The following is a 57,671-nucleotide window of genomic DNA, read 5'->3' on the forward strand; positions in this document are numbered from 1 at the left end:
GACAAAAGGAGATAAACAAAGGGAAATTCAATCAAAATATAGAAGAATTATGCGTGAAAAGAAAGAAGTACCTGAAAAAAAAGGAATTTTCTTTATCATCCTACTGATGGTTTTACTTATTTGTAACTTACTATTCAAAGGTTTTTAAAATTGTTATATCAAGTGTAAAATGTGAATGCTTATTAAACTAAAGCAGTGCTTTAGTTTAATAAGAAAAAGTAAAGATCACTGTGGTCTTTTTTCATTCTCTTATTCAACATAATGGCAGATTAGTTTAATAAGAAAAAAGGAATATAAATTTAAAAAGTTGAATTATTTTTAAAAAAACTTTTAAAATCTAGTTGGGAGTTATCTAAATGATCAAGAATAAAATTTATAAAATAACATCATCTGAAATAAGTCAAATAAAAAAAGAAATGATACATGACCCTTCTTTATTTCTAGTTGAAATGGATGGAGAAAAAATCCATACCTGGGAGGAATATATCGTTCAAATTGAGAGGAAATTTGAATTTCCTACAACGTGTATTGATAGTATGGACAGATATCTAGATTGGATAAGGGATTTAGATTGGATTGAAAAAGATAGTTTTGTAATTGTAATATACAACTACAATGATTTTTTTAGCTCTGAATTAGAGCTTAAGAACAAAATAATTAATGGATTTAAAGATACAATACTGCCTTTTTGGGAAGAAGAGGTGGAACGAGTTGTAGTTGAAGGTAAAGCTAAATCTTTTAAGGTTTATTTGGTTGAGTAAGAAAAATTTCACTATTAGTTAAGCAACTAACGCATACGATAGTTCAAGATCCAGAGCATCCATTGGCTGCTCTTTATTTAGGTATTTGGCAGTTTAGTTAAATAAGAATATGGTCTTTTTTTATTGAAGCAAGCAATTAGCAGTATTGGTGAATAAAAAAGGTTTCTATCATTTACTGTGGAATATAATATTGAAAATGGAAATTAATACCATGAAGAAAACAAATAATTTGAAGGAATTAGATGGAGGTATGTAAGTGCATATTTTAATATATTTATTAGCAGCTTTGGTGATTTTTGCATTTGCTTATATGATTTGGAAAAAGAAAATGCTATTTTTACTCATTGGTTTTAACGAAAAGTTGTTTTTGGGTGATAAAGAGAAGCTTGCCAAAAGAGTAGGAATAATCACTACAATTATTGGGCTTGGCACTTTTTTACTTCCCATCTTCACTTATATTTTTGGTCAAAATGCTATAAGTTTTTATGGGGTTTTTGTTTTATTATTTGTTACATTAGCAACCTTTTTTTATACTATTCCTTACTTCTATTTAAAATAATAAGAAAGACGCTCCAGTTACGTAGCATGATGGAATAAAGAGATTTTTACACTCTGAATCATTAAAATTGTAGAATCATCTTAATGAATTTTGGAGTGTGAAAACTGAATACTTTGGTTGACCAAAGAAATAACCTAATTCAACTAAAGCATGCGTGAGTTGTACAAAAATGGAGTTGAATGATTGTTGTTATTATAAAAGTGGGTTTTAATGTTGATTATCGTAATCCAAACAATCTCAAAAAAGAAACTTTGTCTCAGGTTCAACCTTGGGTACAGTATGGCTTAAAGAAGCCCAAATCCTCATGCAATAATGGAAGTTGCAGCTATTTCCTATCTGATGGGTAAAAGATAGGATTCACGGACGGTACATCAAATAGTTGAATTATGGGGAGTTAGTAAATATTCTATAGTAGATATGATTGTTTATAGTAATTTTTAAGCTAGAATAATGGATAATATAAAATGGACCTGCTCAAGCTTCACTAAAATACCATAAAGTATTATGATTTCGAATCTTTAGGTGGTGAATTTGATGAGTGTATTCGATAACTTTTATCGTTCTCCAGGTCTAAGCTGCGGATGTGGTGGGTCAGGTATAGGCGCATGGCAGAGCAGTGGATATGTTCAAGGATATCCAATATATGGCCAAAGTGGTTATTTACATGGAGGTTATTATAATCCCTTTGGGAGAAGGTGGAAATTTATTCCAGGGATAGGATGGGTTGTAATCTAATAAAAAATATAACTGATTTGTAGAGCTTATCTCCTGATCAGTTATATTTTTTTCATTAAATTCGGTACATCTTTTGTTTTATGGATGGGAGCCAAATAAAACGATGGATTACTTTAGTTGGACTCTAGTTATGGAGAGTAAGTAATAAGAAGAAATGGAAGACTACTAGATCAACTTGATGAATTTCAAAAATATCACTTATTTGTAGAACGAAATGAAAAACAGCGAAAAAAACAATAAGCTTAAGATATAATAATTTTAAGAAGTATTCCTATGCTTAATTTTTAAAAACTTTAAAAAAAATCAAAGGGAATAGGTATTCCCCTTGATTTTTTTATTAACTATTACACTGCTAAAACTTGAAATGCATGTCTTAATGCTTCCAATCCATCTTTATAAATCCCATTGAAAAGATTGATAACTTCTTCATCAGTTACATCCACAGGAGTAAAACTGCCAGACCACTCAACAATTGATTTATTACGATCGGGATGCTCTTGAACTCGTATTGTCGATTGATAGTTTGTAATAGGGAATGGTGCATTCATTATTGAATACGTAAAAAACGCTCTTTATCATCGAATGCTTCAAGACGTTCAACAATTGCATCTCCATCCGGATTTGCCAAACTACGAATTCGTCCACCTTCTAATAATTTACTATTTGGGATATATGGTAACCAATCTGGTAGCGAGTTGAAACCGCCAATTAATTGCCATACTTTTTCGGGATTTGCAGGAATTTCCATTGTAACGATTGCGTTAGCCATTTTATTTGATCCTTTAATTTATTTGCTCCTTTAATTTATTTGCTCCTTTAATATAGTTATTATTTAAAGTCAATTGGTAATGGTGCATTTTCTGCAACTAGTTTTTGATCTCTCATTTCGTGCCAGAATGCAGCTGGAATTACTTCATTTAATGCAGCTTGGTCTTCGGCAATTCGCTCTGGTTTACTTGCACCAGGAATGATTGTTGCAACTGCTGGATTTGATATTGAAAATTGAAGAGCTGCAGCTTTCACACTGATACCATGCCTCTTAGCAATTCCTTTAATTTTCTCAACTTTCGCGATAATTTCAGGTGATGCTTTTTGATATTCGAAGTGAGTTCCTCCAGCTAAAATACCTGAGCTATAAGGACCACCAACGATAATATCAACATTTTGTTTAGCAGCTTCGGGCATTAATCGTTGAAGCGCACGATCATGATCTAAAAGTGTATAACGACCAGCTAATAAGCTAACATCAGGTTTGTATTCACCTAATTCTAATGCGATTTCGATTGGTTCTACTTTATTTACACCAAGTCCCCAAGATTTAATAACACCTTCTTCTCGTAATTGAGAAAGTACACGGAAAGCACCAGTACGTGCAATTTCAAACTGAGCGATCCACTCGTCGCCATAAAAATCTTGTGCAATATCATGAACATAGACAATGTCTAAATGATCAGTTTTCAAACGATATAAACTTTGTTCGATTGAACGTAAAGTTGCGTCAGCACTATAATCATTCACAATCTTATTCTTACGTCCAAATTCAAAAACTCCACCTTTTTCACCTAAATCTCGTGCAGAAACGTCTTCAAGTTCATCAAGAATTAAACGTCCAACTTTTGTACTTAAAACATATTCATCACGATTGTATCTTGATAATACTTCCCCAAGGCGCAATTCTGCTAGACCTGCACCATAGAGTGGGGCTGTATCAAAGTAACGAATGCCATGATCCCAAGCTGCTACAACAGTTGCGAATGCTTCTTCATCTGGGATGTTACGGAACATATTTCCTAGTGGAGCAGTTCCAAAACCTAGTTTTCCTTTAAATAAGTTTTTCTCTTTCATATAAATCCTCCTATATATATCTTCATGTAACATGAAGTAAATTTAAAATAATGTTGTTAGAGAGTAGTAATTAGGTGATTAACGAAGTCATCTAAGGAAACTATTCTCTACAGTTGCTATTATGTAATAAATTTTTAAAGAAAAGAAGAACGGACTTTAAAGTGCGATAGTAACTTGTATGTTCTATAGGCACCTTTTGGTTACATATGAATAGGCAGTTTTTTTGGGGATTCAAAATTTAATTGGCAAAATCAATAAAAAACATAATAATTCCAATATATGGAAAAATAGGCTTGTCGAATATGTATTTATAAAGGAGCGGGGGATAAATATGAACTATCTAAATATTAATTTCGAATACAAACAAAAAGAGAAGAAAAATGGTAATCGTTGTGGGTATTGCGATTGGAATTCCTATTCATGTACTTATTTTACTTTCTAAAATCCTTAAAAAACTAAAAGAGATAGAGAGTAAACTAGAATAATAATGAACTAACGCATGCCTAAGTTCCATTAGCTTGAAAAACTTCTTATCTAAGTTTTTTCTTTAGTTATATTGGATGTAAAAAAAAGAATAAAGTAAAATTACTTCATTTTATTACTACACAATTAACCAAACAGAAGATTTAAAAAGATAAATATAAATAATTTATAAGAAAGAAGGAATAAAATATAATGATGAGTTCTCTAATTGGGTTTATAATTTTTATTGGTATTTTCTTAGTGTTTGATGCTGTTAGAAAATTGAATAATAACGTCATTGCTCAAACCGGAGAAATAAAAAAATTACACGAGCGTTTAAAATAAAAGACTCAATTGTGTTAAATGAATTTTATGCTGAACCAAAATACTTTAGTTCAATATTACTAATATGCAATTTTTGATGGTGTTATTGAATTTAGAATAAGTCAAATATCAACTATTACAATGACTTTGTAAGAGGTGGAGGAATAAGGTTGAATAACGATTTGCCACTACGAATTAGACCTATTAATGAAGAAGATTTATTTTTACTTTGGACATTAACGTATAAAGAGAGTTCACCAGAGTGGAAGAAATGGGATGCACCATATTTTGAACACAAAGCTGTTACTTTTGATGACTATTTAAAAACTAAGAATACTATTGTAAACCAAGAGGATAAATGGATTATTGAGGTAGATGGAAATATTATTGGAACGGTTAGCTACTATTGGGAACATAAACCATCTAATTGGCTTGAGATGGGAATTGGTATTTATGATCCAAATTATTGGAGTGGAGGTTTTGGTACTAGAGCTCTTAAACTTTGGATTAATCATCTATTTAATACATTACCTCTTGTTCGTGTAGGATACACAACATGGTCTGGCAATCATCGTATGATTAAGGTTGGAGAAAAATTAGGAATGACGATGGAAGCAAGATTAAGAAAATGTCGTTTCTATGATGGAACATATTATGACTCAATACGTATGGGGTTATTACGAGAAGAGTGGGTTGAATTCATAGAAAAAGAAGGATTAATTGCAGTTCAGAAAAAATGATATTTACATAAAAATGAAATTTGTTTTTTAACTAAAGCATGCACTTGTTAAAGAATAGGATTTATAATTGTTTATTTCCCATTTAAAATATTAATAATGAAGTCAGATTCCTCACATGTTGGAATCTGACTTTTTAAATTTAAATTTTTACTATATTTCCGAACGAAACGTTTTACCTAACTTATTTCCAAGACCGTAATAATGACGGAAATTGTATATTAGTGGACTCCATTTATTTGGATCAATATGATTTTCATCAATGATGATTTCATTATGAGCATGTACATGTAAAACATGTGTCTCAACAATTGCAAAATCAGGTGAATGTTCAGGTATACGAATGTGTTTTACAATTGCCTCGATTTGGATTGGGCATTCAGTTATTCGTGTAGGTTTTACGGTATTTGACTCTGTAGCAGTTAATTTACTAATATTGTATTTTTCTTTTTCATAAGTAAATCCTATATTTTTCTTAGAATCAGGAACGGGATTTTTTCCTGTATAAGGGGCTAAAAATTCAACATTCTCCCATAATAAAGGGCTTGGTACATTGATTACACATTCAGGATATCGTTGTAAATTTTCAATAGCTTTCCCGCCAAGTCCAATTCCTAATATTATGCAATCTCCTAAAGCCCATGAGGAAGACATAGGGCTAATATTGACTGTCCCATCTTCATTCAATGTATTTAGTAAAATTACAGGTGTTCCATAGTATAGAATTTTAGGTTTAATCAACTTTGTATTTGTAAAATGATTCATTTTTTTCCTCCTAATAATTATGTACTTCAAAATTTATTGTAGAATATAAATAGTTCAATTATCATCGAAATATGGATTACATAGTGGAAGGAGAATTGTAATGAATGCAAATCCTAATGTAGCAGTGGTTGCTTCGCTTGTAAGTGAAACTTCACGTGCCGCAATATTAACTGTCCTTTTAGATGGTAGATTTCATCCTGCTAGCGAACTGGCATATATGGCTGGCATAAAACCACAAACGGCTAGTTTTCATTTAGCAAAATTGGTCGATGCGAAATTAGTTAGCGTAGAAAAACAAGGAAGACATCGTTACTACGGTATTCGAAATCAGGAAGTTGCTCAAATATTGGAGACATTATTATCAATAGCCCCTCCAGTTGAAATTAGGTCTTTAAAACAAGCTTCAGAAAATACAGCAATACGTTTTGCAAGAACGTGTTACGATCATCCTGCTGGTAAGTTTGGGGTACTATTAACTGATTCTTTAGTTAATTTGGGAGTTATCAATGAAGAAAATCAAGGGTTTATTGTTACGGAAAGAGGTGAGAAATTCTTTACTGATTTTCAAATTGATCTTGAAAAAATTAAGAAAAAGCGTCGATCATTTTCACATAGATGTTTAGATTGGAGTGAAAGAAGATATCACCTTGGTGGAGCATTGGGAAATGCTCTTTTAGAAAGGTTTCTAGAATTAAATTGGATTCAACGTATGCCAAAAACAAGAGCTATAAAAATAACTTTTGAAGGAAAAAGAGGATTAAAAGAAACATTTTCTTTTGATATTTAATTATTTACGATAATCAACAAGAAAAAGCTGGATGCCATGATAATACAAACGGATACATAAGTAGTGCAACAACTGGCAGGTTAGTTGTATTGCAATTACTGATATTAATACTTGAAGAGAATAAACTTTTCACTGAAGAATAAATATTAACAAATATAGCTTTTGTGGAAATGGGGAATGAGGTATGAAAGTAAGGTCAGAAAAAAGACATAATGTTCCAGTTGGTTCAAAAAGTGTTATTACTTTCGGTTCTGCTTTAGCCATTACAATATCTTGGAGTATTCATAAATCAGTACTTTGGGCAATAATTCACGGTTTTTTTAGTTGGTTTTATGTTATTTATTATGTCTTTACTAGATAAGAAATTAGTTCAATATTTTCCTATAACAGAGACATTTGATTAGATTAAAACGCATTTTAGTTAAATAGATTCAAAAAAATTAAAAAATCCTAATGTAAACCCTTTCAAAATTTTTATTTTTCAAAAGGCATTGACAACTTATATCAAATTCATTAAGATGAATAAAAATAAAACGAAAAAGGAGACATGAACATGTTTTTCGCACGCACGAATAATGGGCTACAACATCATCATCCACCCAGGGTTTGAATCTATGGACAAAAATTGACCGTAGATGCAAGCCCTCTTCGTGTTACGAAAAAGGTGCTTGTGTCGTGCCAGAAGGCCATACAGGCATTTAACCTGTATGGCCTTTTTGTTTTTTCTAGAAGGGGGAATGTTCAATTGGATGGGAAATTAAAGCAGTCATTAGTTAATTATCGATATAAAAGAAAAATGGAAGATTATGCACTGGAGCGAGGATATATTCCGTTTTATCCTCAGCTATTTGAAGAATATGATTCATTTTCAAGTCGAAACCCAAGATTAGCTAGAGAAGACTTAGTTGTTGTTTTAACACGTTTACAGCAAATTTTCTTGTTAAGACCTGATTTAACCAGTGCATTGATGAAAGAAATTTATCCAATCGCGCTGAAGGAAGAGAAATGTAAAGTATTTTATCAATCATCAATCTATCGAAATAATGGGCTAGAGCTTGAAGAAATTAATCAATTTGGTATTGAAAATTTAGGGCAAATTACTGAAGCATCTGAAATAGAAGTAGTTATTATGGCAATTGATTTATTAAGCAAAGTTCCTTTTATTTTAGAAATCGGGCATACAGGGTTTATCGAAGGATTATTTAAGGAATGTAATTTAACCGAGTCGCAAAAAAACAAATTGAAAAAGCTAATTTATTTAAAAAACATAGATGAATTAGAACGTTTTATTCAGTCAATTAATTTACCGTTTCAAGCTAGAAATGTTTTTGAACAGTTATTTAGTTTACAAGGTAAGGGAGAAAAGCTTCATGCATTACTTAGAAGCTTAGTATTAAATAATGAAATGGAAAATGCTGTTGAAAAGGTAATCAAATTTCAAGAAATTAGTCCAAATATTCTTCTTGATTTATCAATCGTAAATGAATTTGATTATTATGACGGAATTGTTTTTAAAGGGTATTATGATCAGTTAAATAAAGAGGTTTTAAGTGGAGGACGCTATCTTCTGGTGTCTGAAGATTCGGAAAACAGTATTGATGCGATCGGATTTTCGATTGATACAAATGCTTGGATAACATGTCAAATGAGGGATGTAAAGTGAGTTGGCTAACAGTTGCAGTTGCAAAAGGAAGACTTGAAGATGAAGTTATTAAAATATTAAGTCAGTCTGGTTATCGAAAAGTAATTGATTCTAAAACTAGAAAACTAATTTTTGAAGATGAATTAAATAAAATTAAATATTTAGTCGTGAAACCTGTAGATGTCGCTACATATGTTGAACGAGGAGTTTGCGATCTTGGTTTTGTAGGAAAAGACATTCTGCTAGAACAAGAGAAAGATGTCTATGAGTTGATGGATTTAGAACTTGGAAAATGCATTTTTGCAGCAGCGGGTTTTCCAGGAACGTTAATTGATCGAGGTGATGAAACATTAAGAGTTGCGACAAAATATCCAAATATTACTTCAAAGTATTTTCAGTTTAGGCAAAATATTGAACTTATTTATTTAAACGGTTCAGTTGAATTAGCACCAATCGTAGGCATGTCAGATATTATTGTTGATTTAGTAGAAACAGGAAGTACCTTAAAGGCAAATGGATTAGTCATCTTAGAAGAAATGATTCCAATCAGTGCTAGAGTGATTTCAAATCGTGTAAGTTATCGATTTAACTATTTCCGTATTACTGAATTTATAGAAAAAATTAAGAAGGGTAGGAACATATATGCTGGAAATTTTATCGATTAATCAAAAAAGCGAAAAACTTGAAAGTATTATAAGTCGAACGAATTTACCTACTGTTGAGATTACAAAAAGCGTAGAAAAGATTTTATTAAATGTGAAAGAAAATGGTGATGAAGCTGTACGTCAGTATTCTTTAATTTATGATGAGGTGAAACTAAAAAGCTTTGAAGTTAGTGAAGATGAGTTTAATGAAGCCCTAGAACAAACTGATGAAAACTTAATAAATGCATTAATTGAAGCTAAGAAAAATATAGAGACATATCATGAAAAACAATTGCAAGATGGTTATAAAATAAATGAAAAAAATTCATATGTTCAACAATTAATTAATTCGATTGAAAGAGTGGGTGTGTATATCCCAGGTGGAAAAGCGGCATACCCATCAACAGTTTTAATGAATGTGATTCCTGCAAAAATAGCAGGGGTGAATGAAATTGTCATTGTAACGCCACCAAATAAAGAAGGAAAAATTAAGCCTTCCATTCTAGTAGCTGCGAAATTAGCGGGTGTTACAAAAGTATTAAAAATCGGTGGTGCGCAAGCGATAGGAGCACTTGCGTATGGAACTGAAACAATTGAAAAAGTAGATAAAATAGTTGGTCCTGGCAATATTTATGTGGCGCTTGCTAAGAAAAGTGTTTCAGGCATAGTAGGAATTGATATGGTTGCAGGACCAACTGAGGTTGTCATATTAGCAGATGAAACAGCCAATCCGAGATTTATTGCTGCTGACTTAATGGCACAGGCGGAGCATGATGAAATGGCATCTAGTATTGTGATTACGAATTCAGAAGAGTTTGCACAAAAAATACAGCAAGAAATACCTAACTTATTAGAAGAACAACCTAGAAAAGAAATTATTCAAAGCTCATTCGAAAATTATGGAGCCATTATCGTCGTTAAAACAATCGAGGAAGGTATTGAGCTTGTTAATAAATTAGCGCCTGAACACCTTGAACTAATGATAGAAAATTCAGAGTCGATCGTTCATAAAATTAAAAATGCTGGTGCTATTTTTTTAGGAGACTATACTCCAGAGCCTGTTGGCGATTACTTTGCTGGAACAAATCATACATTACCGACTAGCGGAACTGCAAGATTTACCTCGCCATTAAATGTAAATGATTTTCAAAAGAAAACATCCGTTGTTTATTACAATAAGGCTGCCTTAAGTGAAGCAAGAAAACATATTGAATTGATCGCAGAGGAAGAAGGACTATTTGGTCACGGTAAAGCAATTAGTATTCGATTTGAGGAGGATTCAAAGTGAGAACTGCAGTGATAACAAGACAAACAAATGAAACAAATATACGTTTGAAATTAAATTTAGATGGTGAAGGAGAAAGTAACATTCAAACTGGAATTGGTTTTTTAGACCATATGTTAACGTTATTTTCATTCCATAGCGGAATAGACTTAGAAGTATTTTGTGAGGGTGATCTTGAAGTAGATGATCATCACACAACAGAAGATGTTGGTATCGCATTAGGTAAAGCCTTATTAATTGCCTTAGAAGAAAAAATTGGCATTAATCGTTACGGTTCATGCTACATTCCAATGGATGAAACGTTAGCAAGAGTTGTCGTCGATTTTAGTGGAAGACCGTATCTTGTTTATAATGATCGAACAGTAAGAGAACGTATTGGAATGATTGATACACAGAATTTTAAAGAATTTTTTAAATCATTAAGCTCTGAAGCAAGAATGAATTGTCATATGGAAGTTTTATATGGAGAAAATGATCACCACAAAATTGAAGCTTTATTTAAAGCATTTGGAAGAGCGGTTAAACAAGCAGTTGAAGTAACTTCAACTAAATTACCTTCCACGAAAGGAATGTTATAAGTGAATATTATTATTGATTATGGTGTTGGTAATTTAGATTCATTAAAAAGAGCATGTGAGGAAATTGATTTTCCTGTAGTCATTACGAATGAAATTGAAGTGATAGAGCAAGCTTCTTCTATTATTCTACCAGGTGTTGGAGCTTATGAAGCAGCGATGAACGAATTAAATCGACTTGGTTTAGTAGATTGTATAAAGTCAAAAGCAAAAACCGGTACTCCGATTTTAGGGATTTGCCTGGGAATGCAATTACTATATGAATTTAGTGAAGAAAATTTCGGGGCAAGTGGGCTTGCCTTAATTAAAGGACAGGTAAAACGTATACCTAACTTTGTAAAAGTTCCACATATGGGCTGGAATAAGTTAAATTTTACTAAACAGGAATCATTATTAAAATATATAAATGAAGGCGATTATGTCTATTTTGTACACTCATTTTATATTAGTTCAACAAATGATGAGCTTTTAGCTTATTCTGAATACGGTGTAAAGATTCCAGCAATTATTAAATCCGATAATATTTACGGAATGCAATTTCACCCTGAAAAAAGTGCAGAAACAGGTCTAAATTTATTAAAAGCATTTAAGGAGATGTGTTTATATGATTCTATATCCAGCAATTGATTTAAAGGATGGTAATTGCGTTCGCTTAGAGCAAGGAGATTTTAATAAGAAAGTAATATATAAGAGTTCACCATTCGAAGTTGCGTTAGATTTTGAAAAAGCAGGTGCAAAAGTATTGCATATTGTTGATTTAGATGGAGCAAGAACTGGAGAAAAGAAAAATGCTTCAATTATAAAAGAAATTGTTCAAAATACGAATTTAAACATTCAGTTAGGTGGAGGAATAAGATCACTTGATTCGATTTCATTTTGGTTAGAATTAGGTGTAGAAAAAGTAATTTTAGGTACAGCTGCAATAAATGATAGACAACTTTTAGAACAAGCTGTTTTAAAATACGGTGATCGAATCATTGTAGGAGTAGATGCAAAAGACAGTTTTGTAGCCATAAATGGGTGGGAAGAGTCGACAAATCAAGATAGCTTTGAATTTTGTAAAAAGTTAGAGCTACTCGGTGTGAAAACAGTCGTATACACTGATATTTCAAAGGACGGCATGTTAAGTGGACCAAATTTAGATGCATATAAAAGATTAGCTGAAGAAACAAATTTAAATATTATCGCTTCAGGTGGAGTGAGCTCAATCAATGATCTGAAGTCACTTCGTAAGTTAAATATTTATGGTGCGATTTCTGGTAAAGCATTATATGAAGGAAAATTTACAGTTGAGGAGGCACTTAAATGCTTGCAAGAAGAATTATACCGTGCTTAGACGTTCGTAATGGACGAGTCGTGAAAGGAAAACAGTTTTCAAGTATTCAAGATGTTGACTCACCTACAAAACTAGGAAAATATTATAGTGATAATGGTGCTGACGAACTAGTATTTTATGATATTACAGCCTCAAATGAAGAAAGAGATATATCATTGAAATTTGTTTCAGAAGTAGCGAAGGAATTGCGTATTCCGTTCAGTGTTGGAGGGGGAGTACGTTCGATTGATGATTTTATGAAACTATTAAGAAATGGAGCCGATAAAGTCTCAATCAATTCTGCCGCAATTTTAAATCCGAATTTAATTAAGGAAGCATCTGATCGTTTTGGATCGCAATGCGTTGTGCTTTCAATTGATGCAAAGTTAAATAAAGATGGCAATTATAAAGTGTTTATAAATGGTGGCCGGAAAGAGACTGAATGGGATGCGATTGATTGGGCAAAGAAAGGTGTAGAACTTGGAGCGGGTGAAATTGTCTTAAATAGTATTGATGAAGATGGTATGAAAAGAGGATTTGATATCCGATTGCTGCAAAAAATTACAAATGCCGTTAATGTTCCGGTTATCGCATCTGGTGGCGCTGGAAAAGTAGAACACTTTTATGATGCGATTGAATATGCAAATGTCGATGGAGTTTTAGCTGCATCAGTATTCCATTTTGGAGAAATCAAAATTAGTGAATTAAAAGACTATTTAAATGAAAAAAATATTCCAGTTCGACTATAGGAGGAGAAAACATGTTTTTTGATATCGAAAAAATTCGCTTTAATGAACAAGGGTTAGTACCAGCAATTGTACAAGATATTAATACGAAAGAAGTATTAATGTTGGCATATATGAATAATGAATCAATTAAACTAACAATCGATACTGGATTTGCCACATTTTATAGTAGAAGTCGTAGGTCTATTTGGAAAAAAGGAGAAACATCGGGGAATCTTCAATATGTTAAATCGATTTCTTATGATTGTGATCAAGACTCAATATTACTACAGGTTGAACAAGTAGGTGTAGCATGCCACACAGGAAGCTACAGTTGTTTTTCCGAAAAACTAACTTTAATGCAAGAAAAAAATATTGTTCAAAATGAATCATTAAGCTATTTGCCTAATCTCTATGAAACGATACGAGATCGAAAAGAGAATCCGATTGAAGGATCTTATACTACCTATTTATTTAATCAAGGTATTGATAAAATCTTGAAAAAAGTAGGTGAAGAGACAAGCGAAGTAATTATTGGAGCTAAAAATGAAGGAACAGAAGAATTAATTTATGAGATTAGTGATCTAGTTTATCACACGGTTGTCTTAATGGTGGAAAAAGGAATAAAACTTGAAGAGATAAACAATTGCTTATTAAATAGGAAGGAGAAAGTAAAATCTTGAAAATTGATGGGCACACACATACACAATATTGTCCGCACGGAAGTGGTGATGACGTACAATTAATGATCGAAAAAGCAATTGAATTTGGATTTGATGAATACCATATCACTGAGCATTCACCAGTACCATCAACATTTCAAAACTGCTTAAAGCCAAATGAAGCAGTTGCTTCGCTTGCGATGTCTGAAAATGAAGTAGACAAATATATTAACCAAATGTATAAAGTTAGAGACAAGTATAAGGATAGAATTCGTATAAAAATTGGATTTGAATACGATTATTTACCGAGTGAATCAGTATGGTTTAAAGATTTTTTAAAAGAATACGGTAAATATTGTGATACAGGACTTTTGTCAGTTCATTACCTGGAAGGAAAAAATGGATGGCATTGTATAGATTATAAAGCTGAAGACACTTTTTCTGGTTTAGTACATTACTATGGTAGCGCAGAAGCATTTCAACTCGCATATTACGATTTAGTAAAACAGTCAATCATTGATGATCTAGGTCCGTTTAAACCAAAAAGAATCGGCCATATGACATTATGCAATAAATTTAAACAATTTTTGAAATGTGATGATACAGAAAAGATCCTAAATAAACAAGTTGAACTATTAAAGCTAATAAAGGAAAAAAATTATATCTTAGACTATAATACTGCAGGATTATTTAAAGAGTATTGTGGTGAAACATATCCACCAAACCATGTTGTTGAAATTGCGAATTCCTTAAATATAGAGTTAATGTATGGGTCTGATTCCCATAGTATAAAAGATGTTGGAAGAGGATATGAGGTTTATTTTTCAAATAGTAAAAGGGGAAACTGAACTGTTAGGCCATTAATGAGTAAGTAATTTACATCAAATTGATAATTAACTAACTCATGAACCTGTTATGGGTAAGTAATTTGCACCAAATTGCTAAATCTAACTCATGAAACCTTTATGGGTAAGTAATTTACACCAAATTACTAATTAACTAACTCATGAGCCATCTATGAGTAAGTAATTTACACGAAATTGTTAATTAACTAACTCATGAGCCTTTTATGATTATCTTTTATTTCAACACATTGACGATAAATTGACTATTTATCGTTTTTTTTGCGATATTTTTCTTAAAATGATGAAATTCCCCCAAATTACAAATATCAAACGTTAATGTATAATTAAGAAAAATAGAAACTTTTTACTAATTATCGTTTGCATAAAGGGAGAATTTGAATGTCAAATTTTTTTTGGGTCGTATTAGGGGCTTTATTAATGAGTACTATTGATTATTTGATGTTTTATTTTGGACTTAATACAGAGAATCAAAAATGGAACTGGTTTGAAAAACGAACAAAGTTTCAAAAAATTAGTATACTTTCTGGTGTGTTTTTAGTTATGTTTGTACTTAATATTGTAAGTTAAAAGTTAATGCTACTAAGTGAGTCATGGTTGTGACTCCTTTTTTCTTTTTATAGATGAATTTATGGCTAATTTCTAGAAGGTTGATCCCAAAGATACAAATGTTATAAGAAAGATAAAAAAATAAAAGGTAAAAAAATCCATTTGTTGAATAAATAAACAGTGGTGACCTCTATATGAATCAATTGTTATCATTTAGTTCAAGTTTAGTCCAACTTTTTTAATGAAGTTTAATGGTTATGAGGAGACTTTACAGAAGTAATTTCTAAAATTATTAGAGCTTAAAAAAGGAGGGAATTTTTATGAATCGAAAAGAAATGTTTTTAAACGTATTAGACAAAACATATGATAAGGAAAGTTGGTTTGCTCCACTAAAAGATTCAATTGTAGGAATTACAGCTGAACAAGCTGGTTGGAGACTATCAGGGGAAGCAACTAAATCAATTTGGGAAAACGTTAATCATCTTCTTTATTACAAAGAGAGGATTGTAGCAAATTTAGAAGGTAGAGAGTGGACACAAAATCTAGACGGGGACCAAACATTCTTTTTTACTGAACCATCGAATGATATAAATGAATGGAAGAGGGTAGTTGAACGTTTGGAAAATATTAGTTGTAGTTTAAGACAGCTATTGAGTAATATGACAGATGAGGAATTAATGAGAAATTCTTTTGAAGTCAAATTAATGGATTTATTACTACATGACGCTTACCATACCGGACAAATTATTCAAATAAGAAAAATGCAAGGATCGTGGCCATCACATCGTTGACATACTCGACTAAGGCAGCTTAAAGCTGTCTTTTTTGTTTTAGACAATCGGGGAGGAAGTACGGAAATAGAAATTGGATATACCTGGTATAATTAATCGAGTGTATTATTATAAATCGTAATATATTTGGAGGGGAAAAATGAGAAAAAGATTACGAAAAAAAAGATCAAATAAATGGGAATGGTTTTCAGTAAAAGTGTTATATGAATGTAAAATATCAGGAAATCCTTCACCAGAAAAAATCGATGAAGATTACGGTAGTGACGGACAAAAGACATTTGAGGAAAGCATTTTACTTATAAAAGCACCTTCAGAGGAAGAAGCTTATTTAATTGGTGAAAAAGTAGCAATAAAAAATGATGTGGAATACTTAAATCAATATGATGAAACAGTAGAATGGAAGTTCATAAGAGTAATCGATTGCTTTAATTTATTTGATAAAAAGCTTCAAACAGGATCTGAACTATATTCTCGTTTTATAAGAGTTCCTGATGATTTGCCGACAGAAAAGCTTAGTTCAATTAATGACCGAGATTTTATTGAGTAAGAAGTCAGCAATTAGGTTGAAAAAAACCAAATTTTGAGGGAGTAATGATTATGTTTAGTTATAAAATTGAAGAAAACTTGCAATTAAAGTTATTAACTCTACAAGATGCAGATGAGTTATACAAATTAACAATCAATTCTATGGAACATTTAAAAGAATGGTTGCCATTAATAGCATATAATCAAAAACCTGAGGATACAGAGAATTTTATAAAATCAACTATGAAACAATTTGCTGAAAATAATGGATTTCAAGCTGGTATTTGGTCAAATTCAAAACTTGTTGGGGTTATTGGGTTCCATAAAATTGATTGGTCAAATAAGTCGACAAGTATCGGTTATTGGCTAGGAAAGGGGTTTGAAGGTACAGGCATAATGTCCAAAGCTTGTCATGCATTTGTTAATTATGCATTAACAGATCTATTGCTAAATCGGGTCGAGATTCGTGCTGCTGTTGAAAATACAAAAAGTCGTGCTATTCCTGAGAGGTTAGGATTCTTTCAAGAAGGTCGGATCAGGAATGCAGAATGGTTGTATGATCATTATGCAGATCACATCGTTTATGGAATGTTAGCGGAAGATTGGGTTTCCTTAAGGAAATAATGTTAATTTCATATCAATGAACTTTTTTTCTTGCATGAAAAGTATTAATACTTCAAATACTTCATTTGAAAGGACTTACTAATTATTTTTGGATAGATATTTACTAATGAGTTAAATGAAATAATGACTTGTCTAGTGTGATGCTATAAACTGCATGTAAGAAAAGGAGAATATCAATGCATTGGTATGAAAAACTAAATCAGTATTTTCCAGTTGAAGAAATGAAATCAAGGGAACATATGGAAACTTTATTGAAAGAGAGACCAGATATTTACCATAAAGATGAAGGTCCACATCATGTTTTAATGTATGCGGAACTAGATGATTTTGTCTTTATCGATTACTTGTTCGTTTCGAATGATGCCCGTGGGCAGGGTCTTGGGTATAAATTGCTTGAAAAGCTAAAGAAGAAGGGCAAACCGATTATTTTAGAGGTTGAACCAGTTAATTACGAAGATACAGATACAGAAAAAAGGCTTCGCTTTTATAAAAGAGAAGGTTTTGAGCATGCTCAGTCGATCGGATATAACAGACGATCACTAGCAACTCAAGAAATAAACCCTATGGAGATTTTGTACTGGTCACCAAATAATGAAAGTGAAGAGGTGATTTTTAAAGCAATGAAAAAAACATATAATATGATTCATACATATAGGGATACACATTTTTACGGTGAATCTTATCAGCCAGTAGAGGAAGTTTTAACCTTTGGTGAAAATAATAGCAATCAAAATCTCTTAGAAGACATATAAAAATGTGAAATCAAAAACGACTGATTGCCTCAGTCGTTTTTTCTAATTACACACCCATACGTTTGCGTTGATTATTTGGCTTTTTAGAAATTTGATTCTTTTTCGTCATATCTTTAACAGCATTTACTCCAGAATTTTGATTAGAATTTTGCTGTTTTTTGCTAGCCAACTTTTGTTTCATTAATTCCTGAAGACTAACTTTTTTTGGTTCATTGTTATTTTCGCTCATAAATTTTGTTTCCTCCAATTTAATCATACTTTTATAATGACTTGTTGAAGGAAAATTAGCAAGTACATTTAAAAGAATTAAAAGTTCTATTAGCTGTCTTTTTCAGTATTTTTCTTATGAAACTCTTCCATTTTTTTACTCTTCGAATAAGCAGATTCCTCTGAATGTCCAAATTGATCTACAGAACTTTTCTGTGGACCTTTGTTTGTATGTCCTTTTGCCATGTTTAACCCTCCTTTTTTATTATTATGTGCTTAAATTCCTTGAATAATCTTTAATTTAAAATGGGAATCTATTTATGATAAATGGTATTAGGAGGAAGCAAAATGACAAGTAAAAATGGCAGCAAAGGAAGTAAAAATCAAAACGCACCTGAACTTCATGGACAAGCACCTACTAGTGGTGACAACACAAAAGGAAATGTCTATCGCTCTAAAAAAGGTAGTAAATCACAAACAGAATTACACTAATATATTCAATTAAAAAAGAGCTTGGATTTCCCAAGCTCTAAATTTTTTCTAACGATGTTTAGTCTTGAACATTAAATCCTTCTTCATCTAAATATTCACAAGCTTCACCGTAGCTATTGAATGTACCATCAAGATTTTCTCCTGCGTAAACATTCCACATGTCCATTTCTGAAACAAGTTTAAGGACTTGTCCGTTCGCATTAACCCAGATTTCTTCAACTTCTTCATCTTCTTCAAAAATAGGTTCAAATGATAGGCTTTCAATTGATTTAGTAAGTACTTTACGAAGTTCGTCTTCAGTAAATTCTCTTATATTTACCATACCTTTATCGTTTGTTTTGTACCCTTTAATACCTTCAGCATATACAAAGCCGTTTCCATTAGGATGTAAATGATATACCACATTCTTTTTTTCTTTTAAACTTTCTTCGTATTGAAAATTTGTACGTCCAAGTGAGACTGGCTTTTTAGTTAATTCTGGAAATGATTCAATAATTGTTAGTTTTTCTTCGTAAGTTAGCATAATGCCTCCAAAAAAATATTCTTTTACCTATGTTTTGTATGTAACGTAACAAATATAACAAAAATCTTTTGAAAATGACATAGAATTGTCACAATTTCAGCTACTCTAATTTGGTAGAATAATAATGCTGTATAAATTTAACATAATCCTTTTGGCATATTTTTGGACTTAATTTGATTTTATTATACATAGTAGGTGATAACATGACAGTAGAAGTTAAAGTGAAAGTGAAAGAACAATTTATTAAAAAACAATTTTATAAATCGTATTTAAATGAAAATGAAAACAATTACCATCCTATTGCAGTTTTAGCTGACCTTTACAATGAACAAAATGATGATATGGATCTTTCATCTATCCGATTTGCACAAGGTGAAGTTTATTTTGAAAATAAAGATTTTGAATCTGCAGTTTTCAAATGGGAAAAAGTCGGAAACCAGTTAAGCGATTGGGCAAAGAAAAATATTGCTGATTCTTATTATGAAATTGGTGCATATGAAACAGCAGAAAAGCTATATAAAGAAGTTAAAACAGATAGTAGTACTTTGACATCTGAAATATTCTTAAATTTATTCTCTCTTTATATCGATATTTCAAAATACGAGGAAGCAGATCGTATTATTAAAGAAGCAGTAAAATATAATCCTGATTATCCAAATGTAACGAGAATTGCACGTAATTTTTATGAAAAAAATCATGATTGGACTAGTGCTGTAGCGCTAGCTTCAGATGAATCAATTCGTACAGAAGATTTAAAATGGTTTATTGTATTAAGAGAATACATTATAAATGGTGTAACAAAAGAAATGGCACCAAGTTACTTTGTGCAACCGTTACTATCAATGGCTAAAGTCAATCTTGAGCACTTTGAATTAATGGTAGAAGCACTTTGGAATAGTTACAGAGAACAATCAGTTTATGTAAATTGGTTACAAACATTTAATGATATGTTATTCCAAATCAATGTTGAGACAGGTGTGAAGTGGAATCGTTTGCCATCAATCTATTCAATGTCATACGAAGAATTAGTTGAAGGTGATTATTTTGTAGCTCAACTTGAGGAAATGATGCCAAGCTTCTTAACGAATTGGTTACGTATTACCGATTTAAAAGGAGCAGTTTTAGCAACGACTGCAACACTTGCATGGGATCGATTATTCCCAGGCCGTATTGATTATCAAATTGTTGCTGACGCAGAAATGGCATTTGAACAATTATTAAAAACGCCTGATTGCTTCGAAATTGGAAAAGAATTATTTGAAAACATTTTACAATGGTCTGCTTTAAATGAAATAGAAGTTGGAGACCGATTTGAGTGGTGGACAAGTAAATTAACTCAATTTGAAAATACAACAATGCTTGTTGCTGGTACATCAGGTAACGGTAAATCTTCATTTGTAAACTCACTTTTAGGTGAGAAAATGATGGGTTCTTCTACTACAATGCCTGTATTATTTGAACAAGATAATGATTCAAATATTAGCGTATTTTCGAAGGAAGGAAATACAAAGCTTGCTGAATTTGCAGATTTTTACGATTTAACAACAGTTGAAAATAATCTGTTAAAAGGTGATGAATTAGTATATTATAAATTACCAAATTCATTTTTAGAAAAGCATCGCCTATCAATCATTGACACACCTGGAATTGATGGAAACCAGGTTAATACAAAAGCATTATTTCAGTCTGTAAAACTTGCAGATCGACTTGTTTATGTTTTAAATGCTACTGCACCTTATACAGAAAACGAACGATCTTTACTAGTTAAAATTCATAAAGAATTACCAACTCTACCGATTCACTTTATTTTAAATAAGATGGATTCTATTTATAGTAAAGAAGAAATTGATCGAGTTCGCGCTGAAATCCAAGCGAAAGTTAATCTGGATTTCCCTAGCGCTAAAGTATTACCTTATTCTTCAATTTATAGTAATCACGATCAATTTAAAGATTTAGAATTATTTATAGAGGATAACGTTCTTTCAACTGAAGCAAATTCTAAACAAACAGAGAAATTATTATTAGCTATTCGCAAATTAATTAATTTCTTATTAGAAAAACGAGTTGAGAAAGAAGACGAATTACGTGCTAATGTTGAATGGAATGAAGTTCTTGATGACAAATTAAATGGTCTATTACATTCTTTAAAAGATAAAGAAATGGAACATTTAAATACAATTAAAAGCTCGTATCGTGAATTAAAAGACGAATTAAAATATGACCTGAAACTAAGTATTCCTGGTCTACTCAAAGAATGTAAAGAATTAATTAAAGAAGATAGTGATTTCGGTACAATTCTTGAAACGATTAACGAAGAGATGAATCTTCGAATTGGTGAGTATGTAAGAGAGAATACTTTACCGAAACTAAATGATGCTCTTCAAAATTGGATTAGAGAATCAGGTGTTTTATTAGAAGGTACTCAAGGTTACTTAACTGAAATGAGTGATTCTTTAAATGAGTACATTGGAAATGAATATTTAAATCTTGAGTGTGATTTTAAAGTATTAGATGACTGGCGCCGTGATGCTGATCGAATGACTTCTATGACTCAGCTAGATGACATGAATATTTTATTAAATTCATCACCATCTCAATTTATCTTAAAGAGCTCAGGTATCTTATTAGGTTTACTACCACAAAATAAATCGAAGCTTGTTGCTCAATATCAAAAGTATGTTGATAATGTCAACTATGATGATGTAACATCAGAATTATCAATGAAGTTTTTCCTACAATTTGAAATGTTTGAAAAAACTTTACCAAGAGATTTATCAATGTTCCTACATGCTCCATTTGAGCAAATCCATGAACTAGTTGATGAAACAAGAGTTGCAATTGCTAACTATAATCAAACTTTAGAAGATATGAAATCTAATCCAAGTATTTACTTCGATCCGATTACATTCTTCACAGTAAGATTAAGACAATTAGAATTTTTAACATTACGTAAATAATAAGGAAAGAGTGTGCAAAATGGCACACTCTTTTTTCTTTATAAACTATGCAATTATTAATAAAGCCATTATTTCATTCAACTATTCCTCTGTATCTTCTTCATACGGAATATGTACAACGATTGTTTGGTAGCCTTCTTTAATTTTTACATAACCACCCCAAGGGGTTTGTAGTATTAAAAAGGAGCCCTTTGTATCAATTGAAAAATGTGCAATTTTTTCATGTTCTTCATCGAGTAAAAGCACTTCTCGCTCATTCCCAACTGTTCTAATACCAGGATGGCAATGAATTTGTATTTTCCAGTTGCCAAGTCTACTTAATAAGAAATGACTCATAAAATAGATCACCTTCTATCATTATAGTTTCTTCAAAATGAACTAATGAAACTTAATGGAAAACAGTTAGCTAAAATGACACGAAAAATCAGGTGAGGGCATCTTTAAATTAATTCTATTCTAGAGAATGGTAACTTAAAACTATTTAGGAATATTCGTAATATATTTATTACTCATATTGGATTCATGAGTGAGAAAAAAGAGGTTTTGATAAGAAAAAGTTTAAAAGAGTTGCTAAAAATAACTCTTTTTTTCTTTGTACGACAATTATCTGGGAGTTTAGTTACTTTAAGATTCTTTAAGATTCTTTATAATTCAATTAAAAAAAATGGATTTTGCAGGAGATTCTAATTTTTACGTCAAACTCAAATCATAAACATTTACATAACAAAAATATATGATAAATGTAAAATTGTATTATTGAAAGAAGGTGATACATAACCCGAAGCCGATCGCCAAAAGGAATGACTGGGAATTTTAATTTCATGGTAGTCGGGTAACCTCAAATCGTCTTTTGATTTCTAGATTGTTGGTAAGATCTTATTTAGGAACTAAGGAGAGGTATAAGGATGAAAATAAGAAACCGAAAATTATTAGTACCGACTGTTGCTTCATTGTTAACATTATCGATGTATTTCCCAGGAGGCTCAACTTTTGCCGCAGCTTCCAAACATGTACAACTTATTCAGGCAGTTCCAACCGCTGCAAATCACGGCACTTTCATTGGTCACACAAACCGTAACTCCAAAGCTTCTATAACCATTGCCCTTCAGCTAAGAAACAGCGATAAACTGGATAATTATATTGCCAGCTTAAAAAACCCTAACTCCATCAACTACAAGAAATACTTAACTCCCGACGAATTTAAAAATCAATATGGACCAACTGATACAACTGTTGCCAATGTTAAAAGTTATTTGACAAGCCAAGGCTTTAAAGTCGAAAATGTTTCTTCCAATAATGCCTTTATTACCGTCAGTGGCACAATTGGTCAAATGGAGGATACTTTTGGTGTATCTATAAATAACTATAAAGATTCAAATGGTGAAACCTATTATGCCAATGATCAAGCCCCTTCCATTAAGGCTGAATTTTCTGGTGTGATTACGAACGTTGAAGGTCTGAATAATGAACCACATTATACACATTCGAAAATTAATAGTTCATCTCTACAGAATAAAGCAGTGACACCGAAAGTGGGCAGTGGTCCAGCTGGCGGTTATACACCGTCTGAATTAAAAGGTGCTTACGATGTCAACCCATTGGCAACTGCCGGATATACTGGATCTGGCCAAACTGTAGCAGTCATGGAGTTGGACGGATATAAAGCAACGAACATTAGTACCTATAACAACTACTATGGCCTAGGTAGCGCTGCACCAACAAATGTATATATTGATGGTTATAGTGGTGCTGCCGGGCAAGGTGCAATCGAAGTTGAACTTGATATTGAGGTAATCAATGCAATTGCGCCAAAAGCACAAGTGGTTGTATACGAAGGGCCAAATAGCGCCCAAGGCTTAATTGATACTTATCAAAAAATTGCCTCTGATAATAAAGCAAAGTCAATTTCTGTTAGCTGGGGAATCGGAGAGCAGCATGAAGCAACTGCGACGATGAATAGCTTACATACCATATTCCAACAATTTGCTGCCCAAGGACAAAGTATTTTTGCTGCGTCTGGAGACAATGGTGCCTACGATTCCGGAGGTAGAACTTTAGAGGTCGATAGTCCCGCAAATGACCCGTATGTGACTGGCGTTGGTGGAACTCACCTGAATATAAGCGGTACTTCATACAGTTCAGAATCCGTTTGGAGTAACAAAACAACCAAATCAGGTGACGGTGGAGGGTTATCTAAAGTTTATGCTATGCCGTCATTCCAATCAGGCCCTGGTGTCCAAAACAGTTATTCGAATGGAAAAAGAGAGGTTCCAGATGTTTCGGCAGCTGCCGACCCTAACACCGGATATTCAATCTATACTGGAGGTGCTTGGCATGTAGTTGGTGGAACATCAGCTGCCGCACCATTATGGGCTGGAATCGCTGCACTCAATAATCAATTTGCACAAGCAAATGGCAAAGGCAACCTCGGTCAAGCAAATCCAACTCTTTATCAAGTCTTTAATACAACTCACAAATATGCAGCATATCATGATATTACGTCTGGAACAAACTTGTACTATCCGGCTACATCTGGCTATGATATGGCTTCAGGTATTGGGACACCAGATGCATATAATTTAATTCGCGATATAAATGGGTTTTAAAGTAGAAAACGGCAGTCTCCAAAATAATGGAGGCTGTCGTTTTTGTTATTTTTTTGATTTTTTAATGAACAAATTGATAGTTTAATAATTCAGTCATTATGATTTATAGTGGAACTAAATTAATCGGTATAGGAGAAACAGATTCAAAAGGTATTTTAGTGTGGGAATTATTGCAAAACAACGTGCAGGTACAGTGTTAACAATTTATGCTTCTGACAGTGCAGGTAATTGTAGTTTATCAACTACAAAAACCGTGATTGATAAAACACCAGCAGTTATATCAAAAGTTGACAAAGTAACTTCAACTACAACAAAGGTAACTGGAAAATCGGAAAGCAACTTAGTTATATACATATACAATGGAAAGAACCTTATTGGAAAAGCGACAGCCACAAGCACGGGTACATTCAGTGTAAATATCGCTAAACAGATAAGGGGAGTATCCTACAAGTATATGCAATTGATAAAGCTGGAAATAAAAGTGTACCTAAAGGAAAAACGGTACAATAATATGATAGCCCGAATAGTAGATAGATCCTGCAGTTAACTAATTTTTTAGTTGCCTTAAAGAGAACAGCTTTTTTGAGCGGTGAATTTTTATTGAACAAAATGTATCAAATTTAATTTTGGTAATACTTTACATTTTCATAAAATAAAGGTATTATACATACATATAAATGTATGTAAGGAGAATATCATTTTGCCTAGAAATAAATATCCAGAAATAACAGAAAAAAAAATTTTGGATACAGCAACAAAGTTATTTTTAGAAAAGGGATGGGAGCAAACTACTATACAGGATATAGTAGATGATATAGGCGATTTAACTCGAGGTGCATTTTACCATCATTTTAAATCGAAAGAGGATATTATAGAAGCTGTTCTCAACCGACTTGCAACTGAAAACGACCCATTCATAGAAGCCAAAAAAATTGCTGGATTAAACGGACTGGAAAAGTTGAGAATGGCATTTTTAATGTCATTTGAAAATATTGGACAATTAGAAGCCATTAAAACGATACCAAAGATCCTAAACAATCCAAAAATGATTGCCAAGCAATTAATTGAGTGTGTCAATTCAGGAGCTCCTGATATTCTTGCCTTCATCGAAGAAGGGGTAATAGACGGGTCTATTTCTGTTCAATATCCAAAGCAGACTGCTGAAACTTTTATGTTGCTAACCAATATATGGTTAAGTCCTATTATCTTTTCAGTAGATAATGAAGAATATCTATTCAAAGCAAAACATTTACAAGATTTATTTAATAGTATTGGACTTCCAGTAATTGATGACCAAATAATTGATACCCTTGTAATGGTTCATAAAAAAATTTTAAATATCTAAAGTGACTGCCATTTATTTGGCAGTTTACTATTATATAAATACATACATATATATGTATGTAAAAAGGGGAGATTTAGATATGGATTATGAATACGCTGTCAAAATTTCGAAATTAGTAAAGACCTTTAATAAAAAAGAGGTTATTAGAGATTGTAATATGACTGTTCCAAAAGGAAGTGTTTATGGGCTATTGGGTGTAAATGGCGCTGGAAAAACGACAATTTTAAAAATGCTTATAGGGTTACTTCACCCAACTGTCGGACACATCGAAATTTTTGGTAAGGATATTCAGGTGAATAAAAAATACATATTAACGAACGTAGGAAGCATTATAGAAAATCCAATTTTTTATGAACATTTATCTGCTACAGAAAATTTAGAAATACATCTTTCCTATTTGGGGATTCGTGATATGAATATAAAAAAAACATTAGATATAGTTGGGTTAAGGGATATAGGCAATCAACCTGTTTCTCAATTTTCTTTAGGTATGCGTCAGCGATTAGGAATCGCAAGAGCTATTATCCATCGCCCAAGACTTTTAATATTAGATGAACCAATCAATGGGCTAGATCCGGTTGGAATACGAGAAATTAGGGAGCTTTTTCTATACCTTGTAAAAGAATTTAGTATGACGATCATTGTTTCTAGTCATATTTTAAGTGAAATTGAACATATCTCAGATGTGGTAGGAATTATCGTTGATGGAAGTATTATTAAAGAAATAGAACTATCTTCTAATAAAAGTGAATTAACAAATGGATTAGAAGAATATTTTTTTAATATTGTCAATGGAGGGATGAAACAAAATGTTTAATTTAATGAAACTTGAATTAAAAAAGGTAAATATTCGTTCCTATATTTACTCAGCCTTTATGATTGGAATCTTTCTGTTAGGAATAATCTATCTATTCGCCTTTGCGCCTAGGATTGAACCAACAGACCCGGACATGAAAATGTTTGCAGGATATGAAAGAATTATTCCTTTATTTAGTACAGTATGTATGTTCGCCTTCAGTTTGTTATCATCTGCAATGTTTTCAAAAATTGTAATTGAAGAATATTCAGGTAAACGGACAATATTACTATTTTCTTATCCAATTAGCAGAAGCAAAGTTTTTTTTGTGAAGATCATATTCGTTTCACTTTTTGTGACAACTGCAATGATCGTAACAAGTATATGCATATACATCATTTTTGGTATTAGTGAATCTATTTACCATTTGGTTGAAGGAAACATAACTTTTGATATCATAAAAAGGGGCATTAAACTTACACTATATATGTCAATTTCTGCAATAAGTGTTGGTGTCATTTCCATGGCAATCGGATTTATTAAGAAGTCTATAACAACTACGATTATATCCTCAGTCTTGCTTTGCTCTTTGCTTAGTAACATAGTGGCAGGCTTTATTTCTTCAGATAGTCCAATCATAATTTTTACAATCATACTTGTGTTGCTATGTGTTTTTGTCTTGAACATTATCGCAAAAAGAATCAACACAATGGAGGTGTAAGAATTTTGGAACGAAAAATTGAAAATACAATAGACCATGCACTTGAAAACCTCGCCCCATTATTTTATTTTTCTAGTATTTTAATAGGTATCGTTTTAGTTTTATTAGGATTTTTATTATATTACTTTAAAGGATCAAAAATAAAACTGAGAACTGTTCGTTTAATTTGTATTGGATTAGGTTTTATCGCAATATTTAATGGCATTATCCAATTGAAATAAAAATGAATTCTTACATTTCAATGGAGATTACTAAGTAATAAACTTATTCATAGTGAACGGCAGCTTTTATACGTTATATTTATTAACTAATTACTAGTTAAATTAAACAAATGTTCCTACTGAGTCATAAAAATTTAAATTCCATATAATATTATTTTAATAAAAAAGAACATGAGGATTTTATTTTCATGTTCTTTTTTTGATTTACACCTCTAATTAGTTAATATAGGTTTTTTCTTGTTTTCCAATTTTTTGAAGTTAAAGGAATCATAAACTGTCAATAGTCATTAATAATTACTAGGAATTCTTAATTGGGGAGCGTCGTATTAAACAAACTTGTTGTAATAAATTGTTCATGATATTCAAAATCTATTACCTAGTAGAGTAATTTGAAGTAAAAGCGCTTGCATTTTTTAAATTATGTTCTTATAATACTTGTATACAAGTATACTCGTATGGAAATGAAGGTGAACTTATGACAGAATTAAAGAAATATCTTTATCCGGAAAAATGGCTATCAAAAGCTTCAGCTGGTGATCGTGTAACATATGAATTAAGGATGCAGATAATTTCTGGTCTAATTGAAAGCGGTACCAAGTTATCAGAAAATAAATTGGCTGCTGATTTTAATGTAAGTCGTTCTCCTATTAGAGAGGCATTGAAAACTTTAGCATCTGAAAATCTGATTCGTTTAGAAAGAATGGGTGCAGTTGTTATTGGATTAACTGAAAAAGAAATAGAAGAAATATATGATGTGCGATTACTAATCGAAACATTTGTATTTGAACGGTTAGTAAAATTAGACACGAAAGAATTGGTAATGGAACTGAGTAAAATTCTTGAAATGATGAAAATTGCCATTAAATATCAAGATGCCGATGAGTTTTCATTTCAAGATGTATTATTCCATGAAACGATTATTCGAGCGATTGATCATTCTTATATTTTGATGATCTGGAATAATGCAAAACCAGTTATGGAAGCGTTTATACTTTTATCAATGAGAGTACGGTTTAAGGAAAAATACGAAGACTTTCAACGAATAGTTGATAATCACCAATTATATATTGATGCAATTGGTACGAAGAATAGAGATCTTATGATTCAATCTTTACATCAAAACTTTGATGATGTTCAAGGAAAAGTAGAAGATCTATGGAGATCTCAACAAATGTTTTCAAAAGGAGTAGAACAAGAATAATGACAAACTATATGTTAGGGTTAGACATCGGTACCACAAGCACAAAAGCCGTTTTATTTACTGAAACAGGTGAAGTCATCCAGCAAGAGAATATCGGATACCCACTCTATACGCCTGATATTTCAACAGCTGAACAAGAGCCAGAGGAGATCTTTACAGCTTTATTGCAAGCGGTTTCTAAAATAATGAAACAACATTCTCAAAAAGAGATATTATTTATTTCTTTTAGTAGTGCAATGCATAGCTTAATTGCCATGGATGAAAATGATCAACCTTTAACGCCTTGTATTACATGGGCAGATAATCGAAGTGAGTCTTGGACTCATAAAATTAAAGATGAATTAAATGGTCACGAAATATACAAACGAACAGGAACTCCTATTCATCCAATGTCACCTTTAAGCAAGATTACCTGGATTGTAAACGAAAGACCAGAGATCGCACAAAAAGCGAAAAAATATATTGGGATTAAAGAATATGTATTTAAAAAATTCTTTGACCAATATGTTGTAGATCATTCGCTTGCTTCAGCCATGGGTATGATGAATCTTAAAACATTAGATTGGGATGAGGAAGCTTTACAGATTGCTGGGATTTCAACTGATCAACTATCAAGACTAGTACCTACTACGGAGATTTTTACAAACTGTAATCCTGATTTAGCTAGACAAATGGGAATTGATCCACAAACTCCATTTGTAATTGGTGCAAGTGATGGCGTGCTTTCCAATCTTGGTGTGAATGCGATTCGAAAAGGAGAAATTGCAGTCACAATCGGGACAAGTGGTGCAATTCGAACGATTATTGACAAACCACAAACTGACGAAAAAGGACGAATATTTTGCTACGCATTAACGGAAAAACATTGGGTCATCGGTGGGCCAGTGAATAATGGTGGTATGATTTTTCGCTGGATTCGTGATGAATTTGCGGCTTCAGAAGTTGAAACTGCAAAAAGATTAGGTATTGATCCATATGAAGTATTAACAAAGATTGCCGAAGGAGTAAAACCTGGGGCAGATGGCTTGCTATTCCATCCTTATTTAGCGGGTGAACGTGCACCATTATGGAACCCTGATGTTCGAGGATCCTTTTTCGGCTTAACGATGGCACATAAGAAGGAGCATATGATTCGCTCTGCACTTGAAGGGGTTATATACAATCTTTACACAGTATTTTTAGCTTTAGTTGAATGTATGGATGGACCAGTATCTAAAATCCAAGCAACTGGTGGGTTTGCAAGATCAAATGTATGGCGTCAGATGATGTCTGATATTTTTGATTTAGATGTAGTCGTACCAGAAAGCTATGAAAGTTCATGTCTTGGTGCTTGTATTTTAGGTCTTTATGCAACAGGAAAAATAGAATCCTTTGAAGTAGTATCTGAAATGGTCGGTAATACTCACAAACATACTCCTAATGAAGATGCAGTAAGAGAATATCGAGAATTATTGCCAATCTTTATTAGCCTATCGAGAGTGTTAGAAAAAGATTATAAGCGAATTGCTAATTATCAAAGAGGATTAATTAAAAAAAATAAATAGATTTTTGGGGGGATTTCCATGCCACTAGTTATAGTAGGAATAGGAATTTTAGCATTACTGTTTTTAATTATGAAGTTTAAATTAAACACTTTTGTTTCATTAATTATTGTTTCATTTGGGGTTGCTTTAGCACTTGGAATAAAACCAGATAATATTGGCACAACTATTGAAGCTGGATTAGGTGCAACACTTGGGCATTTAGCATTAATCTTCGGACTTGGTGCAATGCTTGGTAAGTTGATTGCAGACTCTGGTGGCGCACAACGTATTGCGATGACGCTTGTTAACAAATTTGGTGAAAAAAATATTCAATGGGCTGTCGTTGTTGCTTCGTTTATTATCGGTGTAGCATTATTCTTTGAAGTTGGATTAGTTTTATTAATACCGATCGTATTTGCAATTTCAAAACAATTAAGGGTTTCTATTTTATATTTAGGCATTCCAATGGCGGCTGCATTATCTGTAACACACGGTTTCTTACCACCACACCCAGGTCCAACAGCAATTGCTGGTGAATATGGTGCAAATCTTGGTGAAGTATTACTTTATGGTTTTATTATTGCGATTCCAACTGTTATTATCGCAGGTCCTTTATTTACAAAGCTTGCTAAAAAGCTAGTACCTGCATCCTTCACAAAAACGGGTAATATTGCATCTTTAGGTGAACAAAAAACATTTAAACTTGAAGAAACTCCTGGTTTTGGGATCAGTGTTTTTACAGCTTTACTTCCTGTTATTTTAATGTCATTTGCAACAATTGTTAATTTACTGCAAAAAACAATTGGATTTGAAGATAATAGTTTACTAGTAGCGATTCGATTTATTGGTAATGCTGGTACGGCAATGGTGATTTCATTATTAGTGGCGATTTATACAATGGGATTAGCTAGAAAAATACCAATTAAAGAAGTTATGAACTCTTGTACAACTGCAATTACACATATTGGGATGATGCTCTTAATCATCGGAGGTGGCGGTGCCTTCAAACAAGTGTTAATAGATGGCGGTGTTGGTGATTATGTAGCTGAGTTATTCAAAGGAACATCAATTTCACCGATTTTACTTGCTTGGATTATAGCAGCAATCCTACGAATTTCCCTAGGTTCTGCTACTGTTGCAGCATTAACTACTTCTGGTTTAGTCCTTCCAATGCTAGGTCATTCTGACGTTAACTTAGCTTTAGTCGTTCTAGCAACTGGAGCAGGTAGTTTAATTGCTTCACATGTAAATGACGCAGGATTTTGGATGTTTAAAGAATATTTTGGGTTAAGTATGAAAGAAACTTTCTTAACTTGGACATTACTAGAATCAATTATTTCCGTTTGCGGATTGGTCTTTATTCTATTACTAAGTTTATTCGTATAATGGAAAAAACCAGTAGGATGTATTACTTTTCTCTTACGTAGGTTAATTAATCATAAAGAGCAGTTTCCTCATTATAATACTTAGAAACTTTTACGTATTATAGTAGTGGTATACTGCTCTTTATTTTATTATCGTTCAGTCTTTGTGAACTAATCGACATTCAATGAAGAACGTGACAATTTCAACGTGGTAATCGATTAGGTAATGATACCCTTTATTTATTGAAAGATGTAGTTCTGTAAGAATATAGGTTTGAGGCTTAGTGCATAATATTGTTTTGGTCAAACAGACCTAAATTTAAAGATATATGGTAATTTTTTTTACTTTTGTTAATAATTTTGGACTGGAAAAAATACAGGTCAAATGACATAAATAATCTTTTAGTGGGTTTAAAAAACGATTCAATTTAAAAGTATCAAAAATCCCTAAAAGTATAAAATCTAATTGTTAGAATTCTATCTTTTTAATTGACATAGGACTCCCACCGAGTTATATTGGTTTCAGACAGTTAGAATTCTAATTATTCGGAGGTGAACGATTTGATTGATACACCTTATACGAGACTTCTTAGTACCATTATGCATAAGGTACGGGATCAATTGTCGTATCGTACGAAAGAACTTGAAGTAAATCCACAACAAGGTAGGATGATCAGTTATATTGCTGAGCATCAAGATCGAGGTTTAATTCAAAAGGATTTAGCAGATGCATTTAATCGAAGAGGTGCAAGTATAACCAGCATGCTTCAAGGACTTGAAAAGAATGGATATATCGGTAGAAAAATTCAAGCTGATAACGAACGTCAGAAGCAAATTTTCGTGTTAGATAAAGGTAAAGAAATCGTTAATCAGATTGATGATCTGTTTTTGGCAATGGAATTACGATTAACAGAGTCATTGACTGAAGAAGAAAAAAATGAATTTTTACGCCTATTGAAAAAAATTGATTCAAACCTTTGAGTGACTACGACCATTACGGTCGTATCGATAAATAGTTAGTAATCTAAAAGTTAGAATTCTAATTGTATGAGCTTAAACTAAAATAAAAAAGATAAGATTCGGGAGGGTGGAATATAATGGAAGAATTTGAAGTTGATCAATCTAATATTTATTATTTAAAAGATGCACCGATTCGTAAAGCGTTAGCTCGTTTATGTATTCCTATGATGATCGGGATTTCTGCTGGTACAATTTATAACTTAATAAACGTATTTTTTATCGGTTTAGTTCATGATACTGCGATGTTAAGCGCCATAACATTAGGCTTACCAATCTTTACAGTACTAATGGCGATTGGGAATGTATTTGGCGTTGGTGCAGGAACTTTTATTACTCGGCTCTTAGGTGAAGGGAATCTTCAGAAAGGGAAATCAGTAGCTGGTTATGCTTTTTATATGAGCATTATATGTGGATTAATGATTGCGGTAATTGCCTTATTATTTGTTAATCCAATTGTTCATTTGTTAGGAGCGGACGCTACAACATTGCTTTATACAAAACAATATACAATCACGCTTTTTATTGGTGGCTTTGCATTTATATTGAACTTTGCATTAGAACAAATTGTCCGTTCTGAAGGTGCAGCAAAAGAATCAATGTATGGCATGTTCATAAGCGTTATTTTTAGCATCATATTTGATGTGTTATTCATTTTAGTTTTAAACCTTCATGTAATGGGTGCTGCCCTTTCTATGGTTTTAGCAAATATCGCAGCAAGCATATATTACATTTGGTTTTTAGAAAGAAAAAGTGAAACATTAAGAGGTTTCTTAAAGCATTGGAAAGTATCGTTGACCAATCAATTAGAAATCTATAAAGTCGGTGTTCCAGAGTTATTTAAAATGTCATTTATGATTGTTACAACTTTACTATTAAACAACTATGCTATTGAATACGGCGAGCATGTTGTAGCAAGCTTTGGAATTGCAGTAAGGATTGCACAACTTCCAGAATTTATTACGATGGGCATATTTATAGGGGCTATTTCTTTAATTGCTTATAACTTTGGTGGGAAAAATAAACCGCGTCTATCTGAAACATTAAAAGAGTTAACATTATGGATTGGTGGAATCTCAATTTTATTTGGAGGGATTGTTTATATTTTTAAAATTCAAGTACTCGGTTTCTTTACAAGCGATTCAGCTGTGCTAAGTATTGGAGCATTAATCTTAACAGCTCAACTTATTTCATCTGTTTTTAACGGATTCACTGGTTTATTCACTAGTATCTTCCAAGCGTCTGGTGAAGGACTTGCAACAGGAATAATGTCAATTACACAAGGTGTTCTTTTCATTCCAGTTGTCATCATCTTGCATCATTTTTATGGATTAAATGGCATAATTTGGTCTTTAACACTTACTGAGGGGATCACGTTCTTTATGGGTGCCATTCTAATGATTCCTTACTTAGGAAAACTTAAGAAAATGCCAGATAGCAGCCTAGCTCATTAATAACCAATTATTACTCAAAAAAGCATAAAGGGATTGTCAGTATTAAAAATTATATGATAAAATTCAAACCTTGAAAAAAGTTATTAACCAAAATGTGTGTAACAGATAATAGACTGGAAACAAAGCATAAGTTCATCAAGACCTTATGCTTTATTTTATTTGTTCCTTAAATTTGCTTAATATTATTCAGTGAAAAAGGCTCTTCGCTCAGAAGTAATCCATTGCTCTAAATCGTCTTGACTACGTCGGACAAGTCTATTCACTAATACATCGTGCCATATATAATCCTCTAATAAATAAATATGAACTGGATCATTTGTATAAAAAGCAACACTGCGCTCTTCAATGGATGGTCCATAAATCATCTCTTTAGAATCAATCGACAAAATAAACCAATGATTTGTAGACTTGGTCTCAGTAAATGGTGTAATGCGATGACTTTCTAGATTCCCTATTGGATTTTCGACGTGTAGCGTAATTCCTTGAATGGTTGCTTTTTCAGTCGCATGAACCAGATCTTTTTTCAAAACCTCATACATTTCGTCCCACATTGAAATCACAATCCGTTTTTCTGCTTTTTTTATCAGCGTCTCACAATAGTTAATAATCGTTTTATAGTCTTTTAATGTAATTACACGGTTGTCCTCTTTTTCACCAAATGATTCTAGGTCGTTTAAAGAGTCACTTATTACAGAATAAGTTGATTGCCACTCTGATTGGGCCTTCTGTAAAAAGATCTCAACCGGCAGAGGTGAATATCGTGTCGTGTCATTTATTTCCTCTTTCAAGACAATTCCTTTTTCAACAAGATTACCTAACACATCATAAATACGCGCTCTAGGTATACCTGAGTCCTTGCTAACTTGGTAGGCTGTTACAGGTCCTTGTTTAACGAGTGATACATAAGATTTAGCTTCATATTCGTTAAAACCTAATTTTTTGAACTGTTGCACTAGATCTTCCATTTTTTCGCACTCCTATTTTTTGTTTATGTAATAAATTTACAATAACTATTTACAGATAGCAATTTGTTAGTTACTATTTCAGTAGTGACTATTTTGAAAGGTTGATAGAAATGCATCTAGACTCATCTTTATTAATTATTTTAATTTGTTTTGGATTTTTAGCTTCATTTATTGATTCTGTTGTTGGGGGTGGTGGGTTGATTACACTACCAGCATTATTATTCACTGGACTTAACCCTGCAGTGGCTGTAGCTACCAATAAATTAGCAGCGACAATTGGCTCTCTAACAAGTACATTAATGTTTTATCGTTCTGGTAAAATCGAATTAAAATCAGTGCTTAAATTTTTTCCACTCTCATTTGTTGGCTCATTATTAGGTGCATACACTGTACATTTGTTAAACCCTGAAATGCTTAAGCCATTGATGTTAATTATGCTCGGAGCAGTAGCAATTTTTACTATTTTCAAGAAAGATTGGGGAAGCATTTCAACACAAAAAAACTTACCCAATTATCAATTCATTATTTTTTTAGTTACGATATTTGCGATTGGCTTTTATGATGGGTTCATTGGACCTGGAACAGGATCATTTTTAATTTTTGCTTTTTTAATGATTGGGTTTGATTTTTTAAAGTCTGCAGGCAATGCAAAATTTTTAAACTTTAGTAGTAATATTGCTGGATTGTTAATGTTTATGTTTTTAGGAAAAGTAAACTACACTTATGGAATCATAATGGGAATTGCACAAATTGCAGGCGCGATATGTGGATCGAAATTTGCGATAAAAAAAGGAAGTGGATATGTACGTGCTCTTTTTATTGCAGTAACCTGTTTACTATTAGTGAAGAATATTTATGATTATATTCAATAACGTTTAAAATACTGATCTTCCTACAAGCTCACAATATAAAAGTGTACCTTAAAATAACCATTGATTGATCAAATAAATAGGAAAATAGAACTAGATTCTAAAAAAGCATTCCTGTTTATCGAATGGGGTACCTGTAGAGGGTTGAATTATAAAATGGACAGACGTAATTTAAGTGAATCTTGTTATAATATTATTCATTTTTGCTTTTCTAATAATGATTTTAAATGTTAATATGTTTGAGCAGGTTTATAAGATCAACAAACTTTAGTAATTGGTTATTCTTGAGAAGTTAAAAATATTTAAGAGCTAAGTTTGAAAAAAAGTTCAAATGATTCTTATAATTGACAAGGTTGTATTTCAACAGCAAAAAAGCACCCAAGTTTATTAACTGAGGTGCTTTTTTTTGATACTTTTAGATCACTTAAATCCAAATTCTTTACTCTAGAAGCAACAAATCTAAAGAGATTCAATTGAATTGGGTTTTATAGATTTGAAAATTTTGTGACAAAATATAATCAAGCGAACAAACAATATCTTATTATAATAAAATTTATTGAATTTGATGAAAATGTGAGGTAAGATTGTTTGGTCTGAAAATTAGTCCAATTGAGAAACTTTATACAAATTATTAATCGGAGTTGTTGTTTATGTCACCAAGAGTACCTAATACTTTTATAATCATTCTAGGTTTTATGTTATTTGCACTGTTTTTTGGAGCAGGAAATCTAATTTTTCCACCCATACTTGGACAGTTAGCCGGAAAAAACTTATGGATCGCCAATGCAGGCTTTTTAGTTACTGGAGTTGGATTACCATTGTTAGGTGTTACAGCTTTTGTTTTTTCAGGTGAAAAAAATTTGCAATCTTTAGCTAGACGTGTACATCCGTTGTTTGGTATTGTATTTACTACGGTTCTTTATCTAGCAATTGGTCCATTTTTTGCTATCCCTAGATCAGGGAATGTATCGTTTGAAATTGGCGTTAAACCTTTTTTATCAAATGATGCAAGTCCTGGTGCATTAATCATATTTACAATTTTATTTTTCACAGTTACATGCTTGTTATCACTTAATCCTACAAAGATTATTGATGTAGTAGGAAAATTTCTAACTCCTATTAAATTAACGTTTATCGGATTGCTTGTTGTTATCGCTATTGTTCATCCAATTGGGAAATTTCAAGAGCCATTTAAAGGGTACACAACAAATGTGTTTTTTAAAGGTTTCCAAGAAGGCTATTTAACAATGGATGCTCTTGTAGCTTTTGTTTTTGGAATTATTATTGTAAACGCAATTAAAGGAAAAGGAGTTACGACTAAAAAACAGCTTATGATCATTTGTGGAAAGTCAACAGCAATAGCTGCTTCACTTTTAGCAATAATCTATTCAGCTCTTACATATATGGGGGCTTCTAGTGTTGAGAAACTTGGTCGACTAGATAATGGAGCTGAAGTTTTAGCGAAAGTTTCAGACTATTATTTTGGTTCTTATGGGGCAATATTATTAGGTTTAATGATTACAGTGGCATGTTTGACTACGAGTGTAGGTCTAATCACTGCTTGTTCTACTTTTTTTCATGAATTGTTTCCAGCCATTTCTTACAAAAAAATTGCGATTATTATGACTGTATTTAGTACTCTTATAGCAAATATAGGGTTAACACAGCTAATTAAAGTTTCGATTCCTGTATTAATGACACTATATCCTATCGCTATATCCTTAATTTTCTTAACATTCTTACACTATACTTTTCAAGGTAGGTCAGAAGTGTATCAAGGTAGTTTGATCTTAACTTTTATTGTGAGTCTATTTGATGGGTTAAACTCAGCTGGAATACAGATTGAAGTAATTCATCATCTTTTCAATAAGTACCTCCCGTTGTATAGTTTAGGTTTAGGTTGGATATTTCCAGCTATTATTGGTGGTTTTATTGGTTATTTTATTAGTATTTTACGTAAGAAAAATAAGAAAAATATTCCTAGTTCAATTCGAAAGATCAGTTAATTATAGGAAGATAGAGCAGGTTTTTAACTGTAAATATTCTAAAGTAAGTTAGTAATGGTTTTAGGGGAGAAGTTTTTAAGTTTGATTCAAAAAGTGACACTTGTTTCATCAGAAAGGGGAGGAAATAGAATGGTACAAAAGGAATTGAAAAAAGGATTGAAAGCGCGCCATATTCAGATGATTGCTTTGGGCGGAACAATCGGTGTAGGTTTATTTATGGGTTCAACGAGTACAATTCATTGGACGGGCCCTTCAGTAATGCTTGCTTATGCAATTTCGGGGATTTTTATCTTCTTCATTATGCGTGCAATGGGGGAAATGCTATACCTAGAGCCAAGTACAGGTTCATTTGCGACATTTGGCCATAAATATATACACCCTTTAGCAGGGTATATGACTGCTTGGAGTAATTGGTTCCAGTGGGTTATTGTTGGAATGTCAGAAATTATTGCAGTTGGGGCATATATGAAATACTGGTTTCCAGACCTACCTGCTTGGATACCAGGAATTATTGCAATTGTGATTCTTGGTGCAGCAAATTTAATTTCCGTTAAATCATTTGGTGAATTTGAATTTTGGTTTGCAATGATTAAAGTCGTTACGATTTTATTAATGATTGTTGCAGGGTTTGGTCTTATTTTCTTCGGTCTTGGAAACGGTGGAAATGCGATTGGACTATCTAACCTTTGGAAAAATGGCGGATTCTTTACAGGTGGTTGGTCAGGTTTCTTCTTTGCACTTTCACTAGTTGTTGGAGCTTATCAAGGCGTTGAATTGATTGGTATTACAGCTGGAGAAGCAGAAAATCCGAAAAAAACATTAAAAGATGCGATTCAAAGTCTTATTTGGCGTATTTTAATTTTCTATATTGGTGCTATTTTTGTAATTGTAACAGTTTTCCCTTGGGATCAACTAAATTCGATTGGTAGCCCGTTTGTTGTAACTTTCGCAAAATTTGGTATTACAGCTGCAGCTGGAATTATTAACTTTGTCGTAATCACTGCTGCATTGTCTGGTTGTAACAGTGGTATTTATAGTGCAGGTCGCATGCTTTATACATTAGGTATAAATGGACAAGCACCAAAATATTTTACAAAAGTCTCAAATAACGGAGTGCCTTTATTTGGTACGTTCGGTGTACTAATTGGTTTAGTAATTGGCGTTATTTTAAATTTTATTGCACCAAAAAACTTATTCGTGTATGTATACAGTGCAAGTGTACTTCCTGGGATGATCCCGTGGTTTGTCATCTTAATTAGTCATATTCGTTTCAGAAAAGTAAAAGGAGATGAAATTAAAAATCATCCTTTTAAAATGCCTTTTGCACCATTTACTAACTACTTAACATTAGCCTATTTAGTTATGGTATTGATCGGTATGTGGTTTAATGATGACACACGCATCTCACTTATTGTAGGGATTATTTTCTTGGCAATCCTTGTCATTTGTTTCTATGCTTTTGGTATCGGAAAACGTGTACCATTAGATGCTCAATCAGATGAAGAAATAGCTAATTAATACATTACTTAGTTTGATGGTAAGATGTTTCTTTGAACATAGCTATTCAATAAAAAAATAAATTTTATAAACAATCAATGCGTTCGTATGATTAGATCAAACAGTAATTAAACTGGATGAGATTAGTATACGAACGCATATTTTAATTACTTGAATTACTAAATCAACAGCATTTATTTAATCCAAAATAAAAATTTTTTTAAAATAGAACGAAAAATAAAAAAATATTTTGACTATTTTTGCATTTTATGACAAAATGATGAAAACTAAATAGTAGGGAATAGGTGTAAATGAAGTTCAAAGTTTGAAATCATTTACTTAAAAGGGAAGTTTGGTTTAATTCCAACACGGTCCCGCCACTGTAATAGAGGAGTAAATAAGAAGATGCCACTTATTAAAATAGGGAAGGCTTTTATTTACAAAGATTCTTAAGTCAGGAGACCTGCCTATTCTAACGACGCTGTTTGACCTACGAGAGATAGGGAGGTGCCTTATGGAAAGAAAGCTTAAGTTAACGTATTCTAATTATTTATGTTTTCCAACTTAAAGGCATTTTTGTCTCTTATGAGATAAAAATGCTTTTTTATTTTAGTTAAAAGGAGAGGGAAAAGATGGTACAAATAAGTAATCTAGGATATCCGAGAATTGGTGAAAATCGTGAATGGAAAAAAACGTTAGAAAGCTTTTGGCAAAAGAAAATTAATCAAGAAGAATTTGAGAAGGAAATGAAATCACTAAGATTAAGCTCAATAAAAAAACAGTACGATTTAGGTGTGGAACTAGTCCCTGTAAATGATTTTACGTTTTATGATCATGTGTTAGATTTTGCTACTATGTTTGGTTGGATTCCTGGTCGATTTGGTGAAATAAATGAAAGACCAAGTCTAGATACGTATTTTGCATTAGCAAGGGGTAGTAAAAACATTGTAGCTTGTGAAATGACGAAATGGTTTAATACAAACTATCACTATATCGTTCCTGAATATCAAAAAGAGAAGCAATCTAAATTGCTATTCAATAAGCCATTAGAAGCATACAAAGAGGCTCTAATTGAGCTTGGTATAAAAACGAAACCTGTCATTCTAGGAATCTATTCATTTGTACAGTTAGCAAAAGGTTACCAGGAAGAAGAAAAACGAAACATAATTAATAAACTAGTAAACCTCTATATACAAATGCTTAAAGAGCTAGAGAATGAAGGTGTTGAGTGGGTACAAATTGATGAACCATGTTTTGTGTTAGAAGAGTCAAGCGAAGATATTCGTTTTATGAAAGAAGTTTATGATCAAATCGCAAAAGCTGTACCTACATTATCAATTATGCTTCAAACTTTCTTTGAAGCAGTTGAACAATATAAAGAACTAATTTCATTCCCAGTATCAGGTATTGGTCTTGATTTTGTTCACGGTAAAGATGGAAATTTAGAGTCGATCCTGAAGTACGGATTTCCAAATGACAAGGTATTAGGCGTAGGAATACTTAATGGGCGTAATATTTGGAGAAATGATTTAAATGATTCCATTGATTTTTTAAATTCTCTTAAAAAAGAAATAAGTCCAAAAGATTGGTGGATTCAACCGTCTTGTAGTTTGCTTCATGTACCAGTTACAAAAGTTGAAGAGAAATTATTAAATGAAACATTGTTCGAGGCATTATCGTTTGCTGATGAAAAATTAGAAGAGTTAGTGATACTAAAAAGTTTATTTATAAACAAAGCGAGCATGTTTGAAAATGAAGTTAAATATGCAAGTAATTGTTTAGTAAATTTAAAACAGCTTAGCAAAAAAAATCATTCAACTAGTAATGAACTGGAATCCATTAATGAAGAAGATTTTAGAAGACCAGTACCATTCCATTTAAGATATCCATTACAAAATAAAGTAATGAATTTACCGATTTTACCAACGACTACAATTGGAAGTTTCCCTCAAACGAAGGAAATTAAACAAATAAGACAGCAATGGCGCAAAGGAACAATTGATGATTCAGAATATATGAATCAAATTAAATTGAAAATTAAAGAGTGGATTGAGATTCAAGAAAATATTGATATGGATGTATTAGTACATGGTGAGTATGAACGTACGGATATGGTTGAATATTTTGGTGAGAAACTAGAGGGATTTGCATTTACGAAAAAAGCATGGGTTCAATCTTATGGATCACGCTGTGTTAAACCGCCAATTATTTTTAGTAAAGTTGAATTTACAAAGCCAATTACTGTAAATGAAACTGAGTATGCACAAAGCTTAACAGCTAAATCAGTCAAAGGAATGTTAACAGGTCCAGTTACAATATTAAATTGGTCGTTTGTTCGTGAGGATCGTACAAGAGAAGAAATAGCAAATGAAATTGCACTAGCTTTACGTAAAGAAGTAAAAGCACTTGAAACGGCTGGCATTTCAATTATTCAAGTTGATGAACCTGCAATTCGAGAAGGTTTACCATTGAAGCAAAAAGATTGGGGTCAATATTTACATTGGGTAACGAGAGCATTTCGTTTAGCTACTTCAAGCGTCCGAAATGAAACACAAATACATACTCATATGTGTTATAGCAATTTTAGCGATATTATGGACACAATTATTGATTTAGATGCAGATGTTATTTCAATTGAACATGCAAGAAGTCATCAAGAATTTTCTACTTATTTAGCTGAGTCCCCTTATCCATTTGGAATTGGTTTAGGCGTGTATGATATTCATAGTCCGAGGGTACCATCGGTTGAGGAAATAGAAGAAAATATTATTAGTTCTTTAAAAGTGTGTGATGCAAATAGATTTTGGGTTAATCCAGACTGTGGTTTAAAGACGCGCAATGAAACTGAGGTAATAGATGCCTTAACAAATATGGTAAAATCTGCGAAAAAAGTTCGAGAAAAATATTATTCAATTATTTAATGATAGGGTGAAATCGATGAGTGGTAGATATGTAAAAGAATCCAGAGTATTTGATAGTAGTAGAATATTTCCAACTGATTTAAATAACCATGGTACATTATTCGGAGGAAAAATGCTTGCCGCTATGGACTTAATTGCCTCCATTTCAGCTACAAAGCATTCAAGAATGGAATGTGTAACCGCATCGATGGATTCAGTAGAATTTTTATGTCCAGTTCGTGAAAGTGACTGCATTTATTATGAATCGTTCGTGATCTTAACGGGCTCAAGCTCAATGGAAGTATTTGTTCGAGCTACTGCCGAAGACCTACTTTCAGGTGAAAAAAGAGTTGCTGCAACATGTTTTGTAACATTTGTTGCACTAAAAGATGGAAAACCACATAAAGTAGTAGAGGTTATTCCAGAAACTGAGGAAGAAATTAAATTACAGCAATTAGCATTTAAACGATTAGAAAGTCGCCAATTAAGAAAGAAATTGAGTAAGGAATTGGCATTAATTTGGAATGAATAAAAAGAAAGCATTGAAATCATACTAAAAGTAAGCTAAGATTAAATTAATATTTTTAAGGAGGCATCAAATTTAGACACTATGTACAATATCCGATAACTTTTTAAGCTAATGAATTTTATAGCAAAAAAGTACTCTGCCTGAAATCAGAGAAATTGGATAACTATGTCTATTTATGAGCCTATACTAATATTAAATTAATCCATTGTCTTAAATGCATGGTTTATTTACTATTATATTTCATTTGAAATAAATTCTAACGTATATATATTTTTATATATACATGGCTTATTAAATCACATCCAATTTACACACAGGCAGATACTGCTTGTGTGTTTTTTATTTTCTATCTTAAAAAATACTTTCGAAAACAGATTGGATTTTTAAGCAGAATGATCTTTTAAAATCGGATGGAGTGAAGTATATGTTTATTATAAAAGCATCGAATATAGAAATAGAATTAAATGGGAAAACAATTTTTAAAAATGGAAACTTAGACATAAAACAAAGTGAAAGGGTAGCATTAATTGGTGAAAATGGAGTTGGAAAGTCGACCTTTATTAATGCCCTTTTAGGTAATATTCCATTGAAAAAAGGAATGCTGCAAATTCACTATTCAAAAGATGAAATTGGATGGCTTTTAACAGATGAAGAGAATCAGGAAAACCTGTCAGCTAGGGAAGTGATTGAATCATTTGATCAAGAGCGATATTTCATCAAAAAGAATATAGAAAAGTATTTACTTGATTTGTCTAATGAAGAAAATCTTGCTAACTATAACGAGAGTTTAAGTAAATATTTAGAATTAGATGGCTATGATTGGGAAACAAAAATAGATCAAGTTTTGAAGAAATTTCAATTACCGCAAGAGTTATGGAATATCCCATTCAGTCATTTAAGTGGTGGACAAAAAACAAAAGTTAAATTAGCAAAAGTAATGATGAAGCAACCAAAGCTATTAATTTTAGATGAACCAACAAATCATTTGGACACTGAGTCAATCCAATGGTTAACGGAATGGTTACAAAACTTTAAAGATAGTGTCCTTTTTATTTCTCATGAACGACAATTCATTGATGATGTTGCGACTGTTACAGTTGAATTAACTGAAAGTGGTACATTTAAGTATAATGGTGGCTATTCAACATACAAAATACAAAAAGAACATGAGCGAAAAACTCAGCAATCACAATATGAAAAACAAGAAGCGGAAAAGAAAAAGCTTATTGAAACAATTAATCAATATAAACAATGGTTTACAAGCTCTCATAATGCTGCCAGTGAACGTGATCCTTTTGCTAAGAAACAAGCAGCAAAAAACGCATTAAGATTTAAATCAAAAGAAAAGGATTTAGATCGATTAGAGAAAAGAAAAGTAGAAAAACCAAAAGAAGTTAAAACAATTTCAGCGAGCTTTGAAAATGATTCATTTTCAGCAAAACAAATGATTACATTTGAAAAAGTTAATTTTTCATATGATGAAAAATCGTTATTTAACCAAGTAGATTTTATTTTAAATCGAGAAGATCGATTAGCTGTAATCGGAAAAAATGGTTCTGGAAAATCTACATTTTTAAAATTATTAACAGGATTAATGATTCCTAATAATGGTACTGTAAGACATAATCCTCAATTAAAAATAGGTTATTTTATGCAAGAGCTTGAAGCGTTAAATGAGGATTCAACAATTTTAAATGAAATTTTATCACTTCCAAATATGACTGAAACAGAGGCAAGAACAATTTTAGCATGTTTCCTTTTTAGAAGAGAGGATGTTTACAAGAATATTGCTCAACTAAGTATGGGTGAGAAATGTAGAGTTGCTTTCGTAAAATTATACTTTTCTGATTCTAATTTACTAGTGCTTGATGAGCCAACAAACTATTTAGATATACACACGAGAGAAAGAATTGAGGAAGCATTAGCGTCATACCCTGGAGCAGTAGTTGTAGTTTCACATGATCCATATTTACTAAAAAGGGTCTCAAATCGTGTAATTCATATTGAAAATGGAAATCTTTATGAATTCAAAGGATCTTTTGCAGATTGGAACGGAAGACAGAACATCTCAAACGATCAGCAAGCTTTATTAAATGAACGAATTAAATTACAACTAGAAATAGCTGCAATGAATGCAGAAGAAAAAGATACGGATGAAGAAAAGAAAGCTCAAATCTTAAAAATTGTTACATTACAAAAGGAACTAGATGAAATAAATGAAAGGTTAAGTGTAGATTTAAAAGGGAAAACAATATAAGTTATTGCATAGTGTGTAATCTTTAAAATAAAACGCCTTAGAATGTTAGTAAAAACATTCTAGGCGTTTATTATATTAGATCACTTCTCAAGCATCATAAATATGTTTTAATAGCGAGTTTAATTTTATATTAGCTTTTTTTATTAATAACTTAAATAGAAAAGAAAATAATTTAAATAGATTATATCCAATTAAAGTACCTGTAAAATTAAATATGAGGTCATCTATATCAACAACTCTAAAAGAGAAACCATTAAGTAGTCCAATAATTCCTTGCAAAGACTCGATTATGACCCCTATCAATAACCCTGCTATGGCTATTTTTGTTAATGTACTTTTTGTAATAAAAGGAAGACCAAATCCAAATGGAATTGTCATCAAGACATTAAGTATAGAAGTCTCAAAATCCTCTTTTGTAAGGTGTATAAGAGGAACTAGATTCAAATTCCATGCTTGTAACCCGAACATATTCCTGTAAGTTTGAGATAGATAGATTGGAAATTGAGTATACTTTAAAACATAACATAAATAGATATACATAATAGAGAAAAAAATAAATACACAATATCTTTTTTGAATTTTATCTTTAATACAAATATTATCATTAATAATATGATTATAGATCCATACAAAATCCATCCATTGAAATCTATCATCTTTTCCATTTTTGATAATCTCTTCCAAATCAACCCGTATATGAGATTGATTTTTATGACTTATTGATATTTTGAATATTTTTAAATATATATATTTCTAATTTTTTAGAGTTCCAAAACCTTTGATATTATTCCCGTCGTCTATACTGTTCACTCTTGTAATTATTAAATAATATTTAGTTCCACCACCTACTGCTTTAAACTTTCCTGAAATATTACTGCCTACTTTTGCTTGAACAGATCCAAAGCTGTTACCAGAAGTTGCATTCCAAAGAGTAAACAATAGATCAGTAGGAGTGGTTTTAGCACCTGCATCTTTACTGAAAACATAAGTAGAACCATTAATAGCTACCGTACCTGCATCCAATTTGTGATAAGCTCCATCCACTCTTCCATCTAAATAAACTTTATTCATCTGGAAATTGAAGACTCCTTTTGTTTTAATAATATTAAACTTCTAAACTTGTTGAACTAATGGACAATCTACAAAGTGGGCTTTTTTGAACTATTTGAATTGTGAGGTCCAAGTCACATATTAGTAGGGTGAAATTTAACCAATGCAAAAAATACATTCGGATCACAGCTGGTGTTGCATGTAGTTGTCCCGTAAGTGAGGTAAAGGTTACAAAAAGCCTAAGGGTAGTGAATTACCTTGTGATGAAGATAATCAAGGGATATATGGCAAAGAGTAATGAAGAGTTTAAACAAGAAGTTGTTATAAAAATAATTATTTTTTCATTTCGTACCTCCTTCTCAAAGGTATAACGATTTACAATTTGACTTTACCATTTATTTCATATTAAAACGGTTAAAGATGTTACAAACTATTGAAGTATAATAACGATTTAAATAAATGGACAAAGCTGCATAAAAAAACAATGACTTATTAGCCATTGTTTAGTGGTTGTCGGAAATGATATGTCACTATAAAAGCGAAAGCAATACAAAATAAAAAACAAATCACTTAAGTTTAATTACTTAAAGCGATTTGTTTTTTGCTTTATCTTTTAACCTGCTCTCAACACATCATTTACATCATGTATAACGACAAATGCTTTTGGATCAATTGTGTGAATTATTTTTTTTAGTTCAAATAGTTCTTTATTATTAAGAATAATGTATAAGGACTCTTTTCTTAGGCCAGAGAAATGGCCTTTTGCAGGATAAATCGTTACGCCTCGATTCATTTCATTTGATACGATTTGTGCAATTTCATTTGCTTGATCGGAAATAATCGTAATCGCTTTTTTAGGATTTAATCCTTCCATAATAAAATCCAGAACTTTAATACCGATATAAATAGAAATTACAGTATATAATGTTTTCTCAAAGCCGATTACAAAATAACCACCTAAAACGACAATTAGATCAAATAATAGTAAAGATTTACTAATACTCCACCCAAATGATTGATGTACCATTTGAGCAAGAACCGTAGAACCACCTGTTGTACCACCAGCACGAAAGACAATTCCTAAACCTAGTCCAATTAAAACACCAGCAAAAATAGTACCTAGTAAAGTTTCGCTTGTTGGTACGCCGTAACCGTCTGTAATACGTAGGAAAAATGAAATCGCTACGATGGAAATAACTGTATAAATTATTAGTTGTTTCTTTAAATATTTATATCCAATTATTAACAAGGAAGCATTTAAAACAAAATATACGACATCAGGTGACCAGTTAAATAGATAATAAGTAATCATTGTAATGCCGGTAAAGCCACCCTCAGCTAATTTATTCGGTATTGCAAAGAAGTTAACACCGACTGCAAATATAGCTGATCCAACAAGGAGAAATAAAATATCTACGAAGTTTTTACGCACTGTTACCCCTCATTTTCTATCAGATTTTTTTCACTTCTATCATTCTACCTAATAATGGGTTTTGAATCAAAAAATTTCTATTAAACAAAATATCTATTATTAGTCATAGTTATAACCACAATTTCATAGGTTTATAAAGAGACAAGCTATTAAGGGGGAATCAATATGGTATTTGCTACACCTGGAAAATCTGGTTCATTAATTACGTTTAAAAATCGTTATGACAATTTTATTGGTGGGGAATGGGTAAGACCAGTAAGAGAACAATATTTTGGAAATGTATCGCCTGTAACTGGACAAGTCTTTTGTGAGGTGGCTAGGTCAACTTCAGAGGATATCGAAAAAGCACTTGATGCAGCTCACGGTGCAAAAGGTAAATGGGGTAGAATGTCAGTAACTGAGAGGGCAAATATTTTACATAAGATTGCTGATCGCATGGAAGCAAATAAAGAATATCTTGCTGTCGCTGAAACTTGGGAAAATGGTAAACCTGTTCGTGAAACGTTAGCTGCAGATATTCCTTTAGCAATAGACCATTTCCGTTATTTTGCTGGATGTATCAGGTCGCAAGAAGGATCACTCGGTGAACTTGATGGTGATACAGTTGCATATCATTATAAAGAGCCATTAGGAGTTGTCGGACAGATTATTCCATGGAACTTCCCGATATTAATGGCTGTATGGAAGCTTGCTCCAGCTCTAGCTGCAGGGAATTGTGTTGTTCTAAAACCTGCTGAGCAAACGCCAACTTCAGTGTTAGTTTTAATGGAACTAATTCAAGATTTATTGCCACCTGGAGTTGTTAATGTTGTAAACGGATTTGGACTTGAAGCAGGTAAACCATTAGCTTCAAGTGATCGAATTGCGAAAATTGCATTTACTGGTGAAACTTCAACTGGGCGACTAATTATGGAATATGCTTCAAAGAATTTAATTCCTGTTACATTAGAATTAGGTGGTAAATCTCCTAATATATTCTTTGAAGATGTAATAGACAATGAAGAGTTTTTTGATAAAGCACTTGAAGGCTTTACGATGTTTGCTTTAAATCAGGGAGAAGTATGTACATGTCCTTCAAGAGCGCTTATTCATGAATCAATTTATGAGGAATTTATGGAGAGAGCAGTAAAACGTGTTAAAGCGATTAAACAAGGAAATCCATTGGATCCTCAAACAATGATTGGTTCTCAAGCTTCGCACGAGCAATTGAATAAGATTTTATCTTATTTTGAAATTGGAAAGAATGAAGGTGCAGAGGTTTTAGTTGGTGGTAGTCGCAATGTTCTTGATGGAGAATTGAAAGATGGTTTTTATGTAAACCCTACCATTTTTAAAGGGAACAATAAAATGAGAGTATTCCAGGAAGAAATTTTTGGTCCTGTTGTTTCGGTTACTACATTTAAAACAAAAGAAGAGGCATTGGAAATCGCTAATGATACATTATACGGATTAGGAGCGGGTGTATGGACTCGTGATATGGATACTGCTTATCGATTCGGACGTAATATTGAAGCAGGTCGAGTTTGGGTAAACTGCTATCACGCATATCCTGCACATGCAGCCTTTGGTGGGTATAAAAATTCAGGAGTAGGTCGTGAAACGCATAAAATGATGTTGGACCACTATCAAAATACAAAGAATCTGCTAGTTAGTTATTCACCGAGTAAACTAGGATTCTTTTAAAAATTTTTACACTCCAGTATTCATTTACTGGAGTGTTTTTACTTAAATAGAAAGAAGGCATTTAAATAATAATTTTATAAAATCCAGACATAAAAACTAGTAGCTATTTATATGTTAAATAAAAAGTATAATTTGGAGGGACTAAATATGTTAAATCTAGCAATCTATGTATTTATCATTATAGTACTTTATAGTTTCATTCAATTATATTTAAACCGAAAGTGGAAATTAATCTATACTACGTATGGATATCAAAACTATTTTATGATTATTGGTAAATTGAAGAAGAATGGGATTGAGTATAAGACGAAATTACCGATGAATTTTAATGGTAGGAGATTTAATGAGAATACTCAATATGATATATATGTAAAAAAAGATTTAGAACATTTGGCATTACAGTCTTTATATCAAAATTAATACGGGCTCAACTGTAGGATGTTTGCGTTTTAGAGACGTTGCCTGAAATTTGGTCTAAGTCTTACAGCTTCTCCAATTCGAGCCGGGCATCCTTCATTTAGTTGCTAGAAAAGAAGAATGCTAGTTACTTTCCTTGATTATAATATTACTCCTGCAAAGCTCCCACTTAATACTTGTTTTTTATTCTGATTTGTACATATAAAGGAAGACATGATCGATATTCTATTCTCTTTTTTTTCAAATGTCTCGATTGTAACTTCACAGGTTATTGTATCTCCTGAGTAAACTGGTCTTAAAAAAATTTTTTTCACTCCTTATTAATAAAAATTTTAAATCTCTTAATTAAATAGTTCAATTTCTTCTTGTTCTATCCTTCAAAATTGCAAATAAAAAATCGACTAATAGTCGATTTGCAGTTTGGTATCATTATGCAGGGGTATTAATTACGAGGTGCCCATAATATGACAGACACACCGATTAAACAGATTGCTGCACCGATCCAATCATATAAATCGGGTGATTTTTTATCAATTCCCCACCCCCATAAGATTGAGAGAACGATAAATACGCCTCCATAGGCAGCATAAACTCTACCAAAGGAAGGGAAGATTTGGAACGTTGCAATGACACCATAAACTGCCAAAATAATCCCTCCGATTAATCCTAAATAAGCAGATTGACCTTCTCTTAGCCATAACCATATAAGGTATCCTCCGCCAATTTCAGCTAAACCGGCTAATAAAAAAATAAATATTGCAGTAATCAATGTTGCTTCTTCCTTTCTATATAAAAGACAAATTAAACATATGTAGAAGTATATGCCCCTTATTTTAACAATAAAGACTAAAAGAAACTATCATTCAATTTGAATCATTTCAGCGTTCTATTAGAAAAGAATTTCGGTACTAATAGAACTATTCCCATCATAATTTTATAGAGGAAAATAATTTGAAGGAGGTGTATTGTTAGTTGTTAAAAGTTAATTTACGGCCCGTTGTTAGTAAGATTAATCTACCAACCGTTATGAAAACAGCTATTTTACCAGGTGATTCAGTTGAAAGATTATTTATTGCAACACAAGTAGGAGAGATCTTTTACATAGGAAATGGAGAAATCAAGACTTTATTAGATATTCGCCCTCGAGTATTGAAATTAGGTGAGTCTGGAGGCTATGATGAACGTGGCTTGCTTGGGCTAGCATTTCATCCTAATTTTTATCATAATGGGCTGTTTTATCTTCATTATTCAATAGCTGGTTCTCAGGGGCCAGGTGCTCTTTCTAATTCTTTTAAACCTAATCCTTGTGATCCTAAGACATTAAATTTAAAATGGCTAAATAGGGAAACTCAATATAATCATATTGATACAGTTGAAGAATGGGTACTACAATCAAATGGTCAGCCTCAAAAACGTCGGACAGTATTGAACATCAGAAGACCATTCTTGAATCATAATGGACTTAACACCTTAAATTTTTCACCCGAAACAAATAAACTTGTTTTAACAACAGGAGATGGTGGATCAGGCTATGACCCGTTTAACTTAAGCCAGGATAACTTAGAAATTGCAGGTAAAATAATTGAAATTGATGTAGATAAAAACATAAACGGCAATAATCCACCTATAGTCACACGTTTTAATGAACTTCCAACAAGTATTCAAGAAACACTCACAGTTATCGCTAAAGGGGTTCGTAATATAACAGGTATTTCATATCAAAGATATTATAATCAATATATAAAATATGTTGGACATGTCGGTCAGGATTTAGTCGAGTCGCTTTTTTCATTTGTTCATTATAAGCCAATACCAGTCTCTCAGTTAGTCCACATGAATTCTGAATCTGAGATGGAAGGATTTATTAACTTCGGTTGGAGAGGTTGGGAAGGTACTTTTCCTACATCGACAATAAAAGGGTGCACCGAAAATCCAGATTTGGATGAGAAAACAATCGCTTATTACGATCAATCAGTAACACTTTCAGCGAGCCGTCTTCAACCTTTAACTAGTTATTTTCATAAAGATGCAAGACCAGATAAATTTGAGGGAACTGCAATTACAGGAGTCCAGCCATATATGGGAAACGAAATACCTAGTTTAACTGGTAGCGTTGTATTTACCGATTTGGTACGAAAGGGATCGCAAGCACAGGTTAAAGGAGTTTTAGCTTATACAAAATTTAGCCCGGATGGTAAACAAAGTGATTTCAGTGTTATACAAACAAATTATGACTTTGGATCTCAACCGGCCTATTATGTAGGTGTGGGAACGAATTTAAATCAAACAAAAATCTATTTAGCGGTTTATGGTTCTATGAAAGTGACTGATTTAAACATGGGTACGATTTTTGAAATTGTACCGTGACTTTAAAACGATTTGTATTATGTCAGTTTAACAACCACGGAGGTAATTTTACACTCCAGTGGTTGTTTTATTAAGCAGATAATTGAAATGTTTTTCATATGAATAAAGCCTTGCTTAAACATAAAAGTCTGTTTGCTTGTTAAGTGAAATTGTTATTTATTGTAAAAAAAATGTATAAATACAAGATCTCTATTAGACCTTGGGAAGGAGCTTTTATCTATAGTTATTCATTACTTAGAGTTTTGACATTTTTTTACCATCTTTATAGTCAAGGCAAGAAACTTCAATCAATAAATTATTAAACGTTGTAAAATAAAAGCCATAACTATTACCTCTCATGGTATAAGGTTCCTTGTCTATTTGGATACCCCCAGCTATTAAACGGTCATACTGTTGATCGACTTCACTTGCCGATTCCACTAAAAAGCCTACATGAAAAGCTTCAGGGTATTTAATTTCCATTTGCCTCTTAAATGCCTTTGGATCACTTAACACGAGAATAAATCCATGCTCATCACTTAACACTACAAGAGCTTTTCCTTTTTGTTCTAGAAATTTAAAATCAAAAAATGTTTCAAAGAATTGCCTAGCTTCTGATAAATCATCAACACATAAATTTAAATGATTCAACCTCATTCACTTTTCTCCTTTAACAAAGATAGTTTGATCTAAATCTTCTCTAATTGTTTAAAATTAAAACAACTAGAGTATATATATGTCATTAAATTGGTAAAATATTCCTTTTGTTAATTCTACTTTTTTGGTTATAGGTTAAGATTTACAGCTAGTTTTTTTGAAGTAAATGTCAGATAAGTGGAATAAAATGGAATTGTTTGATAAAGTTGAATTAAACATAATCATCGTATATTGGGGAGAAAATCAATGGGATATATTATGGATCTAAGAAAAGTTGTAGGTAGTAGACCGATCTTAATGACAGGTGCAAATGTTATTCTACTAGATTCACAAAAGAGAGTATTATTACAATTAAGAAAAGATAATAAGACTTGGGGATTACCTGGTGGATCATTAGAGTTGGGAGAAAATTTGGAAGAAGTGGCTAAAAGAGAATTGAAGGAAGAAACAGGTCTAACAGCATTAAACCTTGAGTTTTTTAACATTTTTTCTGGAAAAGAATTTTATTATAAATATCCTCATGGAGATGAGGTATATAATGTCATTGCGACTTATATTTGTACTGAATATACAGGGCAATTTGAGCCAGAAGAAAGCGAAGTGCTCGAGATAAGCTTTTTTAGTTTTGATGAACTTCCATCAGAAATAAATCCACCCGAACTTCCTATTTTAAATTTGTTTAAGGATTCTAACTATTGAACTTAGAATGTGGAATTAAGACCATATAAAGATAAAAAAGGATCTGTTTTGTTAGATCCTTTTTTCATTTTTAATAATATATTAATTGATATTTTGTTAAACCTTTAAAAATTAAGTATTTTTTTAATAAGGCCTAAATTACAATATTAGCTTTTTTGTTCTAGGTTATTTTACAGTTGAAGTTGCTGCTTCGTTTTTGCAGTTTTCGCAAGTTGAATAGATTTTCACAACTTTTTTATACTCCGCGTACTCAATAGTTTCTTCGCATTCTTTACAGATTAAAATTTGCATTAGAAACACCTCCTAAACCCACTATAACACGTTCGAATCACGATTTCTCCAGGGACTTTACCCACCCTGTGGACGTGAATTGTCCCGGTTGAAAAAACGTTGAAATAGCAAGGTTTTCAAGCGGAAATGGACTTGGAAAAATTTTTTCTCGGTTTAAAAAAAAACGAAAATTAGAACCTTGTGATAATGTTTCTGGTATCAATTTCGTCCATGAGAAACTAATAACAATTTTTATTTTATTGATTATCTAAAAAAAGACATTTTAATTGAAATGACCTCCCGACTAATGTCAAGAGCTCATCTTCATTCAAGCGATTTTAGTGAATAGGCAAACCCCAGGATTCTTGCAATTTTTCAAGACCAGATTGATTTGTTACCTTAAGATTGATTTGTTTGTTGGTGACTTTTTTCTCCATCAAACTATAAGAATCCCCATCTCTCAAGCCTGGCCAATAAACACTTCCCGCACCAATCGTATTAATTTTTTTGCTCATTGCACGAACATAGTTTATATCATTTTTACTCTTTTTTACCGAATAATCCAAGCCGCTTTTCATTGGTGCTCCCCACTCGGTAATGATGGCACGATCGGAGTATTTTCCAATTTCAGTTGTTAAAATATTTGACCATCCAGTTTCTGTGAGTGAATTAATATGTACATATCCTGCATAAAACGCATAGCAGTGAACGGCAAGCATTGTTCCTTCAAGTCGTTTGTCATCCCCTAAAGGATTTATATAAAGAGCGGCCAAACCAATTCCATCAAGAATGACATTTTTCTTGGGAACATTGAAACTTGTTAGCCAATCATTATAAAGATTACGTAAATCTTTTGTATTATAGCCATAAGGCTCATTAACGGGTTCAAAATAGCAGTTGGGGTTGTTTCCATATTTTTTGATAACAGTTCTCCACATACTAAAATATTTTTCGAGATCTTCAGGTTTTCCATTTTTCGGAGGCCAATAGCAAAAAATCACTTTGCCTCTCTCTAATGCAGCATCAATAGCCCCTGTATAAGTACTCCAATAATTTGCGACTGTCGCTTCATTAATGGGTAGCCTGACTGTGTTAGCACCAGTTTTATCGAACATCTGCCCGATGATTTGTCGGCCAACTTCTTTGGCAGAATCGTATGTATCATTTTTGGTCAGTCCACTTACATAAATGACGCCATCAACAAAATTGTCGCGCTCATCCGCCCAATTCACACCCCTTATTCCAGCTGACAAGCGGTGAAGTAGGTTTTTTAACGTTAATTTTAATAAGATTTAAAAATGCAAAAGAAGAGGCAAAAAGTAAATTAATGGATCCTAAAATGGATACTACTATAAAAGTTACTCTTTTTACTATTTTCATAATTTACCCCTCAACTAATTAATCTTTTGTAAAATTTATGGCAGGAGAGTTGAATAAAGAATGTTATAATTTAAAATGTAAATGTTAAAAAGTTCCAATTTAAAATTAGGGGGTAAGAATGAAAAAAATCTTAGTTATAATAGCGATTTTAATAACGGGGATCGTAGGGATAAAAGTTTATTTTCTTTTTCAAAGTGGCTTTGATATTAAAATAAAAAATCAAACAAATAAAAATGTAACGGGGATATATTTGACCTATGTTCATTTTAAAACCGATATAAAGATACCTACAATTGCTTCACATAAGGACTATAAACTAAATATAAATCCCTCTAAGGATGTTGGAGAGAGTACAATGGAGCTTCAGTATAAAGACAATAAAGGTAAATTACATACAGAATCAGTTATTGGGTATTTTGAAGGTGGTTATTCAGGAAATATATTAATTACGATCAAATCTGTTGATGAAGATGGAAAACTTAAAATGAAAATTAAGGAAGATATTTCATTATATTAAATTATTTTTCTTATTAAAATCTCCTTGTTTGTTCAACAAGTTTCATAGAATATTGCAGTAAATGGCAGTTAAGTTGCATAAGAATACGTTTGAATGCTTATCAAAGCATAAACATTTTTATTTAAAGTTAGATTTATATGTTTTTTTCGGAGGAATATTAATGCAAATATTATCTAGAGTTTCGATTCCAAATTATTTTACAAAGAGGTTTTTTGTTCTTTATAGCATTCCTTTTTTATTAAGCGTTCTCTTGATATTTCTAACAGATCCTTTAAAGGTTGTTGATTTGTTCTATCAAACTTTATTTTTATCAATTTTCTACGTTGGCATACCTATAGGAATTGTATTTTTACCTTATTATGGATATTTTTATTTACTTCAGAAATATTTTAAAGTGACTTATGTAGTATCAGTAACTGCCTTAATTACAACAATAATCGCACTAATTTTAGTGTTTATAGTCATTCAAATTACATATAAATCATATGAAACTCGAACCTACTTTACAAAAGAAACGACAAGTCAGTTGTCAAAAAAGTCTATTGAATTATTTGAAATAGAAACAGGTGTTAAAGGAAAAGTAAAAAAAGTTAAAAAGGTTAGTAGATATAACGATGCCGATAATGGGAACTTTACACTAATTCGAAAAAGATATTATGATATTGAAGTTGTCACGAAAAATCAATCAGATTTACAAAAAATTCCCAGGTACTATAAATATATTAGTGTTGATGGTAAATGGATTTTAAAAAAGAAAAATGAAAAATGGTTCTTAAATTAGGGAATGTGTTATTGTGAAATTTGATTATTTAAATAAGGGGTACTTCAGAAAAATTTTGATAGAAATTAAACGTAGCAACGCTCAGAACATACTCTGAGCGTTGTTTGTTTTAATTATACAAGTCTTATGTTTTAAATCCATAAAGTAGTTTAATAATCTTTCAGTTCAATTTCATTGGCAGCTTTCGCGATCATTTTCGTAATCATTTTAAACATTCCATTCATTAAGATGGGAAAACGTAACATTGCATTGCGTAATAAAATTTTGAAGTTTGATTTCTCAATCATTCCTCCAGCAGTTAAAAGCCCTATTTTTTGATTTTTTTCAACAAAATTTCTCATTTCTTTTTCATAGGAAATAAAGGCCTTGTTGTAATCACCGTTAGCAGTTTTCAGCTCTCCTGCAAGGACATATGCTCCGACAATGGCTAGGCTAGTGCCTTGACCTGAAAGGGGTGAGGGACAATAAGCCGCATCACCTACTAAAGCAATTCGACCATCTGACCAGGTGGGCATGTGAATTTGACAAATTTCATCAAAATAAAAATTCGAAGCATTAATCAATTTTTTGAGCAAGTTGGGTGTTTCCCAGCCCTTAAGTTCTTCAAAAGCATTTTTAATAAGAATTTTTTGTTCTTCCGTATTATAACGATCGTATTTAAGAGGCTCGGATTGGAACACTAACATGCCCTTTGCTTCCTTTTTATCATTTGCGCTATACATTCCTACTGTTTTACCCGGGACGGTATAAAGCATTTGAGAGTGGTCGAGGTTAAGATAATTCTCGAATTCAAAAATTGAGATATAACAACCGAGAGTACGTTTAAACTGATCTTCATCACCAAATTTCAACGTTCGCACGTTTGAATGGATTCCATCAGCCCCTATTATTAGATCGAATGTATCTGGTTTCCCATTAGTATATTGAACTTCTACCCCTGAAATTGATTCATGTATAGAGGTAATTGAATCGCCCCAAATATATGTAACTTTATCCTTGGTTAAATGGTACAAAATGTTACCAAGGTTCTCACGCATAATTTCAATATCCATTCCTTGCTGA

General features: G+C 32.1%; 62 protein-coding genes, 2 pseudogenes and 1 riboswitch (2 of these 65 running past the window's edge). Of the genes and pseudogenes, 46 read left to right on the top strand and 18 right to left on the bottom strand.

Features of this window, described 5'->3' with window-relative positions:
* The 4 genes from V5E38_RS05760 to V5E38_RS05775 form a co-directional block, all read left to right on the top strand.
* On the top strand, positions 1-148 hold the 3' portion of the coding sequence (locus tag V5E38_RS05760; protein WP_156339613.1) for a hypothetical protein. 2 nt of this gene lie to the left of the window's left edge; the window shows 148 of its 150 coding nt (coding positions 3-150); only part of the start codon is in view: it crosses the left edge, with 1 base visible at position 1; it ends in the stop codon at positions 146-148.
* Between the two features lie 208 nt (positions 149-356).
* On the top strand, positions 357-761 hold the full coding sequence (locus tag V5E38_RS05765; RefSeq protein ID WP_499212499.1) for a barstar family protein: 405 nt from the start codon (positions 357-359) through the stop codon (positions 759-761).
* A 256-nt stretch (positions 762-1,017) separates the two neighbouring features.
* A complete protein-coding gene (locus V5E38_RS05770; RefSeq protein WP_499212500.1) occupies positions 1,018-1,320 on the top strand; it encodes a DUF3784 domain-containing protein in 303 nt (100 codons plus the stop codon).
* 534 nt (positions 1,321-1,854) lie between these two features.
* Positions 1,855-2,055 carry a hypothetical protein gene (locus tag V5E38_RS05775; RefSeq protein ID WP_499212501.1) on the top strand — a complete coding sequence of 67 codons (201 nt, stop codon included), beginning with the start codon at positions 1,855-1,857 and terminating at the stop codon, positions 2,053-2,055.
* A 344-nt stretch (positions 2,056-2,399) separates the two neighbouring features.
* On the opposite strand, the pseudogene V5E38_RS05780 reads toward V5E38_RS05775, so the two are convergent.
* A pseudogene (locus V5E38_RS05780) lies at positions 2,400-2,824 on the bottom strand (SRPBCC family protein).
* Between the two features lie 59 nt (positions 2,825-2,883).
* On the bottom strand, positions 2,884-3,900 hold the full coding sequence (locus V5E38_RS05785) for an aldo/keto reductase (RefSeq protein WP_499212502.1): 1,017 nt from the start codon (positions 3,898-3,900) through the stop codon (positions 2,884-2,886).
* A gap of 956 nt (positions 3,901-4,856) precedes the next feature.
* Between V5E38_RS05785 and V5E38_RS05790 the strand changes: the two genes are divergently transcribed.
* A complete protein-coding gene (locus V5E38_RS05790) occupies positions 4,857-5,426 on the top strand; it encodes a GNAT family N-acetyltransferase (protein WP_499212503.1) in 570 nt (189 codons plus the stop codon).
* Positions 5,427-5,576: 150 nt separating this feature from the next.
* Here the strand turns inward: V5E38_RS05790 and V5E38_RS05795 are convergent, their stop codons facing one another.
* On the bottom strand, positions 5,577-6,188 hold the full coding sequence (locus V5E38_RS05795; protein ID WP_499212504.1) for a flavin reductase family protein: 612 nt from the start codon (positions 6,186-6,188) through the stop codon (positions 5,577-5,579).
* 100 nt (positions 6,189-6,288) lie between these two features.
* Here V5E38_RS05795 and V5E38_RS05800 point away from each other — a divergent pair, with 100 nt between their 5' ends.
* The 16 genes from V5E38_RS05800 to V5E38_RS05875 all read left to right on the top strand — a co-directional run bounded on the left by V5E38_RS05800 (position 6,289) and on the right by V5E38_RS05875 (position 17,927).
* A complete protein-coding gene (locus V5E38_RS05800) occupies positions 6,289-6,975 on the top strand; it encodes an ArsR/SmtB family transcription factor (RefSeq protein ID WP_499212505.1) in 687 nt (228 codons plus the stop codon).
* A 184-nt stretch (positions 6,976-7,159) separates the two neighbouring features.
* Entirely contained in the window at positions 7,160-7,336 is a 177-nt protein-coding gene (locus tag V5E38_RS05805; RefSeq protein WP_499212506.1) for a hypothetical protein, read from the top strand.
* Between the two features lie 384 nt (positions 7,337-7,720).
* Positions 7,721-8,638 (top strand): ATP phosphoribosyltransferase regulatory subunit, encoded by a 918-nt coding sequence (locus V5E38_RS05810; RefSeq protein WP_499212507.1) that lies wholly within the window; start codon positions 7,721-7,723, stop codon positions 8,636-8,638.
* Positions 8,635-9,282, top strand: coding sequence for an ATP phosphoribosyltransferase (gene hisG / locus V5E38_RS05815; protein ID WP_098426913.1), 648 nt, complete (start codon positions 8,635-8,637; stop codon positions 9,280-9,282). The genes V5E38_RS05810 and hisG overlap by 4 nt, the downstream gene beginning before the upstream one ends.
* Positions 9,263-10,549 carry a histidinol dehydrogenase gene (gene hisD / locus V5E38_RS05820; RefSeq protein WP_499213517.1) on the top strand — a complete coding sequence of 429 codons (1,287 nt, stop codon included), beginning with the start codon at positions 9,263-9,265 and terminating at the stop codon, positions 10,547-10,549. The genes hisG and hisD overlap by 20 nt, the downstream gene beginning before the upstream one ends.
* Positions 10,546-11,124, top strand: a complete 579-nt coding sequence (hisB, locus tag V5E38_RS05825) for an imidazoleglycerol-phosphate dehydratase (RefSeq protein WP_499212508.1) — start codon at positions 10,546-10,548, stop codon at positions 11,122-11,124. The genes hisD and hisB overlap by 4 nt, the downstream gene beginning before the upstream one ends.
* Entirely contained in the window at positions 11,125-11,748 is a 624-nt protein-coding gene (gene hisH, locus V5E38_RS05830) for an imidazole glycerol phosphate synthase subunit HisH (RefSeq protein ID WP_499212509.1), read from the top strand.
* A complete protein-coding gene (hisA, locus tag V5E38_RS05835) occupies positions 11,726-12,457 on the top strand; it encodes a 1-(5-phosphoribosyl)-5-[(5-phosphoribosylamino)methylideneamino] imidazole-4-carboxamide isomerase (protein ID WP_499212510.1) in 732 nt (243 codons plus the stop codon). The genes hisH and hisA overlap by 23 nt, the downstream gene beginning before the upstream one ends.
* A complete protein-coding gene (gene hisF, locus V5E38_RS05840) occupies positions 12,427-13,185 on the top strand; it encodes an imidazole glycerol phosphate synthase subunit HisF (protein ID WP_499212511.1) in 759 nt (252 codons plus the stop codon). The genes hisA and hisF overlap by 31 nt, the downstream gene beginning before the upstream one ends.
* 11 nt (positions 13,186-13,196) lie before the next feature.
* Positions 13,197-13,844 (top strand): bifunctional phosphoribosyl-AMP cyclohydrolase/phosphoribosyl-ATP diphosphatase, encoded by a 648-nt coding sequence (gene hisIE / locus V5E38_RS05845; protein ID WP_499212512.1) that lies wholly within the window; start codon positions 13,197-13,199, stop codon positions 13,842-13,844.
* Positions 13,841-14,671, top strand: coding sequence for a PHP domain-containing protein (gene hisJ, locus V5E38_RS05850; protein WP_499212513.1), 831 nt, complete (start codon positions 13,841-13,843; stop codon positions 14,669-14,671). Before hisIE ends, hisJ begins: the two co-directional genes overlap by 4 nt.
* A 396-nt stretch (positions 14,672-15,067) precedes the next feature.
* Positions 15,068-15,256, top strand: a complete 189-nt coding sequence (locus tag V5E38_RS05855) for a hypothetical protein (protein WP_097978656.1) — start codon at positions 15,068-15,070, stop codon at positions 15,254-15,256.
* Positions 15,257-15,555: 299 nt separating this feature from the next.
* Positions 15,556-16,026, top strand: coding sequence for a DinB family protein (locus V5E38_RS05860; RefSeq protein ID WP_499212514.1), 471 nt, complete (start codon positions 15,556-15,558; stop codon positions 16,024-16,026).
* Between the two features lie 139 nt (positions 16,027-16,165).
* The gene (locus V5E38_RS05865) at positions 16,166-16,573 is read left to right on the top strand and encodes a DUF4288 domain-containing protein (RefSeq protein WP_499212515.1); all 408 of its coding nucleotides are present in this window, start codon (positions 16,166-16,168) and stop codon (positions 16,571-16,573) included.
* Between the two features lie 50 nt (positions 16,574-16,623).
* A complete protein-coding gene (locus V5E38_RS05870; protein WP_499212516.1) occupies positions 16,624-17,175 on the top strand; it encodes a GNAT family N-acetyltransferase in 552 nt (183 codons plus the stop codon).
* 176 nt (positions 17,176-17,351) lie between these two features.
* A complete protein-coding gene (locus V5E38_RS05875) occupies positions 17,352-17,927 on the top strand; it encodes a GNAT family N-acetyltransferase (protein WP_499212517.1) in 576 nt (191 codons plus the stop codon).
* A gap of 46 nt (positions 17,928-17,973) precedes the next feature.
* Here V5E38_RS05875 and V5E38_RS05880 read toward each other — a convergent pair whose 3' ends face one another.
* Positions 17,974-18,156, bottom strand: a complete 183-nt coding sequence (locus tag V5E38_RS05880; RefSeq protein ID WP_335413119.1) for a hypothetical protein — start codon at positions 18,154-18,156, stop codon at positions 17,974-17,976.
* 89 nt (positions 18,157-18,245) lie between these two features.
* Positions 18,246-18,380, bottom strand: a complete 135-nt coding sequence (locus V5E38_RS05885; RefSeq protein ID WP_286131686.1) for a hypothetical protein — start codon at positions 18,378-18,380, stop codon at positions 18,246-18,248.
* A gap of 102 nt (positions 18,381-18,482) precedes the next feature.
* Here V5E38_RS05885 and V5E38_RS05890 point away from each other — a divergent pair, with 102 nt between their 5' ends.
* The gene (locus tag V5E38_RS05890; protein ID WP_097978661.1) at positions 18,483-18,626 is read left to right on the top strand and encodes an imidazoleglycerol-phosphate dehydratase; all 144 of its coding nucleotides are present in this window, start codon (positions 18,483-18,485) and stop codon (positions 18,624-18,626) included.
* 58 nt (positions 18,627-18,684) lie between these two features.
* Here the strand turns inward: V5E38_RS05890 and V5E38_RS05895 are convergent, their stop codons facing one another.
* A complete protein-coding gene (locus V5E38_RS05895; protein WP_499212518.1) occupies positions 18,685-19,149 on the bottom strand; it encodes a hypothetical protein in 465 nt (154 codons plus the stop codon).
* A 203-nt stretch (positions 19,150-19,352) separates the two neighbouring features.
* Between V5E38_RS05895 and V5E38_RS05900 the strand changes: the two genes are divergently transcribed.
* Positions 19,353-22,106, top strand: a complete 2,754-nt coding sequence (locus V5E38_RS05900) for a dynamin family protein (protein WP_499212519.1) — start codon at positions 19,353-19,355, stop codon at positions 22,104-22,106.
* A gap of 81 nt (positions 22,107-22,187) precedes the next feature.
* Here the strand turns inward: V5E38_RS05900 and V5E38_RS05905 are convergent, their stop codons facing one another.
* A complete protein-coding gene (locus V5E38_RS05905; protein ID WP_097978664.1) occupies positions 22,188-22,442 on the bottom strand; it encodes a hypothetical protein in 255 nt (84 codons plus the stop codon).
* A gap of 629 nt (positions 22,443-23,071) precedes the next feature.
* On the opposite strand from V5E38_RS05905, the gene V5E38_RS05910 reads away from it, so the two are divergent.
* The 11 genes from V5E38_RS05910 (at position 23,072) to V5E38_RS05960 (ending at position 34,354) form a co-directional block, all read left to right on the top strand.
* The gene (locus V5E38_RS05910; RefSeq protein ID WP_499213518.1) at positions 23,072-24,712 is read left to right on the top strand and encodes a S53 family peptidase; all 1,641 of its coding nucleotides are present in this window, start codon (positions 23,072-23,074) and stop codon (positions 24,710-24,712) included.
* Positions 24,713-24,872: 160 nt separating this feature from the next.
* Positions 24,873-25,259 (top strand): Ig-like domain-containing protein, encoded by a 387-nt coding sequence (locus V5E38_RS05915; RefSeq protein WP_499212520.1) that lies wholly within the window; start codon positions 24,873-24,875, stop codon positions 25,257-25,259.
* 153 nt (positions 25,260-25,412) lie between these two features.
* Positions 25,413-26,057 (top strand): TetR/AcrR family transcriptional regulator, encoded by a 645-nt coding sequence (locus V5E38_RS05920; RefSeq protein WP_499212521.1) that lies wholly within the window; start codon positions 25,413-25,415, stop codon positions 26,055-26,057.
* 79 nt (positions 26,058-26,136) lie between these two features.
* The gene (locus V5E38_RS05925; RefSeq protein WP_499212522.1) at positions 26,137-26,874 is read left to right on the top strand and encodes a P-loop NTPase family protein; all 738 of its coding nucleotides are present in this window, start codon (positions 26,137-26,139) and stop codon (positions 26,872-26,874) included.
* Positions 26,867-27,574: an ABC transporter permease gene (locus V5E38_RS05930; protein WP_499212523.1), complete on the top strand. Its 708-nt coding sequence runs from the start codon at positions 26,867-26,869 to the stop codon at positions 27,572-27,574. The genes V5E38_RS05925 and V5E38_RS05930 overlap by 8 nt, the downstream gene beginning before the upstream one ends.
* A 5-nt stretch (positions 27,575-27,579) precedes the next feature.
* On the top strand, positions 27,580-27,795 hold the full coding sequence (locus V5E38_RS05935; protein ID WP_499212524.1) for a hypothetical protein: 216 nt from the start codon (positions 27,580-27,582) through the stop codon (positions 27,793-27,795).
* Between the two features lie 475 nt (positions 27,796-28,270).
* A complete protein-coding gene (locus V5E38_RS05940) occupies positions 28,271-28,996 on the top strand; it encodes a GntR family transcriptional regulator (protein WP_499212525.1) in 726 nt (241 codons plus the stop codon).
* The gene (gene gntK, locus V5E38_RS05945) at positions 28,996-30,540 is read left to right on the top strand and encodes a gluconokinase (RefSeq protein WP_499212526.1); all 1,545 of its coding nucleotides are present in this window, start codon (positions 28,996-28,998) and stop codon (positions 30,538-30,540) included. Before V5E38_RS05940 ends, gntK begins: the two co-directional genes overlap by 1 nt.
* Before the next feature lie 18 nt (positions 30,541-30,558).
* Positions 30,559-31,905, top strand: a complete 1,347-nt coding sequence (locus tag V5E38_RS05950) for a GntP family permease (RefSeq protein ID WP_499212527.1) — start codon at positions 30,559-30,561, stop codon at positions 31,903-31,905.
* A 530-nt stretch (positions 31,906-32,435) separates the two neighbouring features.
* A complete protein-coding gene (locus V5E38_RS05955) occupies positions 32,436-32,864 on the top strand; it encodes a MarR family winged helix-turn-helix transcriptional regulator (protein WP_499212528.1) in 429 nt (142 codons plus the stop codon).
* 116 nt (positions 32,865-32,980) lie between these two features.
* The gene (locus V5E38_RS05960) at positions 32,981-34,354 is read left to right on the top strand and encodes an MATE family efflux transporter (RefSeq protein ID WP_499212529.1); all 1,374 of its coding nucleotides are present in this window, start codon (positions 32,981-32,983) and stop codon (positions 34,352-34,354) included.
* A gap of 182 nt (positions 34,355-34,536) precedes the next feature.
* Here V5E38_RS05960 and V5E38_RS05965 read toward each other — a convergent pair whose 3' ends face one another.
* Positions 34,537-35,319: a TrmB family transcriptional regulator gene (locus V5E38_RS05965; protein ID WP_499212530.1), complete on the bottom strand. Its 783-nt coding sequence runs from the start codon at positions 35,317-35,319 to the stop codon at positions 34,537-34,539.
* 110 nt (positions 35,320-35,429) lie between these two features.
* Here V5E38_RS05965 and V5E38_RS05970 point away from each other — a divergent pair, with 110 nt between their 5' ends.
* The 6 genes from V5E38_RS05970 (at position 35,430) to abc-f (ending at position 45,377) form a co-directional block, all read left to right on the top strand.
* Complete coding sequence (locus tag V5E38_RS05970; protein ID WP_499212531.1) at positions 35,430-36,191, top strand: TSUP family transporter; 762 nt, start codon at positions 35,430-35,432, stop codon at positions 36,189-36,191.
* A 647-nt stretch (positions 36,192-36,838) separates the two neighbouring features.
* A complete protein-coding gene (gene brnQ / locus V5E38_RS05975; RefSeq protein ID WP_499212532.1) occupies positions 36,839-38,194 on the top strand; it encodes a branched-chain amino acid transport system II carrier protein in 1,356 nt (451 codons plus the stop codon).
* A gap of 129 nt (positions 38,195-38,323) precedes the next feature.
* Positions 38,324-39,712, top strand: a complete 1,389-nt coding sequence (locus tag V5E38_RS05980) for an amino acid permease (RefSeq protein WP_499212533.1) — start codon at positions 38,324-38,326, stop codon at positions 39,710-39,712.
* Between the two features lie 265 nt (positions 39,713-39,977).
* A riboswitch (cobalamin riboswitch) is annotated at positions 39,978-40,176 on the top strand.
* A 147-nt stretch (positions 40,177-40,323) separates the two neighbouring features.
* A complete protein-coding gene (metE, locus tag V5E38_RS05985) occupies positions 40,324-42,612 on the top strand; it encodes a 5-methyltetrahydropteroyltriglutamate--homocysteine S-methyltransferase (protein WP_499212534.1) in 2,289 nt (762 codons plus the stop codon).
* Between the two features lie 16 nt (positions 42,613-42,628).
* The gene (locus V5E38_RS05990) at positions 42,629-43,123 is read left to right on the top strand and encodes an acyl-CoA thioesterase (protein WP_098428718.1); all 495 of its coding nucleotides are present in this window, start codon (positions 42,629-42,631) and stop codon (positions 43,121-43,123) included.
* 421 nt (positions 43,124-43,544) lie between these two features.
* Complete coding sequence (gene abc-f, locus V5E38_RS05995) at positions 43,545-45,377, top strand: ABC-F family ATP-binding cassette domain-containing protein (protein ID WP_499212535.1); 1,833 nt, start codon at positions 43,545-43,547, stop codon at positions 45,375-45,377.
* Between the two features lie 87 nt (positions 45,378-45,464).
* Here the strand turns inward: abc-f and V5E38_RS06000 are convergent, their stop codons facing one another.
* The 3 genes from V5E38_RS06000 to V5E38_RS06010 form a co-directional block, all read right to left on the bottom strand.
* Positions 45,465-46,061: a VanZ family protein gene (locus V5E38_RS06000; RefSeq protein ID WP_499212536.1), complete on the bottom strand. Its 597-nt coding sequence runs from the start codon at positions 46,059-46,061 to the stop codon at positions 45,465-45,467.
* Positions 46,062-46,130: 69 nt separating this feature from the next.
* Positions 46,131-46,448, bottom strand: a complete 318-nt coding sequence (locus tag V5E38_RS06005; protein WP_499212537.1) for a hypothetical protein — start codon at positions 46,446-46,448, stop codon at positions 46,131-46,133.
* Positions 46,449-47,040: 592 nt separating this feature from the next.
* Positions 47,041-47,859 (bottom strand): YitT family protein, encoded by an 819-nt coding sequence (locus V5E38_RS06010; RefSeq protein ID WP_499212538.1) that lies wholly within the window; start codon positions 47,857-47,859, stop codon positions 47,041-47,043.
* A gap of 165 nt (positions 47,860-48,024) precedes the next feature.
* On the opposite strand from V5E38_RS06010, the gene adh reads away from it, so the two are divergent.
* Both adh and V5E38_RS06020 read left to right on the top strand, forming a co-directional pair.
* Entirely contained in the window at positions 48,025-49,542 is a 1,518-nt protein-coding gene (gene adh, locus V5E38_RS06015) for an aldehyde dehydrogenase family protein (RefSeq protein ID WP_499212539.1), read from the top strand.
* Between the two features lie 147 nt (positions 49,543-49,689).
* Positions 49,690-49,962: a hypothetical protein gene (locus tag V5E38_RS06020; RefSeq protein WP_097978680.1), complete on the top strand. Its 273-nt coding sequence runs from the start codon at positions 49,690-49,692 to the stop codon at positions 49,960-49,962.
* Between the two features lie 137 nt (positions 49,963-50,099).
* Here V5E38_RS06020 and V5E38_RS06025 read toward each other — a convergent pair.
* Together V5E38_RS06025 and V5E38_RS06030 are read right to left on the bottom strand one after the other, a co-directional pair.
* Positions 50,100-50,261 (bottom strand): annotated as a pseudogene (locus tag V5E38_RS06025) (hotdog family protein); the annotation flags it as partial.
* Between the two features lie 140 nt (positions 50,262-50,401).
* Positions 50,402-50,728 carry a YnfA family protein gene (locus tag V5E38_RS06030; protein WP_499212540.1) on the bottom strand — a complete coding sequence of 109 codons (327 nt, stop codon included), beginning with the start codon at positions 50,726-50,728 and terminating at the stop codon, positions 50,402-50,404.
* A 257-nt stretch (positions 50,729-50,985) separates the two neighbouring features.
* Here V5E38_RS06030 and V5E38_RS06035 point away from each other — a divergent pair, with 257 nt between their 5' ends.
* Complete coding sequence (locus V5E38_RS06035) at positions 50,986-52,326, top strand: PQQ-dependent sugar dehydrogenase (RefSeq protein ID WP_499212541.1); 1,341 nt, start codon at positions 50,986-50,988, stop codon at positions 52,324-52,326.
* Positions 52,327-52,560: 234 nt separating this feature from the next.
* On the opposite strand, the gene V5E38_RS06040 is transcribed toward V5E38_RS06035, so the two are convergent.
* Positions 52,561-52,962, bottom strand: coding sequence for a VOC family protein (locus tag V5E38_RS06040; protein ID WP_499212542.1), 402 nt, complete (start codon positions 52,960-52,962; stop codon positions 52,561-52,563).
* Between the two features lie 246 nt (positions 52,963-53,208).
* Between V5E38_RS06040 and V5E38_RS06045 the strand changes: the two genes are divergently transcribed.
* Positions 53,209-53,661, top strand: coding sequence for an NUDIX hydrolase (locus V5E38_RS06045; protein WP_499212543.1), 453 nt, complete (start codon positions 53,209-53,211; stop codon positions 53,659-53,661).
* A 165-nt stretch (positions 53,662-53,826) separates the two neighbouring features.
* On the opposite strand, the gene V5E38_RS06050 is transcribed toward V5E38_RS06045, so the two are convergent.
* From V5E38_RS06050 to V5E38_RS06060, 3 genes are all read right to left on the bottom strand, one after another.
* Positions 53,827-53,952 carry a GapA-binding peptide SR1P gene (locus tag V5E38_RS06050; protein WP_097978684.1) on the bottom strand — a complete coding sequence of 42 codons (126 nt, stop codon included), beginning with the start codon at positions 53,950-53,952 and terminating at the stop codon, positions 53,827-53,829.
* A 317-nt stretch (positions 53,953-54,269) separates the two neighbouring features.
* Positions 54,270-55,163, bottom strand: a complete 894-nt coding sequence (locus V5E38_RS06055) for a glycoside hydrolase family 5 protein (protein WP_499212544.1) — start codon at positions 55,161-55,163, stop codon at positions 54,270-54,272.
* Positions 55,147-55,311 (bottom strand): hypothetical protein, encoded by a 165-nt coding sequence (locus V5E38_RS06060; protein ID WP_499212545.1) that lies wholly within the window; start codon positions 55,309-55,311, stop codon positions 55,147-55,149. Before V5E38_RS06060 ends, V5E38_RS06055 begins: the two co-directional genes overlap by 17 nt.
* A gap of 118 nt (positions 55,312-55,429) precedes the next feature.
* Between V5E38_RS06060 and V5E38_RS06065 the strand changes: the two genes are divergently transcribed.
* Together V5E38_RS06065 and V5E38_RS06070 are read left to right on the top strand one after the other, a co-directional pair.
* Positions 55,430-55,828 (top strand): hypothetical protein, encoded by a 399-nt coding sequence (locus V5E38_RS06065; protein ID WP_499212546.1) that lies wholly within the window; start codon positions 55,430-55,432, stop codon positions 55,826-55,828.
* A gap of 160 nt (positions 55,829-55,988) precedes the next feature.
* Complete coding sequence (locus tag V5E38_RS06070; protein ID WP_499212547.1) at positions 55,989-56,609, top strand: hypothetical protein; 621 nt, start codon at positions 55,989-55,991, stop codon at positions 56,607-56,609.
* 149 nt (positions 56,610-56,758) lie between these two features.
* Here the strand turns inward: V5E38_RS06070 and V5E38_RS06075 are convergent, their stop codons facing one another.
* Positions 56,759-57,671, bottom strand: the 3' portion of a protein-coding gene (locus V5E38_RS06075) for a Rossmann-fold NAD(P)-binding domain-containing protein (protein WP_499212548.1). Its footprint extends 284 nt past the window's final position; only the last 913 of its 1,197 coding nucleotides appear in the window; the start codon falls outside the window, past its right edge; it ends in the stop codon at positions 56,759-56,761.

Origin of the sequence: Rossellomorea sp. GAMAL-10_SWC, assembly GCF_049568075.1 — a bacterium.
In the GTDB taxonomy this organism is placed as follows: Bacteria; Bacillota; Bacilli; order Bacillales; family Bacillaceae_G; genus Gottfriedia.

Excerpts from the sequence above, each read along its gene's own strand:
- V5E38_RS05765 (WP_499212499.1), top strand. The coding sequence starts at position 357 with ATGATCAAGAATAAAATTTATAAAATAACATCATCTGAAATAAGTCAA.
- V5E38_RS05775 (WP_499212501.1), top strand. The coding sequence starts at position 1,855 with ATGAGTGTATTCGATAACTTTTATCGTTCTCCAGGTCTAAGCTGCGGA.
- V5E38_RS05785 (WP_499212502.1), bottom strand. The coding sequence starts at position 3,900 with ATGAAAGAGAAAAACTTATTTAAAGGAAAACTAGGTTTTGGAACTGCT.
- V5E38_RS05795 (WP_499212504.1), bottom strand. The coding sequence starts at position 6,188 with ATGAATCATTTTACAAATACAAAGTTGATTAAACCTAAAATTCTATAC.
- V5E38_RS05800 (WP_499212505.1), top strand. The coding sequence starts at position 6,289 with ATGAATGCAAATCCTAATGTAGCAGTGGTTGCTTCGCTTGTAAGTGAA.
- V5E38_RS05805 (WP_499212506.1), top strand. The coding sequence starts at position 7,160 with ATGAAAGTAAGGTCAGAAAAAAGACATAATGTTCCAGTTGGTTCAAAA.
- hisA (WP_499212510.1), top strand. The coding sequence starts at position 11,726 with ATGATTCTATATCCAGCAATTGATTTAAAGGATGGTAATTGCGTTCGC.
- hisF (WP_499212511.1), top strand. The coding sequence starts at position 12,427 with ATGCTTGCAAGAAGAATTATACCGTGCTTAGACGTTCGTAATGGACGA.
- hisIE (WP_499212512.1), top strand. The coding sequence starts at position 13,197 with ATGTTTTTTGATATCGAAAAAATTCGCTTTAATGAACAAGGGTTAGTA.
- V5E38_RS05855 (WP_097978656.1), top strand. The coding sequence starts at position 15,068 with ATGTCAAATTTTTTTTGGGTCGTATTAGGGGCTTTATTAATGAGTACT.
- V5E38_RS05860 (WP_499212514.1), top strand. The coding sequence starts at position 15,556 with ATGAATCGAAAAGAAATGTTTTTAAACGTATTAGACAAAACATATGAT.
- V5E38_RS05865 (WP_499212515.1), top strand. The coding sequence starts at position 16,166 with ATGAGAAAAAGATTACGAAAAAAAAGATCAAATAAATGGGAATGGTTT.
- V5E38_RS05870 (WP_499212516.1), top strand. The coding sequence starts at position 16,624 with ATGTTTAGTTATAAAATTGAAGAAAACTTGCAATTAAAGTTATTAACT.
- V5E38_RS05875 (WP_499212517.1), top strand. The coding sequence starts at position 17,352 with ATGCATTGGTATGAAAAACTAAATCAGTATTTTCCAGTTGAAGAAATG.
- V5E38_RS05880 (WP_335413119.1), bottom strand. The coding sequence starts at position 18,156 with ATGAGCGAAAATAACAATGAACCAAAAAAAGTTAGTCTTCAGGAATTA.
- V5E38_RS05885 (WP_286131686.1), bottom strand. The coding sequence starts at position 18,380 with ATGGCAAAAGGACATACAAACAAAGGTCCACAGAAAAGTTCTGTAGAT.
- V5E38_RS05890 (WP_097978661.1), top strand. The coding sequence starts at position 18,483 with ATGACAAGTAAAAATGGCAGCAAAGGAAGTAAAAATCAAAACGCACCT.
- V5E38_RS05895 (WP_499212518.1), bottom strand. The coding sequence starts at position 19,149 with ATGCTAACTTACGAAGAAAAACTAACAATTATTGAATCATTTCCAGAA.
- V5E38_RS05900 (WP_499212519.1), top strand. The coding sequence starts at position 19,353 with ATGACAGTAGAAGTTAAAGTGAAAGTGAAAGAACAATTTATTAAAAAA.
- V5E38_RS05905 (WP_097978664.1), bottom strand. The coding sequence starts at position 22,442 with ATGAGTCATTTCTTATTAAGTAGACTTGGCAACTGGAAAATACAAATT.
- V5E38_RS05910 (WP_499213518.1), top strand. The coding sequence starts at position 23,072 with ATGTATTTCCCAGGAGGCTCAACTTTTGCCGCAGCTTCCAAACATGTA.
- V5E38_RS05925 (WP_499212522.1), top strand. The coding sequence starts at position 26,137 with ATGGATTATGAATACGCTGTCAAAATTTCGAAATTAGTAAAGACCTTT.
- V5E38_RS05930 (WP_499212523.1), top strand. The coding sequence starts at position 26,867 with ATGTTTAATTTAATGAAACTTGAATTAAAAAAGGTAAATATTCGTTCC.
- V5E38_RS05940 (WP_499212525.1), top strand. The coding sequence starts at position 28,271 with ATGACAGAATTAAAGAAATATCTTTATCCGGAAAAATGGCTATCAAAA.
- gntK (WP_499212526.1), top strand. The coding sequence starts at position 28,996 with ATGACAAACTATATGTTAGGGTTAGACATCGGTACCACAAGCACAAAA.
- V5E38_RS05950 (WP_499212527.1), top strand. The coding sequence starts at position 30,559 with ATGCCACTAGTTATAGTAGGAATAGGAATTTTAGCATTACTGTTTTTA.
- V5E38_RS05960 (WP_499212529.1), top strand. The coding sequence starts at position 32,981 with ATGGAAGAATTTGAAGTTGATCAATCTAATATTTATTATTTAAAAGAT.
- V5E38_RS05965 (WP_499212530.1), bottom strand. The coding sequence starts at position 35,319 with ATGGAAGATCTAGTGCAACAGTTCAAAAAATTAGGTTTTAACGAATAT.
- V5E38_RS05970 (WP_499212531.1), top strand. The coding sequence starts at position 35,430 with ATGCATCTAGACTCATCTTTATTAATTATTTTAATTTGTTTTGGATTT.
- brnQ (WP_499212532.1), top strand. The coding sequence starts at position 36,839 with ATGTCACCAAGAGTACCTAATACTTTTATAATCATTCTAGGTTTTATG.
- V5E38_RS05980 (WP_499212533.1), top strand. The coding sequence starts at position 38,324 with ATGGTACAAAAGGAATTGAAAAAAGGATTGAAAGCGCGCCATATTCAG.
- metE (WP_499212534.1), top strand. The coding sequence starts at position 40,324 with ATGGTACAAATAAGTAATCTAGGATATCCGAGAATTGGTGAAAATCGT.
- V5E38_RS05990 (WP_098428718.1), top strand. The coding sequence starts at position 42,629 with ATGAGTGGTAGATATGTAAAAGAATCCAGAGTATTTGATAGTAGTAGA.
- abc-f (WP_499212535.1), top strand. The coding sequence starts at position 43,545 with ATGTTTATTATAAAAGCATCGAATATAGAAATAGAATTAAATGGGAAA.
- V5E38_RS06005 (WP_499212537.1), bottom strand. The coding sequence starts at position 46,448 with ATGAATAAAGTTTATTTAGATGGAAGAGTGGATGGAGCTTATCACAAA.
- adh (WP_499212539.1), top strand. The coding sequence starts at position 48,025 with ATGGTATTTGCTACACCTGGAAAATCTGGTTCATTAATTACGTTTAAA.
- V5E38_RS06020 (WP_097978680.1), top strand. The coding sequence starts at position 49,690 with ATGTTAAATCTAGCAATCTATGTATTTATCATTATAGTACTTTATAGT.
- V5E38_RS06035 (WP_499212541.1), top strand. The coding sequence starts at position 50,986 with ATGAAAACAGCTATTTTACCAGGTGATTCAGTTGAAAGATTATTTATT.
- V5E38_RS06040 (WP_499212542.1), bottom strand. The coding sequence starts at position 52,962 with ATGAGGTTGAATCATTTAAATTTATGTGTTGATGATTTATCAGAAGCT.
- V5E38_RS06045 (WP_499212543.1), top strand. The coding sequence starts at position 53,209 with ATGGGATATATTATGGATCTAAGAAAAGTTGTAGGTAGTAGACCGATC.
- V5E38_RS06050 (WP_097978684.1), bottom strand. The coding sequence starts at position 53,952 with ATGCAAATTTTAATCTGTAAAGAATGCGAAGAAACTATTGAGTACGCG.
- V5E38_RS06060 (WP_499212545.1), bottom strand. The coding sequence starts at position 55,311 with ATGAAAATAGTAAAAAGAGTAACTTTTATAGTAGTATCCATTTTAGGA.
- V5E38_RS06065 (WP_499212546.1), top strand. The coding sequence starts at position 55,430 with ATGAAAAAAATCTTAGTTATAATAGCGATTTTAATAACGGGGATCGTA.
- V5E38_RS06070 (WP_499212547.1), top strand. The coding sequence starts at position 55,989 with ATGCAAATATTATCTAGAGTTTCGATTCCAAATTATTTTACAAAGAGG.